Source organism: Amycolatopsis sp. NPDC049253, from assembly GCF_040678995.1.
GTDB lineage: Bacteria > Actinomycetota > Actinomycetes > Mycobacteriales > Pseudonocardiaceae > Amycolatopsis.
Window position 1 is genome coordinate 1 of record NZ_JBFAQX010000007.1, and the last position, 55,998, is coordinate 55,998.

Sequence of the window (55,998 nt, forward strand, 5' to 3'; positions counted from 1 at the left end):
GTGCTCCGGAATCAGCGGCTCCGCGAGCGCCCACAACTCATCCGGCACCAGCCGCCGAGACAGATCATCCACAACCCAAGATCATCCACCAAGACGAGCCAAACCCCTACTGAGACACGCTCTAAGCCCTCAATACCCTCGACTGTCGAGATCGACGCGGTGAGGCTCACGGCCGCGTTGTCGTTCAGCAGTGGCAGCGCTTTCTTGACAGTGAAGACAGTTCCCTTGACGTTCACGTCAAGGATGTAGTCAAGGTGCTTTCCGTCATCTCCGCGAGGGGCACGATCTCGCCGACGCCGGCGTTCGCGAACAACACGTCGATACGACGGCCGTCCGCGGCGATCTTCTCGTAGAGCCGGTCGAGGTCGGCCTGCTCGGCAATGTCCCCTTGCACCCCGGTCGCTTGCGCGCCGATGGCCGCGACGGCGGCGTCGAGCTGCTCCTGCCTCCGGCCCGTGACGTAAACGTGGGCCCTTCTTCCGCGAATCGACGGGCCGTGGCCAACCCGATTCCCGTCGAATCGCCGGTCACCACAGCGGTCTTGCCGTCGAGCTGTCCCATCGTGACCTTCCCCGCCATCGATTAGTCACCCAAACGTACTATTGGTGATCGACAGCGAGCGACCGCCATTTCTACCCGCGAAAAGTGGTCAGCCGGGCAAGCCGGAAAATCCGGAGAGGAACGCCTCCACGGCGCCGCGGTAGATCTGCGGCGCCTCGGCGTGGGGCAGGTGCGCGGAGCCGGGGACGACGAGGTGTTTCGCGCCCGGCACCCGCGCGGCGACTTGCGCTTGCCGGCCTTCGGGCATGGCGGTGTGTTCGCCTTCGACGATCAGCAGCGGGCATCGGATCGCGTCCACAAAGGACCAGTAGTCGCGGCGGCCCCATTCGGCGGCGATCTCGTAGAGGTCCTCCAGGTTCGCGATCAGGTGGTAGCCGTCTTCGCGTTCCTCGACGCATTCGGTGAAGTAGTCCCCCGCCGTGCCGAAGAATTCGCGGACGTGGGCGAGGGATTCGAACGGCACCGGCCAGCTGTCGAAGTAGCCGCGCCAGGTCTCGACGGTGCGGCCGCGCTGATCGGGTGCGAAGTCCTCGCTGACGACTCCGCGGACGAGCTCGGGGTATTTCGCCGCCGTGGCCCAGGCGTGGAGGCCGCCCATGGAGTGACCGATCAGCACGGACGGGCCGAGCTCGGCGAGCACTTCGGCGATGTCTTCGGCGAACTGCTCGGTGGTCCACGGGCCGGTGTGCGGCGCGCGCCCGTGACCGCGGGCGTCGAGGGCGTGGACGGAGCCGTAGGGCTTGAGCCATTGGGCGACGGGCCACCACGTGCGGGCGCGGCCCATCAAGCCGTGCAGCAGGAGCACCGACACGCCCGTGGTGTCGTCGCCGCCGAAGTGGATCAGCCCAGGTCGCACCGTACCTCCCGCTGGTTCGTCCGGTAGCCAATCACATCCGAGCACCTAGGGTGAAGTGATGCGCAGCCACCGAACCTTCGCCGTCGCCCTCGCCGGTGTGCTCGCGCTGTCCGCGTGCAGTGCGGACAATCCGGACACCGCACCGCTGCATCCGTCCGCTGGGGCGAGCGGCGCGGGCGATCCGTATTACCCCGAGGACGGCAACGGCGGTTACGACGCGCTCGACTACCACGTCGACGTCGGCTACGACCCCGCGAGCGGCCACCTCGACGGCGACACGACCGTGACCGCGAAGGCCACGCAGGACCTCAGCCGGTTCAACCTGGACCTGCGGGGGCTCGACGTGGCGTCGGTCGAGGTCGACGGGAAACCCGCGAAGTTCAGCCGGGAGAAGGACTTCGAGCTGGTGATCACGCCACCGCAGCCCTTGCGCGCGGGCACGACGTATCGCACCCGCGTGCGGTACTCCGGCGACCCGTCGAAGACCGAGCACGACGGAGGCAGTGAGACCGGCTGGAGCCGCTCGGCCGACGGCGGCGCGTTCATGGTGGGCGAGCCGCATTCGGCGGCGTTCTGGTACCCGGTGAACGAAACCCCGCGCGACAAGGCGACGTTCAGCGTGACCGCGCACGTACCGGACGGCTGGACGGTGATCGCAGGCGGCCGTGAGCAGAGCAGTTCTTCGGCCGGCGGCAAGACCACCACCACGTGGACCGAGCCGAACCCCGTCGCCAGCTACCTCACAACGATCGCGATCGACAAGTTCACGGTGAAGCGCACTTCACTACCCGACGGCACGCCCGTCGTGTCGGCCTACGCGCCGGGCGCCGAGTCGCTCGAGGTCAGCGGCGACCGGCTGCCGGACATCCTGGCCTTCCTGAGCAGCAAGTTCGGCCCGTACCCGCAAAGCGCCGCCGGCGGCATCTATCTCGCGGAGGACATCCACTTCTCGCTGGAGACGCAGACGCGCCCGACGTACGCGAAGTGGGCCGACGTCCTCACCCTCGTGCACGAGAACGCCCACCAGTGGTTCGGCGACTCCGTGTCGCTCGACTCGTGGTCGGACGTCTGCCTCAACGAGTGCTTCGCGTCGTACGCGCAGTGGCTCTGGTCCGAACGCGAGGGCCAGAACCTCGACGACCGCTACCGCGCGGCACTCGAGATCACCCACGCCAGCACGGACTTCTGGAACCGCAAGCTCGTCGACCCGGGCCCCGGCCACGAGTTCGAGGCTGTGTACGACAAGGGCATCCTCGCCCTGCACGCCCTGCGCCGCCGCATGGGCGACGGCCCGTTCTCCACCCTGCTGCGCGACTGGCCCGCCGAGCACCGCCACGCCAACGCCACGTGGGCCGACTTCACGAAACTGGTGAACCGCCTGGCCGGCCAGGACCTGACGCCCTTCCTGGACGACTGGTTCCGCACGGCGAAGCTCCCGTCGGACGCGGACCTCTACCCGGGCACGCTCCGGCCCTGAGCCGAGGCACCCAGGAGTGACCTGGTCAGCGCATTGCGCGCGTCCGTCATCTCGGCCAGTGCGCCGCCCAGCTCGGCGTCGCCGACCACCACTTCTCCGTCCGGATCAGCGGCGAGGCTGCGCAGCGCCGCGCGGCGGAGGAGTTCCTTCACGAAGGACGCCGTGACGCCTTCGGTGGCTTCGACGATCGGCGCGAGGTCGGCCGTCACCTTCAGGCCGCGGGAGTACAGCTCGAGCAACGCGGTGCGGCCGGCGGCGTCGGGCAGCGGGATCTCGACGGCGAGGTCCACGCGGCCCGGCCGGTCGGCCAGCGCCTTCTCCAGGTCACCCGCGCGGTTGGTGGTGAGGAGGAACGTGACGTCGGCGTCTCCGCCGACGCCGTCCATGGCGTCGAGCAGGCTGAACAGCAGCGGCGTGCCGCCGCGGGAGTGGTCGCGGTCCTCGGCGATGAGGTCGACGTCCTCCAGCACGACGACGCTGGGCTGCAGCCGGCGCGCGAGCGTGGCGGCCTTCGAGACGAACCGCATCGCCGAGCCGGTGAGGATGATGACCGTACTGCCGGGCAGCCGTCCCATGAGGTAGCGGACGGTGTGCGTCTTCCCGGTGCCGGGCGGGCCGTGCAGCAGCACACCACGCTTGAGGTGCTGGCCGGCCGCCAGCAGGCGTTCGCCGTGCTCCGCGATGCCCAGCGTGTGCCGTTCGACCGCGTCGAGCACGCCTTCGGGCAGCACCACCTCCTCCGGCCCGATCGCGGGCCGGGGCAGGAAGGTGAGCAGCTCGTTGCCGCGGTGCTCGCTCACGCCGAACGCCAGCACGTGGCCGCGCAACACGTCGTGCTCCGCGATCAGCTGCTCGATGCGATCGCGCGTGGCCGTCGTCGCGGCGCGCTCCCCGGCGATCACCTCCAGGCGGCAGTACATCTGCCCGTACTGCTGGTTCGTGCCCCGCACGCCGATGATCACCGGCGTCCCGTCGGGCGACGCCGTCCCCACCAGCCCCAGCTGCACGACCTCCGCCGCCGCGTCGGGCCCGATCGTCGCGGTCGTGTAGTCGACCGCCCCCAGCTCGTACAGCTGGTGGTTCCGCGCGGCGAACAGCATGCCCACCAGGTCCTCGTGGCCGCGCTGCCCGCCGGCGATCCCGAACCAGTCCGTCTGCACGCCGTGCTCGGCCAGGTACGCGTCGACGCCCGCCTGGATGTTGGCGTGCTCCCAGTCCTCGTAGTTGCGCGTCACCACCAGCGCCTGCGTCAGCGGTACCCCGAGGTGCCCGGTGACGCGGTCGATCAGCTCGTTGGCCTGCGGCGACCCGACCGCGTCGGCCGTGGCTTTGATGATGCGCTGCAGGTCGCGTGCGAGTGCTTCGTGATCTTCCCCCATGCACCCCAGAGTGACACGAATCGCCCAGTCAGGCCACCGACGTCAGGTACCGCGAGTAGTCCGGCAGCTCGAAGCCGTTGAGCACCGCGAGCATCGAGCCGAACAGCAGGCGCTCCGGCAGGTGCGGCAGGAGGCGCATGCCGAGCTGCTGGAGGCGGACGCCGAGGGCGCTCGAGGGAGAGCCGGCGCGGGCGTTGGTGCGGCCCATCTTCTGGTTGGCCGAGACCCATGGGCGGAGGCGGTTCTCGTACGCGGCCAGGGCCGACGGGACATCCGGCGCGGCCGCGAGTTCGCCGGCCAGGACGTAGGCGCCGACGAGGGCCAGGCTGGTGCCCTGGCCCGACGAGGGTGAGGCGCAGAAGGCGGCGTCACCGAGCAAGCCGACACGGCCGCGAGACCACGACGGGAGGTGGACCTGGCTGACGGAGTCGAAGTAGAAGTCGGCGGCGTCCTCGATCTGGGACACCAGTTCCGCCGTCTCCCAGCCCAGGCCGGACAGCCGCGAGCGCACCAACGACTTCTGCCAGGCGATGTCCCGGTAGTCGTGGTGCAGGTCCTCGGAGTGGAACGACGCGAAGGCCATGAAAGCCTGGTTCGAGTTGATCGTGCGGACGCCGATGCTGCGCCCCGGCGCGTTGTGCACCAGCGACCAGTTCTCCAGGCCCAGGTGGTTGCGCGCGGTCCAGAACGCCAGGTAGCGGCCCAGGTGCTGCAACGGCACGTCACCGAAAAGCAGCGATCGGACGCCGGAGTGGAGGCCATCGGCGCCGATCATCGCGTCGAAGACCCGCGGGGCGCCGGATTCGAACGTGACGTGGACGCCGTCGGACCGCTCGGCCACAGCGACGACTCGATCGCCGTAGCGGTACTCGCACTGCGTGGCCTCCCGCAGGACGCGAGCGATGTCGCCGCGGAGGATTTCGATTTCCGCGATCGGGCCGTCACCGCCGAACTGGTCGACGGTGAGGGTGGCGCGGCGCCGCCCGCTGCCGTCGACGAGGGACAGGCCGCCGGTGTCGGTGCAGGCGGCGCGGATGTTCTCCAGCAGGCCCATCCGCTCCGCGGCGACTTTCCCCACGCCGCGCAGGTCCACGGCCTGCCCGCCCGGCCGCGGCGCGGGCGCGCGCTCGACCAGCGTCGCCTCGATGCCGTAGCGGTGCAGCCAGAACGCCAGCGCCGGACCGGCGATGCTCGCCCCCGAGATCAGAACCCGCATGGTGTGCCCCCGTTCACGAATGTCTACCCCAACATGATAGTCACAACTATTTGACAGTTACTACCACTTTCTCGGACGGCAGACGGAAGTAGGCTGGAGGCATGGCAGTGGTGAAGATCAACGCGATCGAGGTCCCCGAAGGCGCCGGCCCCGAGCTGGAGAAGCGGTTCGCCGCGCGGCTGCACGCCGTCGACAGCCAGGCCGGGTTCCTCGGCTTCGAGCTCCTCCGCCCGGTTTCCGGCGAGACGCGCTACTTCGTCTACACGAAGTGGGAGTCGGAGGAGCACTACCAGGCGTGGGCGGCCGGCCCGGCGCGCGAGGCCCACGCGGGCGAGCGCGCGAAGCCGGTGTCGTCCGGTGCGAGCCTGCTCGAGTTCGAGGTCGTCCAGGCTTCGAAGCCGGGTGAGTGACGACCTCGCCCGCGCGGCCGAACTGATCCACGGTGCCGGCGCGCTGCTCGTGTGCGCCGGCGCCGGGATGGGCGTCGACTCCGGCCTGCCCGATTTTCGCGGCGACGAAGGCTTCTGGCGCGCGTACCCGCCGTACGCCGGGCTCGGCCTCAGCTTCGAGGAGCTGGCCGACCCGCGCCACTTCGCCGACGACCCCGAGCTGGCCTGGGGCTTCTACGGCCACCGACTCGACCTGTACCGGAAGACGGTGCCACACCGGGGTTTCGAGCTGCTGCGCGAATGGGGCGAGAAGAAGCCCGGCGGCGTCCGCGTCTTCACGTCCAATGTGGACGGCCAGTTCCAGGTCGCGGGCTTCGGCCACGTCGCCGAGGCCCACGGGTCCATCCATCACCTGCAGTGCCTCGACGGCTGCACGGACGACATCTGGCCGGCCACCGACGTCCACGTCGACCTCGACGACACGACGATGCGCGCCCGCCCGCCATTGCCGAGCTGCCCTGGCTGCGGCGGCCTCGCCCGGCCCAACATCCTGATGTTCGGCGACTTCGAGTGGGTCCCGGCGCGCAGCCAGGCCCAGCTCGACGAGCTCACCGCGTGGCGCCGCGACCAGCGCGACCTCACCGTGGTCGAACTCGGCGCGGGCCAGGCCGTGCCGACCGTCCGCCGCTACGCCGAGCTGGCCAGCGCCGCGACGGGCGCGCTCGTGCGCATCAACCCGCGCGAGCCGCGGATCCGCCACGGCCGCGGCGTGTCGATCGCGGCCGGCGCGCTGGAGACGTTGCTCAAGCTCGCCTGAGGTGCAGCAACGGGAAGGGCCTGCCCTCGGAGTCCGTCGCCGAGCGACCGGCGATCACGAACCCGTGGTGCAGGTAGAAGCCGAGCGCTTGCGGGTTCTGCTCGTTCACGTCCAGCGTCAGCGAAGGAAACTCCGCCAGAGCCGCTCGCAGAAGCGCGGACCCAACCCCCGAACCACGGTGATCGGCGCGCACGAACAGCATTTCCAAGCTCCCGGAAGCGATCCCGGAAAACCCGGCGGCAGCACCGTCCACAGTGGCCACCGTCAGCTCCACCTGCGGGAAGTACCCCGGCACCCGCTCAGCGTAGAACGAGACATCGTCGGCGGTCAGGAAATCATGAGTCGCCTCGACCGCACTGCGCCAGATCGCCAGCAGCTCCGGGTATTCGTCCGGGCCCGAGACCGGACGCAGCGAGACCGTCACGGCAACCGCACCTCGGCGTAAACCGCACGGTGGTCGGTTCCGGGCACGTCGAACACCCGGTAGTCCTCGACGGCCGCACGCTTGTCCACCAGCACGTGGTCCAGCGTAACCAGCGGCGTGGCATCAGCGGGCCACGTCGGCTGCAGGCCGTCGCCGCGTTCGTCGGCGGCGTCGTGGTAGCCGCGCGACAGCACGGTGGCCAGGGCGGCGTGGTCGAGGGTCGCGTTGAAGTCGCCGGCCAGGATGCGCAGGCCGTGCTCACCGGCGGCGCGCGAAAGGTCCTTCGTCTCGCGCTCCCACTGATCGACGCCGGTGTCGGGCGACTCCGGGTGCACGGCGACGAGCTCCACCACCGTGCCGCCGCCGAGGTCGGCCTCCGCGCTGGGCTGCTTCGCGGTGGAGTCGCCCGTGTAGTTCTCCTCGGTGAGCGGGTAGCGCGACACGATGCCCGACCCGTCCGCGCCCGGCGCCGCGTGCAGCACCCGGTACGGCAGCAGCCCGAACAGTCCCGCCTTGTCCAAAGCGGACACTTCCGCCGAGGTCATCTCCACGAGGTTCAGCACGTCGACCCGGTTGTCGCGCACCAGCTTCACGATCGTGGCGGCGTCGGCGTGACCGAGGTACAGATTCGCCGACATCACACGCAGCGACTTGCCCGCCACGGCCGGTTGCTCGTCGGCCATCACGCGCGGCGCCACGAACACGGCCAGCAGGATCGCCAGCGCCAGCGCGATTCCGCCGGTCCACCACCGCCGCAGCACCAGCGAAACACCGCCTAGCAGCGCTCCGTACACGACCGCGTACGGAGTGAGCGCGAGCAGCACCAGCGTGTACCAGCCACCGTCGTACCCGACCGTGCGCAGCGCCGCGACCGCCACCAGGGGCACGCCGAACAGCAGCAAGACGCCCGTGACCAGCCGGTTCCGTGGCCGCGCCCGCACCTGGACGTTGATCACCATGGGCCGAGTATGCCGACTCCGGCCGGGCGAGCGCGCCCCGGACACCGCACCTCCACAACACCTCCGCAACTCCTGACAGCGGAGGACAGGTCCGCGACAGGCGCTGTCAGCGTGCTGTGCGCGCCCTGACAGGCCGGCCGTCCACTGTGTTGCTCGGAGGGCGACAGCAGGAGGAGGACCACATGTCGTTTGCGATCAAGGCCGAGGGCCTGGTCAAGCAGTTCGGGGAGACGAAGGCGCTGGACGGGGTGGATCTTGAGGTCCCGTTCGGCAAGGTGGTGGGGGTGCTCGGGCCCAACGGCGCGGGCAAGACCACGGCGGTGCGCATCCTGGCCACGCTCATCAAGCCCGACGCCGGGCACGCCACGGTCGGGGGCTTCGACGTGGTGCAGGACCCGGTGCGGGTGCGTTCGCTGATCGGGCTCACGGGCCAGTACGCGTCGGTCGACGAGGACCTCAACGGCATCGAGAACCTGGTGCTGATCGGCCGGCTGCTCGACCTGTCGCGCGCCGACGCCAAGGCCCGGGCGAAGGAGCTGCTGGACCGCTTCGAGCTGTCCGACGCCGCCAAGCGCCCGATCCGCACCTACTCCGGCGGCATGCGCCGGCGGATCGACCTCGCGGCGAGCCTCGTCGGGCGGCCCGAGGTGCTCTACCTCGACGAGCCCACCACCGGGCTCGACCCGCACGCCCGCAACGAGGTGTGGGCCGTGGTCCGCGGCCTCGTCGCCGACGGCGCGACGGTGCTGCTCACCACGCAGTACCTGGAGGAAGCCGACCAGCTGGCCGACAAGATCACCGTGTTCGACCACGGCCACGTCGTCGCCGACGGCCGCGCCGACGAGCTCAAGCGCCGCGTGGGCGGCCAGACGCTGCAGGTGCGCCCGACGTCACTCACCGACCTCGACGCCGTGGCCCGCATCCTGGGCGAGGTCACCGGCGTCCGGCCGACGCGCGACGAGGACACGGGCCTGCTCACCGCGCCGGTGTCCGACCCGGTCCTGCTGTCCACGCTCGTGCGCAAGCTCGACGAGGCCGGCATCACCTCCGACGAGCTCGCGCTGCGACTGCCGAGCCTCGACGAGGTGTTCCTGGCACTGACCGGCCATTCCGCCGAACCGTCCACTCCGGACGCCCAGCTCGAAGGGAGCCTCGCGTGACCACCACGCTCGCGCTCGATCCGCCCCGCCGCATCAGCCCGGTTAAAGGCACGCAGCACGCGCTTTCCCTGGCCTGGCGCGGAATCCTGAAGATCCGCAAGAACCCTGAGCAACTGGCCGATGTGACGCTGATGCCGATCATCTTCCTGCTGATGTTCACCTACCTGTTCGGCAACGCGCTGGGCGGGTCCATCTCGAACTACCTGCAGAGCCTGGTCCCCGGCCTGGTCGTGATGAACATCCTGCAGGCCAGCCTGACCGTGGGCGTGCAGCTGAACACCGACGTCACCAAGGGCGTGTTCGACCGGTTCCGCAGCATGCCGATCGCGCGCTCGGCGCCGTTGGTCGGCGCGGTGCTGGCGGACCTCGTGCGTTACGTCGTGTGCCTGGCCGTGCTGATGGTCGTCGCTATGGTGATGGGCTACCGCATCGAGACCGGCCCGATGCAGTTCCTGGCCGCGATCCTGCTGGTGCTCGCGTTCGGGTTGTGCTTCTGCTGGGGCTCGGTGTTCGTCGGGATGCTGATGAAGTCGCCGGGTGCCGCGCAGGGCCTGATGTTCGTGTTCATCATGCCGCTCACGTTCGGCAGCAACGTGTTCGTCTCCACCGCGACGATGCCGGGGTGGCTGCGGTCCTGGGCGGACATCAGCCCGGTCAGCCTGATGGCCAACGCGTTGCGGGGCTTGATGAACGGCGGCGCGGTCGCCGGGCCGCTCGGCGGAGCGCTGGCGTGGATGGTCGGGGCCGTGGTGGTGTTCTTCCCGCTCGCGACCTGGGCCTACCGCCGCCGCGTCTGAGCGACTGTCGCAAAAGGACCACAAAGGAACATGGGGGCACTCGGTCCCCTTCACCGCGGGGGTGATGGAGGGGACCGAGCTCGTCAGCTGCCGATTTCCTCGCTGAGCCAGGCGATTCCGTCGGCCCGGTCCAGCGCCCGGGTGGCCGCCACGAGCTTCTCGTACCGGTCCTCGCCCAGCCGTTCCCGCAGCCCGTCGATCAGCTCGAGCACCTCCGGGTTGCCGAGGTCGAACTCGCCGCGGATCAAGGCACTCAGCGCGAGCACGCGCGCCGCCGTCTCGAGCCGGCCCTGCGCGTAGCGGATCTGGGCGACGACCTCCGCGAGCTGGGCCAGATCGGGCATGTCCATCCGCTCGCTGACCGACCGGACGGCAGCCACCGCGTGTGGCAGCGCCTCGTCCGGTTTTCCTTCCGCCAACGCGATCCTGGCGTGGACCATGCCGAACCACTCGTCCTCGAAGCTGCCCGGGAAGGGCCAGTCGTCCCGTCCGCGCAGGATCGCCTCGCCGACGGTGCGGGCCTCGGCCAGCCGGCCCTCGCGGATGAGCAGTTCGAGCCGGCCGAACAGGAGGATCAGGCTCAGCTCTCGTTTGCCGCTGTTCTCCGCGTACCGTTCGGCCGCCGTCAGCTCCCGCCAGGCGCCGTCGCGGTCACCACCGCGCGACCGCTCCACGGCCAGACGCCACCACTGCTGGACGACGTCATCCTGCGAGCGCAGCTCCAGGGCCAGCCGCAGTCCTTCGGTGTACGCCGCGATCGCCCCGGCGTGGTCACCGCGCTGAGACAGGCTCATGGCGCGGAAGCTGAACGTCATCGCCAGGCCCCAGCGGTCGCCGATCGCGAGGAAGCCGGCGTGGGCTTCCTCGCGGGCTCGGGCGGAGCCGTCCAGGTCGCCCTCGTCGGCGAGCACGAAGCTCTCGGCCCAGTGCGCGGCAGCGCGGCTCCAGGGGTCCCCGCCGCCGATCGCGCGCTTGATTTCGCGCCGCGCCAGTTCCCGGTGACCGCTGAGGAAGGCGACCATCGGCAGTGCGAGCGAGAGCCACGGGTTGCCGTTGGCGGCGCCGGTGCGCACGCACTCCTCGATCAGGTCAGCAGCGCCCGCCATCGCCTGCGGCCCGGTCATCATGTGCATCATCATCTGGCTCAGCCGCAGGGCTGCCGCGACGTCGGGTGCGAGGCGGTCGCCGAAGGCCAGCACGTCGACCACGAACCGCTCGGCGCGTTCACCCTGGCCCAGGATCGACAGGTACCAGAACATGCCGTAGAGCAGGCGGGCGGAGGAATCGACGTCCTCCGACTCGATGGCGGAGCGCAGGGTGGCGGTGAGGTTGTCGTTGTCGTTCTCGAAGACCTCGATCGCAGTGAGCTGATCGCGGGTGCGCAGGAGCGGCTCGGTGCGTTCGACGAGGTCGACGAAGTAGCGCACCATGGCCGCGCGCAACCGCTCGGTCTCCCCCGAGGCCGTGAGCCGCTCGGTGGCGTACACCCGCAGTGTCTCCAGCATGCGGTACCGGCCGCCAACGGTGTCCACAATGGATTTCTCGACCAGCGAGCCCAGCACGTACACCACGTCTTCGGCGCGCAGCAGGTCCTCGTCGGCGCAGACGGCTGTCACGGCTTCCTCGTCGAACGTCGCGGCGAACACGGCGAGCCGCCGCGCCAGTGCGAGCTCCGCGTCGGTGAGCAGGTCCCAGCTCCATTCGACGACGGCCCGCAGGGTCCGTTGCCGGGGCAGGGCCGTGCGGCTGCCGGAGGTGAGCAGGCGGAAGCGGTCGTCGAGGCGTTCGGCGATGCTCGCGACCGGCATCGACCGCAGGCGCGCCGCGGCCAGCTCCAGCGCCAGCGGCATGCCGTCGAGCCGGCGGCAGATCTGCGTCACGGCGTCCACTGTGGATTCATTGAGCGTGAAGTCGGGGCGCACGGCGATGGCCCGGTCGAGGAACAGCCGCGCCGAGTCGAGCGCGCCCACCTCGCCCGGCGGCGTGGTCTCGGCAGGCACGGGCAGCGGGCCGAGCGGGCACAGGGCCTCGCCGGTGATCGCGAGCGGCTCGCGGCTGGTGGCCAGGATGCGCAGCGCGGGCAGGCGGCGCAGCAGATCGTCGGCCAGCTGCGCGGCGACCTCGATGATGTGCTCGCAGTTGTCCAGCACCAGCAGGGCTTCGCTGCCGGCGAGGGCCTCGACGGCGTGCTCGATCAGATCCGTCGGCCGCCGGCGCACCTCGGCCTCGCTCGCGCGCAGGTCGCGGATCTCCAGCGCGGTGAGCAGCGCGCCCAGCACGTCGTCGGCGTCGCGGACGCCGGCGAGTGGCACGAACCAGACCCGCCCGGGCCCGTGCGCGGGGTGGCGCGCCGCAGCCTCGGTCGCCAGGCGCGTCTTGCCCGCGCCACCCGGGCCGACGAGCGTGACGAGCCGGGAGCCGTCGAGCAGCTCGGACAGCTGCTTCAGCTCGTCGCCGCGGCCGACGAAGCTCGTGAGGCGCACCGGCAGCCGGTCGGTGACCGGCGCGGCGGGCGCGAGCTCACCACGCAGGGCCTGCAGGTGGATCTCCTGCAGCTCGGCCGACGGGTCCACGCCCAGCTCGTCGGCCAGCGTCGCGCGGATCGCGCTGTACGCGGCGAGCGCGTCCGCCTGACGGCCGACCGAGCACAACGCCCGGATGCGCAGACCGGCGAGCCGCTCACGCAACGGGTGGGCCTCGGCGGCCGCGGTGAGATCGGCGAGCACGTCGGCTTGGCGGCCCAGGCGCAGCTCGGCGTCGAAGCGGTCCTCGGCGGCCTCCGTGCGCAGCTCCTCCAGCCGGGTCGCGGGCGCGGCGGCGAACGGCGCGTCGAGCACGTCCGCCAGCGCGGCGCCGTGCCAGAGGTCCAGAGCAGTGCGCAGCAGCTCGGCCGCACGCGAGTCGCGGCCCGCCGAAAGCTCCCGGCGGCCCTCGGCGGCGAGTCGTTCGAACCGGTGCGCGTCCACGGCGTCCGCGGTCAGCGCGAGCCGGTAGCCACCCGCGCCGGACTCGAGCTCGGCCCCGGCCGGCCGCAGCGCGCGGCGCAGGCGCGAGACCAGCGACTGCAGCGCGTTGGCGGCGTCGGCGGGCGGCTCGGTGCCCCACAGGCCGTCGATGAGCACCTCGGCCGGCACCGCGCGGCCGGCGTCGAGCGCGAGGCGGGCCAAGAGCATGCGAAGACGCGCACCGCCGATGTCCACCGGGGTGCCGTCCTCGCAGGCCGCCCGCAGCGGACCCAGCAGCGCCACGCGCATGCCACCAGCTTTCCAGACGGATGCTGAGGGCGGGTCCGAACGGCCGCCGGGGAACCGACGTAAGTGTGGACTTTCAGGACAAAACACCATCAGTCGCCATCAACAGCCCTTCGCGGCGATACGTTGCAAACGGTTTCCCGAGCAGCAGACAGGAGCGTTCATGAGACTGCAGCACCGCTGGCGTCGCCCGGCAGTAACGGTCGTCGCCACGCTGGCCGCGCTGAGCCTGGGCGGCGGCATCGCCTCCGCGGGGCAGGACGGGTACGGCTGGGGCACACCGGGTGCCGACGGAGCCGGCGACAGCTACTACCCGCAGGACGGCAACGGCGGCTACGACGTCGCCGACTACGACCTCGCCGTGACCTACGCGCCGGACAGCCACCAGCTGACCGGCGTGCAGACGATCAGCGCACGGGCCACCCAGACGCTGAGCTCGTTCAACCTCGACCTCAACGGCCTCACCGTCGACTCGGTGAAGGTCAACGGCCTCAAGGCCAAGTTCACCCGCAGCGGCGACCACGAGCTCACGATCACGCCGCTGCTCCCGCTGCTGCGCGGCCTGCCGTTCCGCACCGTGATCACCTACCACGGCGTGCCCGCCCCGATCAGCGACCCGTCGCTGGGCAACAACGGCTGGCAGTACGCCAAGACCGGCGGCGCCTTCGTCGCCGGCGAGCCGAAGTCGGCCAGCACGTGGTACCCGGTGAACGACACCCCGCGCGACAAGGCGACCTTCCACCTCGCCATCACCGTCCCGAACGACTGGGGCGTGATCGCGAACGGCCGTGAGCTGGGCACGCACAAGACGGCGAAGGGCACCACGCACACGTGGGCCGAGACCACGCCCGCCGCGCCGTACATGACCACGGTCGCCATCGACAAGTGGACGTTCGACAAGCGCAAGCGCAAGGACGGCACGCCGATCGTCAGCGCGTTCGCGCCCGGCACGCCCGATTCGACCAAGCAGGCCGACGCGCGGCTGCCGGAGATCCTCGACTTCCTGGAGTCGAAGTTCGGCAAGTACCCCGTGGACGCCGCCGGCGGCATCTACCTGGCCGAGCCCATCGGGTTCTCGCTGGAGACCCTGAGCCGGCCGATCTACTCCGGCCGCGCGGGCAACGTCGACACGATCGTGCACGAGAACGCCCACCAGTGGTACGGCGACACCGTGGCCGTGGACCACTGGAAGGACGTCTGCCTCAACGAGTGCTTCGCCTCCTACGCCGAATGGCTGTGGGACGAGGCCAAGAACGGCGTGAACCTCGACGACCAGTACCGGCAGCAGGTCGCCACGGCGTCCGACCGGTTCTGGAACGGCAAGCTCTACGACATGGGCCCGGGCAACGAGTTCACCTACGTGTACTCCAAGGGCCCGGTCGCGCTGCACGCCCTGAGCAAGTACATGGGCGAGGCCGCGTTCGACAAGGTGCTCAAGACGTGGAACTCGTTGCACCGCAACGGCAACGCGAGCATGCAGGAGTTCCAGAAGTACTGCGAATCCGTGTCGCACAAGGATCTGCAGGGCTTCTTCGACGCCTGGATCTACGGCTCCGGCAAGCCGTCCGACCAGTACCTCTACCCGGGGGACCTCAAGCCCGCCGCGTGATTTCTGTACCGTTTCGTGAAGGCCTCCCCGGCCTGCCCGGGGAGGCCTTCACGGCGTTCGGAGGGAGATTCGGCATGACGGTGTTGCTCACGGGGTTCGCGCCGTTCGGTGGGTCGGCGACGAACCCGTCGTGGCAGGCGGCACAGCTGGTGGCCGCGCGGCGGGACGACGTGGTCGCGGTGCAGCTGCCGGTGGAGTTCGGCGCGTCGCTGACGGCCTTGCGCGCGGCGATCGAGCAGCACCGGCCGAGTCTGGTGGTGTGTGCGGGAGAAGCGGGCGGGCGCAGCGCGGTCACGCCGGAGCGGGTGGCGATCAACCTGATCGACGCGCGGATTCCCGACAACGCCGGCGACCAGCCCGTCGACGTGCCGGTGATCGCGGACGGCCCGGCGGCGTACTTCACCACGTTGCCGGTCAAGGCGGCGGTGGCGGCGATCCAGGCGAAGGGTGTGCCGGCGGCGGTGTCGCACACGGCGGGAACCTATGTGTGCAACCAGGTCTTCTACGGCCTGATGCATTTGCTCGCCCACGAGTTCCCTTCCCTGCGAGGCGGATTCGTCCACGTGCCGTCGGCGCCGGAGCAGGTCGGGGCGGACCGGCCGGCGCTCGCCGTGCAGCAGTCGGCGGAAGCGCTGGACGCCGTGATCACGACCGCGCTGACCACCGCGGACGACCTCGCCGTCAGCGCCGGAACATTGAACTGAGGCTCGGGAACGGCGCCTCGCGGTCCGCGCGAAGCCGGTCGTAGAAGTCGGTGAACTCCACGGCCGTCTTCGCGTGCCGCGCGACCACCGACGCCACGGGTTCCGGCAGCGGCAGCTCCCCGGCGGCCGCGCGGCGGACCGCGGCGACGCGCTCGGCCCGGTCCCAGGTGCCGCAGACCTCCGTGACCAGCCACTGCGTCAGGTGCATGGCCAGATACGCCTCATCGTGCGCGACATTCGCCTCGGCGAACGCGCGTTCCTCGGCACCCAGGTCGAACCTCGTGGCGAAGGCGAGGCCGAAGTCGGTCAGGTAGACCCGCTCGCCGTCGGTGAGGAAGTTGCCGAAGTGGGTGTCGAAGTGCAGCACGCCTTGTGCGCGAAGGAAAGCGGCCGTCTCGAACACCTGCTGTTCCACGTGCTCCGCCTGGTCGAGGTGCGAGGGCAGCCAGGCGTGCAGCGTCGTCGGGAAGTACTCGCAGAACAGCACCACGCTCGCCTCGGCCGCCTCCAGCTCCTCCAGCCGCCGGCGTACGGCGGCTGAACCGCCCCAGTACTCGACGTCCTCTTCGAGCGGGCGATCGGGAACCCGGTTGGCTCGCAGCGGCAGCACGCGCCAGTGGTGCAGCAGCGGGAAGTACTCGCACTCACCGCCGAGCACCCAGCCGGTGGCCATGACGTGCAGCGCCAGCTCCCGCCACGCCGAGCCCTCCGGCGAGCCGAGGCCGTAGTGGCAGAACACGGGCAGGTCGTGGAGATTGGCTGTGGAGTGCGGATGCCGGAGTTCGAGCTCCGTCAGCGGCACCCGTTTCGCGAACACCGGAATGCCGTCGACGTCGAGCCGCGCGCCCGTGCCGCCGATGCCTTCGGACACCACCTCGGCGGCCGCGAGCCGTTCGGTCAGCTGCCGGTCGCTCAGCAGCGCCAACGCCGTGGCCACGCGCAGGTGGTCCGTGAGCCGTGAGTCCCCCATGGACTCGACAATACGGAGAAGGGCGGCTCCCCGTGGGGAACCGCCCTTCTCAGCTCGTCATGCGATCAGTCGTTCTCGGTGTCGTGCTCCGAGGCGCCGATGCTGACCGGCGGCGCGTCCGGAACCGAGGACGGGCGCCGCTCACCGCGGAAGGTGAAGTGCGCTTCGTCGTCGCGGTCCTCGGGGTTGCCGCTCCAGCCCTCGACGTCGACCAGGATGATCTGGCCGGGCTCGACCTCGCCGAACAGGATCTTCTCCGACAGCTGGTCCTCGATCTCGCGCTGGATCGTGCGACGCAGCGGCCGGGCGCCGAGCACGGGGTCGAAGCCACGCTTGGCCAGCAGAGCCTTGGCCTTGGCGGTGAGCTCGAGCTCCATGTCCTTCGCCTTGAGCTGCGTCTCCACGCGCCCGATCATCAGGTCGACCATCTGGATGATCTGTTCCTGCGTGAGCTGGTGGAACACGATGATGTCGTCGATACGGTTCAGGAACTCAGGCCGGAAATGCTTCTTCATTTCCTCGTTGACCTTCTGCTTCATCTTCTCGTAGCGGTTCGTGACGTCCGCTCCGGAAGAGAAGCCGAGGCTCACGGACTTCGAGATGTCCGAGGTGCCCAGGTTCGAGGTGAAGATCAGGACCGTGTTCTTGAAGTCGACCGTGCGACCCTGGCCGTCGGTGAGGCGGCCGTCTTCGAGCACCTGCAGGAGGGTGTTGTAGATCTCCTGGTGCGCCTTCTCGATCTCGTCGAAGAGCACCACCGAGAACGGCTTGCGCCGCACCTTCTCGGTCAGCTGCCCGCCCTCTTCGTAGCCGACGTAGCCCGGAGGGGCACCGAACAGCCGCGAAGCGGTGTAGCGGTCGTGGAACTCACCCATGTCGATCTGGATGAGCGCGTCGTCCTCGCCGAACAGGAACGAGGCCAGCGCCTTCGACAGCTCGGTCTTACCGACACCGGACGGGCCGGCGAAGATGAACGAGCCCGACGGGCGCTTCGGGTCCTTCAGACCGGCGCGCGTACGGCGGATCGCCTGGGAGACGGCCTTGACCGCGTCCTCCTGGCCGATGATGCGCTTGTGGAGCTCTTCCTCCATGCGCAGCAGCCGGGTGGTCTCCTCCTCGGTGAGCTTGAACACCGGGATGCCGGTCCAGTTGGCCAGCACCTCCGCGATCTGCTCGTCGTCCACCTCGGCGACGACGTCGAGGTCGCCGTCCTTCCACTGCTTCTCGCGCTCGCCCTTCTGGCCGAGGAGGGTCTTCTCCTCGTCACGCAGGCGGGCGGCCCGCTCGAAGTCCTGCGCGTCGATCGCGGACTCCTTGTCGCGGCGGACGTCGGCGATCTTCTCGTCGAACTCGCGCAGGTCCGGCGGCGCGGTCATGCGGCGGATGCGCATGCGGGCGCCGGCCTCGTCGATGAGGTCGATGGCCTTGTCCGGCAGGAACCGGTCGTTGATGTAGCGGTCGGCCAGCGTGGCGGCCGCGACCAGCGCCGAGTCGGTGATCGAGACGCGGTGGTGCGCCTCGTACCGGTCGCGCAGGCCCTTGAGGATCTCGATGGTGTGCTCGAGCGACGGCTCGCCGACCTGGATCGGCTGGAAGCGGCGCTCCAGCGCGGCGTCCTTCTCGATGTACTTGCGGTACTCCTCGAGCGTGGTCGCACCGATCGTCTGCAGCTCACCGCGGGCCAGCATCGGCTTCAGGATCGAAGCCGCGTCGATGGCACCCTCGGCGGCACCTGCGCCGACGAGCGTGTGGAGCTCGTCGATGAACAGGATGATGTCGCCGCGGGTCTTGATCTCCTTGAGCACCTTCTTCAGGCGCTCTTCGAAGTCACCGCGGTAGCGGGAGCCGGCGACCAGGGAGCCCAGGTCCAGCGTGTAGAGCTGCTTGTCCTTGAGCGTCTCGGGCACCTCGCCCTTGACGATGCTCTGCGCCAGGCCCTCGACGACGGCGGTCTTGCCGACGCCCGGCTCGCCGATGAGCACCGGGTTGTTCTTGGTGCGGCGGGACAGCACCTGCATGACCCGCTCGATCTCCTTGCCGCGCCCGATGACCGGGTCGAGCTTGCCCTCGCGGGCGAGCACGGTCATGTTGCGACCGAACTGGTCGAGCACCAGCGACGACGACGGGGTGCCCTCGCCGCGGCCCGAGCCGCTCTCGGTGGACTTCTCGCCGGTCTGGTAACCCGAGAGAAGCTGCAGCACCTGCTGGCGCACCCGGTTGAGGTCCGCGCCGAGCTTGACGAGCACCTGTGCGGCGACGCCCTCACCCTCGCGGATCAGGCCGAGCAGGATGTGCTCGGTACCGATGTAGTTGTGGCCGAGCTGCAGCGCTTCGCGCAGCGACAGCTCAAGCACCTTCTTGGCCCGAGGCGTGAACGGGATGTGCCCGCTCGGCGCCTGCTGACCCTGGCCGATGATCTCTTCGACCTGCTGGCGCACTCCCTCGAGGGCAATGCCCAGCGACTCGAGCGCCTTGGCGGCGACACCCTCACCCTCGTGGATCAGACCCAGGAGGATGTGCTCGGTGCCGATGTAGTTGTGGTTGAGCATCCGGGCCTCTTCTTGGGCCAGGACGACCACCCGCCTCGCGCGGTCGGTGAACCTCTCAAACATGCGCACTCCCTCGACTGCTGCGTCGGCGGCCCGTTCCCGCCACGGATTTCACCCGCGACGGACAGCACCGTGAGACCACTGTAGTAGCCAAGCGGTCGCGCTTGCGTACCACTACGGCTTGCGGTGGCCTTTTGGCACCCGGCCGGTGACCGCTCCGGTCACCATCCAACATCCGGTTGCCCTGCACTTTTACCTCTTGTCGAACGTACGGGCCCGCGTTCGGATTCCGCTCGCACCCCCCTGTCCGCTCAGCGCGAACACATCCGGGAGCTGGCCGTTTCCACCAGGTGGGCACCCGATTGGCGCAACCGCGAAACCTCTGTAAGGTTAGGCACGCCTAATCAGTTCGGCCGGTGAGGAGGGCCGCGGTGAACCAGCAGCGGTCTTCCAGAGGCTGCACCGGCGTCGGCGACGGCCTCGCCAGTTCGCTCGTGCGAGTCGGGGGGCTGCACGAGCGCGGTGAGCTGCGGCGAGACGTCCCGACCGGGTGGTTCCACTGCGCCGAGCTGCTCGAACACCCCGAGCTTTTCACCGAATGGCGTGAACGGCTGGAAAAGTGGCTTCTCCACAACCACGGCGCCGCACCCGAGCGCACGGCCGCGAGTTACGTGATGTCGTGGTACCTGCACGTGCCCGCGTACGTCGGCGCGCTGCTGCTGCACCACGAACGCCGCGTGCCGTCGCTCAAACCCGAGCAGCTCGCCTTCGGCCTCGGCGACGACCGTCCGCACCCCGAGGGCATGGCCGTGCTGGGCGACAGCTTCTGCTGCCTGCCCACCGACCCCGGCTCCGCGCGACCCGAGGCCACGGTCGTGGCCGACGAACGCGCACTGGCCGGCGTGCTGCGCGCCCAGTTCGTGGCGCACGCCACACGCTTCGTCCGCGCGTACGCGCCCAGTAGCCGGCTGGGCCGCCGCATGTTGTGGGCCGCGGCCACCGACGCGCTGGACAACTCGCTGTGGTGGGCCGGCCGACGCGGCGGGACACCGGACGCGGAAGGCGCCGGGGTCGCCGACGCCGCGTTGGTGCTGGACGACCGGTACCGCCCGCTGACCTCCGCCTCCACCTTGCGCATGGCCGTGGACGCCGAAGGGCACCGCGCCTGGGAACGCCGGCGGGAGAGCTGCTGCTTCTCCTACCTGCTGCCGGGCGAGGCCGAGTGCGCGGAATGCCCGCGCGCCTGCTCGCGGTAGGGAGAGGACGAGGTCGGGCTGGTCGCGGTTTGCGCGCGGTAAGCCCACTCGGCCGGGGTCGGGTGGCCCCAAGTGGCTCCACCGGCCGGCTCGACTCAGCCACGGCCGCGGCCCGGCGCCGGCGGGCGCGAGTCGCGCGGGCCGGCGCGGGTAAGGCCGGCTCGGCCGCGCCAACGCGCGTCAGCGATACGGACACGACTCACCCGGTCCAGCCGTGGCCTGGCCCACATCACCTGCGCAGTGACCGGTTCCGCTGCGCAGAACGCGCCGCCGCGGCGCCAGCCTCCAGGACCGACTTGCCCCGATGTCGGCCCGCCTCCTCATCCGGACCGCCGACGCCGCGCCACCCGGCCGAATCCGCCCTCACCGCCACGCGCGATTCGCGCTCATTTCGCCCACCCGATGCGCCATGACCTCGCCACACCTGCGTTGTCCACATCCACGCCGAGTTGTGGACACCACGCCCCCGAAACGCCTGGCCGGGGTTTCTGCCGGTGATCGCCGATTGAATGGACTCGGGGACGGCCCCCTCGGGAGCTTTCAGTGGTTCGCTGCGTGGCGATGACCTCGAGAGCAGACCGGCCGGACATCGCAGGCGCACTTGACCGTCCTCCCCAGTACGTGCGATGTGCCCGGCCGAGCCGCAGCCCGTTCGCTCGCCGACGGGAGAGGTGGGTGCGGTTCCGGCCGGGGCGCTTGCGCCCGTTCCTCGGCGCGCCCACGCGAATCGTCGCGCGCCGATCCGCACCGCTGGGGGGACGTCTTCGGCAGCGGCGGCACCGAAGCGGCCGAATCGGCGCGAAATGCGAGTGACGATCAGGAAATGATCACTGCAATCGACAACTTGCCGATCGCAAAGCACTCGGCTCTTCCGCCCGCCGCGCGGACGGCCGCCGCGGCGGTGGAAACAATCGCGGAGGATGCGGAAATCACGTGCGTCGATCAACTCGCCGCGAGTGCCGGCTTGTCCGCACGTGCGCTTCAGCGGCTCTCCAAGAACACGCCGGCTGCACGCCCAAGTGGGCGATCCGGATATACCGCCTGAACGACGCCGCGCGCAACCTCGCCGACGCCGGTCGTCCCGATTTCGCGGACCTGGCCACGCGGCTCGGCTATCGCGATCAACCGCACTTCACCGTGATTTCCGCGCGGTGACCAGAACCTCGCCCGGCGAGTTCGCCCGTTCGGCCCGCCGTGCCGACGCAGAACGAGCGTTCTTGAACACTGCGCCGCGGTGAACACAAGCCGACCCGGCACAAGCGACCGGACAGAAACCGGACAAGCAAAACGGCCGCCGGAAAATATCCCGGCGGCCGCCTCCTCGTTGTGCCCCTCAGTTCTTCTGGTGGTAGGCCTCCACGACCTCCGACGGGATCCGTCCCCGGTCGGAAACCGCGAAACCGTTCTTGCGCGCCCAGGCGCGAATGGCCTGGTTCTGCTCGCGGTCGACCGTGGCCGGGCGAGCCGAGGCCTTCGCACCCGCGACCGGGCGCAACGCGGCGCGCTTGCGGCCACCGGCACGACGGGCGTGCTCCACGTACTGGGCCAGTGCGTCGCGCAGCTCTTCGGCGTTTTCCGAGGACAGGTCGATCTGGTAGGTCACACCGTCCAAACCGAACTCGACGGTCTCTTCGGCCTCACTGCCGTCGAGGTCGTCAACCAGGGAGACGAGCACCTTCTGTGCCATCTGATTCCTCCTGCGGGGCTTACGCGAATGATCTGGTTACGGGGCGAGCCCCGGGACAGAAGTCTTTGTCACTCACATTAATACCCGCTCATCCGGCCGCATGCAAATCTCGTTTGAGATAAACCCGGCCGGTTCCTACCGACGGGTGGGTTATTCCGGCCGTACGAGGGGGAAGAGGATCGTCTCCCGGATACCGAGACCGGTCAGCGCCATGAGCAGCCGGTCGATCCCCATTCCGACGCCACCGCTCGGCGGCATTCCGTACTCCAGGGCGCGAAGGAAATCCTCGTCGAGACGCATGGCCTCACTATCACCCTGTGCCGCCAGGAGGGACTGTTCGGTGAGGCGCTGCCGCTCCACGACCGGATCCACCAGCTCGGAGTAACCCGTGGCGAGTTCGAAACCGCGCACGTAGAGGTCCCACTTCTCCGCGACCCCGGCCCGGCTCCGGTGTTGCCTGGTCAGCGGGGATGTCTCAAGGGGAAAATCACGCACAAATGTGGGTGCGGAGAGATCGTCGCCGACGAGGTGTTCCCACAGTTCTTCGACAAGTTTGCCGTGGCCGAGCTTCGGGTCCACCTCGATCTCGCGCGCCGCGGCGATCTTGTGCAACCGCTCGGCGGGAGTCTCGGGTGATACTTCTTCGCCCAATGCCTCCGACAGCGACTCGTACATGCCGAGCGTCGTCCATTCGCCGGAAAGGTCGTACTCCGATCCGTCGACGAGGGTGACGACCTGGGTGCCCAGCACGTTCTCCGCGGCCTCCTGGATGAGTTCGCGGGTCATCACGGCATTCGTGTCGTACGTGGCGTAGGCCTCGTAGTACTCCAGCATCGCGAACTCAGGCGAGTGCGAGGAGTCGCTGCCCTCGTTGCGGAAGTTGCGGTTGATCTCGAAAACCTTCTCGATCCCGCCGACCACGCAGCGCTTGAGGTAGAGCTCCGGCGCGATCCGCAGGTACAGCTCGAGGTCGAACGCATTCGAATGCGTCACGAATGGCCTGGCCGCGGCGCCGCCGTGCAGCGTCTGCAGCATCGGCGTCTCCACCTCGGTGAATCCACGCCGGTGGAACGACTCGCGCAGCGAGCGCACCACGCCGGCGCGAGTACGCACGACATCGCGGGCCCGATCGCGCAGAATCAAGTCGACATAACGCTGCCGGATTCGCGTTTCCTCGGCAAGGTCGGAGTGCGTGTTGGGCAGCGGCCGCAGCGCCTTCGACGTGAGCTGCCACTTGTCGGCCATCACGGAAAGCTCACCGCGCTTGGAAGTGATCACCTCGCCGGAGACGAATACGTGGTCACCGAGATCGACATCGCTCTTCCACGACGCGAGCGACTCCGCACCGACCTTCGCGAGACTGAGCATCGCCTGCAGTTCCGTGCCGTCACCCTCACGAAGAGTGGCGAAACACAGTTTGCCCGTATTGCGCAGAAACATCACCCGGCCGGTGACGCCGACCGTCTGACCAGTGGTGGTGTCGGGGGCGAGATCTGTGTGCGCGGCCCGGATCTCGGCAAGCGAGTGGGTGCGGGGAACCTCTACGGGGTAAGGATCGACACCCTCCGCGATTATCCGGTCGCGCTTGTCCCGGCGCACCCGCATCTGTTCGGGCAGGTCGTCTTCGGGCAGCGCGTCGGGCGCGGGGAATTCGGTCATGGCCCATAGCGTACGAACCCGCTGGTCGGCGACGCCAACCGGATTACCCTTCGAGGCACCGGCGCGGCCTTTTCCCGTATTAGTCTCGGTTCTCGTGACCGATCCCACGTATGACCAGGAACTCCACGCCCGCCGCGCCTCGTCGTTCGGCGGCCACGCCGCCGCCTACGCCGAGCACCGGCCCGACTACCCGCAGGCCGCCGTGGAATGGGGGCTCGCCGGCGCCACCCACGACGCGCGCGACGTGCTCGACCTCGCCGCCGGCACCGGAAAGCTCACGCAGGGGCTGGTCGACCTCGGCCTCACCGTGACCGCGGTGGAGCCCGACGAGGGCATGCTCGCCCAGCTGTCCAAGCTCCTGCCGGACACCACGGCGCTCACGGGCAAGGCCGAGGACATCCCGCTGGCCGACGAGTCCGTCGACGCGGTGTTCATCGGGCAGGCGCTGCACTGGTTCGATCTGGAGCCCGCGTTCGCGGAGATCCACCGCGTCCTGCGCCCGGGCGGGGTCGTCGTGGCGCTGTGGAACCACGACGATCTGACGGTGCAGTGGGTGGTCGAGTTCGCGAAGATCGTGCGCACGGGTGTGAGCCGCGTGTTCCGCGACGAGAACGAGGGCCTGTCGGCCACCGGCTTCGAGCCGTTCGAAGACCGCGAGTTCCCGCACACGCACCGCCGCACGATCGACACGCTGCTCGCGACCGTCGCCACGCACTCCAACTTCCTGGTCGCCGACCCGGCCGAACGCGACGCGGCCCTGGCTGCCGCTCGTGAGTTCCTCCTGGCGGTGCCGGACGCGGGTGCGGGCGAATTCGACTACCCGCTGGTGACAACGGTGTTCCGCGCGCGCAAGAGCTGAACCACGACGCGAGATCGCGCGCCCCGGCGGAGCCGGGGCCGAAGACACCGCGTCGTACCCGGTCAGGACAAGACGGCGCAGTGGATCTCCACCTCACTGCGGAAGGTTCTGATCGTGGCTTGGCTCGTTCTTGTCGTCGCGGGTGTCCTCGAAACCGCCTGGGCGGCCCTCGGCACCGGTTACGCGGTGTGGGTCGGCATCGGCGCTGTGGAGACCGCCGTCTACGGCATCTTCGCCCTCCACGACCCCGCGACGATCGGCCGCATCGCGTGCCTGATCCTGATCGTCGCCGGGGTCGTGGGGTTGAAGGTGCTGCACTAGAAGACTGAAATCTCCAACGCACGCAGCCGCTCGGGGTCGCCGACGACGTCGATGGCCGTGATGCGGTCGCCGTCGAAGGTGAACGTGAGCACGACCTCGAGGCGGCCGCGCGGCGCGAGCACGAGGGCGGGCGCGCCGTCGACCAGCGCCACCTGCGTGTCCCGCGCCCGTTCCGAAGCGAGCAGCGCGCCCTTGCTCACGCTGCGGACGCCCCGCAGCACGACGGGCGCCGGAGCTCCCGAGACGGCGGCGTCGGCCTGGAGCACCACGTCGGGGTCGAGCAGCTGCAGCAGCGCCTCGAAGTCGCCGCCGCGCGCCGCCGCCAGGTAGGCCTCGACGGCCCGGCGGCTGCGCTCGACGTCGGCCGTCGGCTGTTCGCCCCGGACCCGGCGCCGGGCTCGGCTGGCGATCTGGCGCACGGCCGCCGGGGTGCGGTCGAGCATCACGGCGATGTCCTCGAACGGCACGGCGAACATGTCGTGCAGCACGAACGCGATGCGCTCGGCCGGCCCCAGCGAGTCGAGCACGACCAGCAGCGCGAGCCCGACCGAGTCGGCGAGCTGCGCTTCCGCTTCGAGGTCGAAGTCGTCACCGCGTTCGAAGACCTGCGCGTCGAGCGAGTCCTCCCGCCGGCGTTCGCGCGTGCGCAGCTGGTTGAGGCACTGGCGCGAGACGACCGTGGTGAGCCAGGCGGGCAGGCTCTCGATCTCGCGCGAGTCCACGCCGTCGAGCCGCAGCCAGGCTTCCTGCACGGCGTCCTCGGCTTCGCTCAGCGAGCCCAGCATCCGGTACGCGACCGAGCGCAGCCGCGGCCGGTTCTCCTCGAACTGCTGCGCCAACCAGGCCTTTTCGTCCACGTGTCACATTCCTCCGTCGCGCGGGTTCACCGAAGTACACACCGACAATCCCGGTCAGGTGACCGGAACGGAGGAAGAAATGAGCACGATCCTCGTCACCGGCGGCACCGGCACGCTCGGCACCCTCGTGACCCCGCTGCTGCGGGACGCGAAGCTGCGCATTCTGAGCCGCCACGCACCCGCCGACTCCGCCGACCACGTCACCTGCGACCTGCTCAGCGGCGAAGGGCTGGAAGCCGCGGTCGACGGCGTGGACGTGGTGCTGCACCTGGCCGGCGGCCCGAAGGGCGACGACGTGGCCACCGCGAACCTGGTGAACGCCGCTGAACGCGCGGGCGTCGGCCATTTCGTGTTCATCTCGGTGATCGCCGCCGACCGCGTGCCGCTGGGCTACTTCACGCGCAAGTTCGAGGCGGAGAAGACCGTGATCGCCTCGGGTCTGCCGTGGACGATCCTGCGCGCCGCCCAGTTCCACGGCTTCTGCCTCGACGCGGTGCGCGCCGCCGCGAAACTGCCCGTCGTCCCCTTGCCGGGCGGCATGCGGTTCCAGCCGGTGGACGCCCGCGACGTCGCGGCCCGCCTCGCCGGACTGACCCTCGGCGCGCCTGCCGGCCGCGTCGCCGACCTGGCGGGCCCGAAGGTCTACCCCCTGCGTGAGCTCGTGGAGGATTACCTGCGGGCCAACGGAAAGCGCCGGCCCAAGCTGCCCGTCCGGCTGCCGGGCAAGGCCGGCCGCGCCTACCGCGCGGGCGACAACCTCAATCTCGACGCGGAAACCGGCACCCGCACCTGGGAAGAATTCCTGGCGCCGTCGAACTAGCGCACATTGCGTTCGTACACCAACCGCAATCCCAGCAACGTCAGATCGGGGACGTGTTCCTTGATCGTCTCCGATTCGCCGATCACCAACGGCGCGAGGCCGCCGGTCGCGATCACCGCGACCGGCTCGGTTTCCTCGCTCCGCAGCTCGCGCACGATGCGTTTGACGAGGCCGTCGACCTGGCCCGCGAAGCCGTAGAGAATACCGGACTGCAGGCATTCCACGGTGTTCTTCCCGATCACCGACCGCGGCCGCACGAGCTCCACCTTGCGCAACGCGGCGGCGCGAGCCGCGAGGGCGTCCACGGAGATGTCGATGCCGGGGGCGAACGCGCCGCCGAGGAACTCGCCCTTGGCGGAGATGGCGTCGACGTTCGTGGACGTGCCGAAGTCGACCACCACGCACGCGGTGGCGTGCAGGTGGTGGGCGGCGAGCGTGTTCACGAGCCGGTCGGCGCCCACCTCCTTGGGGTTGTCCACAAGGAGCGGCACGCCGGTGCGCACGCCGGGCTCCACCACGATCTTCGGCAGCCGCGGGTAGTAACGCCCGAGCATCACCCGCAGTTCACGCAGCACGGCGGGCACTGTGGACAGTGCGCTGATGCCGGTGATCGCGTCGGCGTGCGGGCCGAGCAGGCCGCGCATGGTGAGCGCGAGCTCGTCGGCGGTCATGCGCGCGTCGGTGCGCATGCGCCAGTCGCCGACGAGCCGCTGTCCCTCGTACAGGCCGAGGACGATGTTGGTGTTGCCGACGTCGACGGTGAGCAGCAACGCGGACTTCCTTTACTGCGGCCCGGTTTCGCCGCCGACTCGGTGGGTTGGGAGCTCAGCTTTCCGCGTGCAGCAACGCGTCGAGCCGGCGCGCGTCGGCGGTTTCGGCCACCGGGAAGGCGATCGTGTCCTCCTCCGGCAGGGTGACGGTGCCGCTCAGCAGCCCCGACCCCTCCGGCGCGTGGGCCGGGTCGGTCCCGCGCTCGACGATCTGGTTGTCCTCGTCGACGAAGATCACCCGCGGCTCGTAGTTCAGCGCCTCCACGCTGTCCATCTGGCCGTAGGAGATGAGGATGACGAGGTCACCGGGGTGCACCAGGTGCGCCGCGGCGCCGTTGATGCCGAGCACGCCGCTGCCGCGCTCGCCCTTGATCACGTAGGTCTCGAGCCGGGCCCCGTTCGTGACGTCCACAATGGACACCTGTTCGCCCGGCAGGAGGTCGGCGGCCTCCATCAGGTCCTCGTCGACGGTCACCGACCCCACGTAGTGCAGATCCGCCTGCGTCACGGTCGCCCGGTGGATCTTCGACTTCAGCATCGTGCGGTACATCGTGGACTCTCCCTATTCCCCTGCGTCCGGATCCACGCTCGGATGGTCCACAGCCCGTCCGAGCAGCACTCCCACGTTGTCGATCAGCCGGGTGCTCCCCACCCGGGCGGCGATCAACAGCCGTGCCTCACCGTCGACGGGCGCCGGCCCGAGATCGGTTCCCCTCAGCTCCAGGTAGTCCACCTCCACCTGCGGACGCTCGGCGAGCGTCCGGCGAGCCATGTCCAGCACCGCTTCGGCCCCGTCACGGCCGACGTGCGCCCCCGCGGTCAGCGCCGCGGAAAGCACCACGGCGTCCTCCCGCTGCTCCGGCGTGAGGTACACGTTGCGGGAAGACAGCGCGAGCCCGTCGCGCTCGCGGACCGTCGGCACCCCGATCACGCGGGTGTCGATGTTCAGGTCGGCCACCATCTTCTTGATCAGCACCAGCTGCTGGTAGTCCTTCTCCCCGAAGAAGGCGTAGTCCGGGCGCAGCAGGTTGAACAGCTTCGCGACGACCGTGAGCACCCCGGTGAAGTGCCCGGGCCGGGCGGCGCCCTCCAGCTCGTCGCCGAGCGGGCCGGGGTGCACGGTGACCATCGCGTTCTCGGAGTACAGGTCGCTCGCCTTCGGCGTGAAGGCCAGCTCGACGCCGGCTTCGCCCAGCGTCGCGAGGTCCTCCTCCATGCGCCGCGGGTACGCCTCGAAGTCCTCGCCCGCGCCGAACTGCAGCGGGTTCACGAAGATCGACGCGGCCACGATCGTGTTCGGCAGGCGCTTCGCGCGGCGCATCAGCTCGCGGTGGCCGGCGTGCAGCGCGCCCATCGTGGGCACGAGCGCCACCTTGTGGCCGACGCTGCGCAGCGCGCGCGTCACCTGGCTGATGTGCTCGGGCGGCTGGTACGCGTTGAGCGTGGCGCGCTGGAACTTCGGTGTGGTCACGGGGTCTGCCCTTCGGCGGGGTCGTCGAGGAGGTCGGTCAGCTCGGCGGCGGTCGCCGCGTCGAGCAGGCCGGCGGCGTGGGACCGCTCGGCTGTGCGCCGGGCCAGTGCCCGGTAGGCCGGGGCGATCGCCGGTTCCGAGTCCGAGAGCACGGTGAGGTGCTTGCGGACGGTGCCGAGATCACCACGTGCCACCGGGCCGGTGAGGGCGCGGTCGCCGTGGCGCAGCACATTATCCAGTGCGGCCGACAGCAGTGGTGCGACGAGTCGTTCCGAATGCCCGATTCCGGCTTCGCGCAGCAGCTCCGTGCAGTCGGCGACGAGCGTCATCAGGTGGTTGGCGCCGTGCGAGAGCGCCGCGTGGTACAGCGCGCGGGCGGCCTCCGGGATGCGCACCGGCTCGGCACCCATCTCCACGGCCAGCGCCTCGCCGACGTTCCAGGCCACCTCGTCGTCGGGCGCCGCGGTGACGCCGATGCTGGCGGTGCTGAGACGTTCCAGGTCTTCGGCACGGCCCGTGAACGTGAGCACGGGGTGCAGCGCGAGCGCCAGCGCGCCGGCCTCGGCGGCCGGCTTCAGCACGTCGACGCCGTGGGCACCGGAGGTGTGGACGACGATCTGGCCGGGCCGCAGCGACTCCGTCGCGACGAGCCCGCGGACCATGCCTTCCAGCGCGTCGTCGGGCAGCGCGAGCAGCACCAGGTCGGCGCGGCGGACGACCTCGTCGGGCGGCAGCAGGGGGACGTCGGGCAGCAGGCGTTCGGCCCGCGCCAGCGACTCGACCGAAAGGCCGGAGGCGGCGACGACCGTGTGGCCGGCCCTGGCCAGTGCGGCGCCGAGAACACTGCCCACCCGGCCGGCCGAGACCACGCCCACCGCGAGGCGGGCCGGTCGGTTCATGGCGTGCGCCTGTGGACGCTCATGGCTCGAAACTCCTTGGCTCGTTCCAGTCCCGCTCTTCCGGCGCGGGTACCAGACGACGGCGCGAGAGTAGCCCCGTCGCGTCCGGATCGCGGAGCTCTGGTGACGAGCTTCACCCGGTCGTTCAATCGCGGAAGTAATTTAATCGCGCCTCGGGGATCTGTGCGGCGGAGGGCCGCCACACCCCCGCTGAGCACGGGTTTTTCGGCTCGATCGAGCTACCCCGCCGGGGGGATGACGATCATCGCGGCTCGCCCGTGGTGGCGAGGCGCACGGCGTCGGCGCGCGCTGCTTTCAAGGTGCGCAGCAGCTCGTCCTGACGCTGCTGGTCCTCTTCGCTGCGGATCCTGTTGCGCCCCAGGAACGCCAGCTCGGAAACGCTCGCCTGGTACAGCCCGACCGCCCGCGCCGCCGCCCTGCCGGACTCGCGTCGGGCCTGTCTGCGCCACGCGCGGCGGCCCGAGAGACTCGCCAGCAGGCTGACCTCCGACTTCGCGATCCACCGGTCGGCCACCATTCTCGGCAACGCGGCCGCCACGATCCGTTGTTCGCGCCGTCGTTGCAGCACGATCACGTAGACCACGCCGATGAACAACGGCACCATGATCAGGAAGTACACGGTGAGGAACGCCTTCGAGCCGCCGAGCGTGGCCGCGCTGTTCCACAGCGCGTGGAGGCAAACGCCCGCGAGATACCCGGCCAGCGGCGCGACGACCCGCAGCCACCGCTGCCGCGTGCGCGCCGCCACTCCGAAACCGATGCCCGCCATCACGGCGAACAACGGATGCGTGAACGGCGACAGCACGCCACGCAGGAAAAACGCGGCGAGCACGCCCGCGTTGGCGCCGTTGCCGAAGCCGTACTCGGCGAACGCGCGGCCGAAGTAGTAGATGTTCTCCGTGAACGCGAAGCCGGCCGCCGAGAACCCCGCGTAGACGATTCCGTCGACCACCCCGTCGAACTCCGCGCTGCGGCGCCAGAAGATGAGCAGCACGAAGGCGTCCTTCGCCGCTTCTTCCACCAGCGGAGCGGAGATGAGCGCGCTGATCTTGGAGCCGTTCCCGCTGCCGAGCAGGATGTCGCCCACGGCCTCGGCGCCACTGTTGATGACCAGCGCGGTGATCGTCGCGATGCACGCGCCCCACGCGAAGGCCAGCAACAGCAACTTCGCGGGCTCCGGCTCCCACCGGTCCACCCACAGGAATCCCGCGACCACCACCGCGACCGGCACGAGTGCCGCCAGCACCCCGATCGCCACCGCCCCCACGCCGACGCGCGCCGTGGCCAGCCCGAACAGGAACAGGCCGCACAACGCCACGACGATCAACCCGACCACGGGCAACAACACCGTGACCCGACGCGGAAGGCGAGCACCGGGTCTCGCCGCTGAGCCCTTCGTGGTGGGGAGGGTTCCGTTCACGAGCGGTCACCATACGGGGGTGAGGTGTGTGGTGCTGGCTGTGGCTCTTTGAGGCCGCGCATTTCTTGTCGCGCCTGGCGAGTCCGGCCGAGAATCGATGATCACCTGCCACCGTGGAAAAGCAAAACCCCCGGCCATCAGACCGGGGGTTTCCGCTTTTCCGGGAGCTTCAGTCCTCTGCTCGACGACGACGGCGCGGCGCCGATTCGGCCGCGCCGTTGGCGGCCAGGAGTTCCGTGACCGACCGGCCCGCCGCGTGGGAGCCGCTCGCGGGAGCGGCTTCGGCGGAGCGGCGGCCACGGGACGGGGTGTCCTCCGGGGCGTCCACGGGAGGCACGTTGCGACGGCTCTGCGAAGCCCGCTCGGTGACCATGCCTTCCCACGCGGGTGGCTCACCGTCAGGGCGACGGCGGCGGCCGCTGCCGGGCGTTTCGGCAGGCTCGTCGTCGGAGCGACGGCGGCGGCCGCCGGAGGTCTTGGCGACGGTGCTGCGGACCGACTCCGGCAAGGTCGGGTTGACCGGCTCCTCGGGTTCCTCACCCGGGTTCGAGTGAGCGCCGTGCCGCGTCGAGGGCGCGGAGTCGGCCAGGGGCGACAGGTCCGTGCGCGAGAACTGCTCCAGGCGCGAAGGCTTGCGCTGGCCCGGTTCCGCGGGCGAGGGCTCCGGAGCCTCCGGCACGGGCGGGAGGTCGGTGCGCGAAGCGGTGGCCTCGCGGGGCTTCGGCGGGGTGTCGCCGGAGGAGCGGCGGCGCTCGCCGAAGTCGGCGGACGCGTCCCACGCCGGCTTCCAGGCGGCCGTGGACTCACCGGTCGGCGGGTCCTGGCGGCTCACGCGGGGCAGGTCAGGCCGGGACACCTCGGCGTGCGAGACCGGGGGCTCGACACGGTTCAGGTCGGGTCGCGACGCCTCGGCCCGCGACACCGGCGGCTCGACGCGACGCAGCTCCGGCCGTGACGCCTCGGCACGCGAAACGGGCGGCTCCACCCGGCGCATGCCCGGGCGCGACACCTCGGCCCGCGGCACCTGGCGCGTTTCCTCGAGCGACTCGGGCTTCGCGACCGGCGCGACGGTGCGCGTCGGCTGCGACTCGGCCGCGGCGGCCTGACGACGCGCGGCTTCGGCGCGCAGCTCGGCGGCCTTCACGGCGCGCGCGGCGGCCGATTCGGGCTCGGGCTGGGACGCCGGCTGCGGAGCCGGCTTCGGCCGGTTCTGCTTCGGCCGTGCGAGCTGCTGCGTGCGCTGGGTGTTCAGCGAAGCGGGCGGCTTGCCGTTCGGACCCTGGCCCTGGCCGGGACCGTGCTGACCCGGCTGGCCCGAGCCGTTGGCCGGCTTGCGCCGCCGGTCGGTGCCGGGGGTGTCGAGCACGCGGTCCATCAGCTCGGTGGGCCGGTCGTTGCTGACCTCGACCACCGGCTTCTTCGGCGCCATCAGCTGCGCGGGCTTCTTGCCGTTGCCGTTCTTGGACTCCGAGCCGGCCGACACGAGCCGCTGGTCGTCGTTGAGCGAGCGCATGCGCGTGGCCTGCGCGGTGAGCGCGACGCGTTCCAGCAGCACCTCGCCGCCGAACAGCGACTGCAAGCTCTCGCGCAGCGCCGACACCTCGGCGCGCAACGCGTCGAGCTCCTCGCGCGACTTGGCCTCCGCGGCCTCCCTCGTCTCGGCTTCGATCTCCAGCTCGTACTCACGCCGAGCCGCGATCTCGCGTTCCAGTTCCAGTTCGTATACCGCCTGCGCCTCGGCGACCGCGTCCTCGCTGTGCGCCGCGTGCTTGCGATACCTCACGGCGAGGAAGGCGCCGATCAAGGCGGCCCAAAGGGCTGCGACGATTCCCAGCCGGAGGAACCGGAGGTCGTCGCTGAGCACCAGTGCGAGAGTGGCTCCGATGGCGAGGACGAATCCGACGACGAGCCACGGCCTGCCCAGAAGGCGGCCGCGCGAGTCGTCACCCACGCCGGTCATGACAGACACCGTACCGTCTAGTGATCCGAACGAGACCTAGTCGGTACTTCGAGCGGCAGGATCTGGTCGTTAACCGGTCGTCGGACGGTTGTCCTGCCGCTCGTCGCCGGGAGGGGTCCGGCAGGAGTACTCGAGCCACAAAGCCGCAGCTACGAGCATTGCGGAGCACACCGCGCCGACCACCGCGGCACGGGTGTCGAAGACGCTGGCGACGAGTTCGTCACGTCGGGGAAAAACATACGCGAACGCCGCCAGCCAACCCCCTGTCATGAAGGATCCGGCCAACGAGGACGCCTTCGCGAGCGCTACTGAGCGTGCAATACCGATCGACGCCGTCACCCGTCCGGCCTTGATTCTCGACCTGATCGTGTAAGCCATGATCGCCTCGATCACAGCGAGTACAGCGAACGTGACTCCTGCCAGTGTCGGGAGTCGGGGCAGGTCACCGTAGGCGAGCTGGAAGACGACGTAGACCAGGACGAGGCCGAGGACCCCGGCCACCACCAGCTCACGGGGCCGGGTGAAGTGCATGGGGTCTACCGTACCGAGAGGACTTGACCCTCCAGTGACTGGAGACTCCACCATGCGTCGTGTGGGTGCCACCGCGGTCTTCACGATCGGCGAGCTGTCCCGGCGGACGGGACTGCCGGTCAAGACCATCCGCTTCTACTCCGACGAGGGCCTGCTCCCGCCCACGGAGCGCACCGACGCCGGCTACCGGCTGTACGACGCGCACGCGCTCGCCCGGCTGGAGCTGGTGCGGACGCTGCGTGAGCTGGGGCTGGGCCTCGCCGACGTCGCTCGCGCCCTGGAGCGCGAGTCGTCGGTGCGCGACCTGGCCGTGCGCCACGTCGAGGCCCTCGACGAGCAGATCCGCAGGCTCCGGCTGCGCCGGGCCGTGCTGCGGGCGGTGGCGAAACGCGATTCCGAACTGGAGGAAGTGAAGCTGATGAACCGCCTCGCACAGATGTCCGACGAAGAGCGCAAGCGCCTCGTCGACGAGTTCTGGGCCGAGATGACCGAGGGCCTCGACGTGGACCCCGAGTTCTACGAGCGCATGGGCTCGGCCAAGCCCGAGCTGCCGGACGACCCGTCGCCCGAGCAGCTGGAGGCCTGGCTGGAGTTCGCCGAGCTCGTGCAGGACCCGGAGTTCCGCCGCCTGATCCGCGGCATGAGCGAACGCCACGCAGCCGACCGCGACGCCGGCGCGTCCACCGAGGTCACGCAGGCCCAGCGCGACCGCTGGATCGCCTGGTCCGCCGACGCCCGCGCCGCCCTCGACGCGGGCCTGGACGTGGACTCGCCGGAGGGCCGCGCCCTGGCCACGGCCATCGCGGTCGCCTCGGCCGGCCCGGACGACGACCCGGCGGACCCCGCGTTCCGCCGCGCCCTGGCCGACAAGTTCGCGGCCGGCGGCGACGCGCGGGCCGAGCGTTACTGGCAGTTACTGGCGATCATCAACGGCTGGCCGCCGATCCCGAGCGCCCAGCCCGAGGTCGGCTTCATCCTGGCGGCGCTGCGTGCCTGAGTGTGTGCGCTCGTGAGTGCGTTACCGCCGAATCGGTGAACGGCCGGTGAACGGCGCCGAGTCACCGAAGCCGCAGGTCCGGCCGGAGGACGACACCCGCCGTGTCCTCCTCCGGCCGGGCCCGCAGGAGATCCGCGACGGGGCCGTGGCCGAGCAGGACCGCGTCCGGCTCGATTTCCAGCCACGGGATCAGCACGCTCGCGCGGTCCGGCGTGCCGGGGTGCGGCAGGAGCAGGCGGGGGTCGTCGGACGTCACGGCGTCGACGGTCACCACGTCGACGTCCAGCGTCCGCGGGCCCCAGCGCAGCTCGCGGACGCGGCCGGCCGCCTGCTCCGCGGCCTGGGCCGTGGCGAGCCAGGCCCAGTGGTCACGCGCGGGGTCGTCGACGAGGCACACGGCGTTGAGGAAGTCGGGCTGGTCCTCGACGCCCCACGGCTTCGTCTCGTACACGCTCGATACGGCCACCAGCGCCGGCCCGACGGTGTCCAGCGCGAGGCGCAGGTACGCCAGCCGGTCACCGAGGTTGGAGCCGAGCGAGAGGACGGCGCGGCTCACCGCTCGCGCCGGACGGTGACCGCGACGTCGTCGAACGTCAGCGGGATCGGCGCGGACGGCTTGTGCACCGTGACCTCGACGGCGCTGAGCCGCGAGTCGCGCATGACCTCGTCGGCGATCTTGCCCGCGACGCTCTCGATGAGGTCGTACGGCTCGCCCGCCACGATCCCGGCGGCCAGCTCGGCGAGCTCGCCGTAGTGCAGCGTCTTGGTCAGGTCGTCGGACGCGGCGGCCGGCCCGAGGTCCAGCCACGCGGTGACGTCGACGACGAACTCCTGCCCGTCGCGCTTCTCGTGCTCGAACACGCCGTGGCGGCCGAACACCCGCAGCCCGGTCAACGTGATGCGATCAGCCATCGGCCCGCCCCTTCCGCCACGCGGCCGCGACGGCGACCGCGTCGAGCGACGCGCCCACCTCGTGCACGCGCACTCCCCACGCCCCGGCCGCGGCGGCCAGGGCGGAAATCGCGGCGGTGGCGTTCTCGCGCCCGTCCGGCGGCCGCGGCTCACCATCCTTTTCGGCCAGCAGCCGCCCGAGGAACCGTTTGCGCGAAGCTCCGACGAGCACCGGGAAACCCAGTGACAGCACTGAATCCAGGCCGTGCAGCAGCGCCCAGTCGTGCTCGGCGTGCTTCGCGAACCCGAGCCCGGGGTCGAGCACGATCGCGCTTTCGTCCACACCGGCGGCGAGCGCATCGTCCACTCTGGACTGAAGCTCGCTGCGCACCTCGGCCACGACGTCGGTGTACGTCGCGAGCTTGGTCATGTCCTTGCTGTGGCCCCGCCAGTGCATCAGGACCCACGGCACGCGGCACTGCGCGGCGACGCGCCCCATGTTCGGGTCGGCGAGCCCGCCGGACACGTCGTTGATCACCCGCGCCCCCGCCTCGACGGCCGCCTCCGCGACGGAAGCCCGCGTCGTGTCCACGGACAGCGCGACGCCTTCGGACGCCAGCTGCCGGATCACGGGCAGCACCCGCGCGGCCTCGGTCTCCGCGTCCACGCGCAATGCCCCCGGGCGCGTCGACTCGCCGCCGACGTCGATGAGGTCCGCCCCGCGCGCCCACATGTCGCGCGCGTGCTCCAGCGCCTGGTCGAGGTCGAGGTAGCGGCCGCCGTCGGAGAACGAATCGGGCGTCACGTTCAGCACGCCCATCACGGCGCACCGTCCGGGCCGGGGCAGGCCCGAGATCACGGACGCCGCCCCTTGATCAGCTCGATCGCCTCCGCGCGTGACGTCGCCGAGGTCCTCATCAGCCCCCGCACCGCCGACGTCACCGTCAGCGAGCCCGGCTTGCGGATCCCGCGCATCGACATGCAGAGGTGCTCGGCCTCCATCACCACGATGACGCCGCGCGGCTCCAGCTTGCGGTCCAGCGCGTCGGCGACCTGCGACGTCAGGCGCTCCTGGACCTGCGGCCGCTTCGCGTAGAGGTCGACGAGCCGGGCGAGCTTGGACAGCCCGGTGACCTTGCCGTTGGCGTTGGGGATGTATCCGACGTGGGCCACGCCGTGGAACGGCAGCAGGTGGTGCTCGCAGTTCGAGTACATCGGGATGTCCGTGACGAGCACGAGCTCCTCGTGCGATTCGTCGAACGTCTTCGCGAGCACTTCGTCCGGGTCGAGATACAGCCCGCCGAACATCTCGCGGTAGGCGCGGGCCACGCGGGCCGGCGTGTCACGCAGGCCGTCGCGGTCGGGGTCCTCGCCGCAGGCCAGCAGGAGTTCCCGGACAGCGCGCTCCGCCCGGTCCTGGTCGAAGACCGGGACCGGGCGGAGGCCGTCGTTGCTAGTGCTTGTCTGGTCCGTCCACGTCACGCCGCTGCTGCCCCTCGTCCGGCTGCTGGCCGTTCGCGCCGTCGGCGAACCAGCCCTGCTCACGCGGACGGTCTTCGGCTGGGCGCCACGGCTGGCTGCCGGGGGACGTCGCCGGGGTCCAGCCCGGAGGCGCCCCGTAGTTGGGCGGACCGCTCTGCGTACCGCTCGGGCCACCCGGGTAGTAGCCCCCTGCCGGACCGCCCGGCTGCTGACCACCATACGACTGAGGCCAGCGCCCGGTGCCGTTCGGCCCACCGTTCGGACGGCCGCCGTTGGGTGGCGGGGCGTACGGGTTGGCGTTCGGGTCCGGCGGCGTCGGCGGTGCGTACGGCGGGCCACCGGGGAGGTCACCCGCGCCCGCGGCGGTGCCGACGGGCGTCGGCTCCGGCTGCAGGACCGGCTTCTCCTTCTCCGGCGGCGGCCACGGCTCGCCGCGCTCCATCGCCAGCTCGCCCGGGGTCTTGATGGGCGGCTTGTCCGACGGGGTGCGCTCGCCGAACTCGTTGAAGACAGTGATGTGCGGGCGCTTCTCGACGGTCGCGAAGATCCGCTCGAGGTCCTTGCGCTGCAGCGTCTCCTTCTCGAGCAGCTCCAGCACCAGGTTGTCGAGCACGTCGCGGTAGGTGTTGAGCACGTGCCACGCCTCGGTGTGCGCCGTCTCGATGAGCTTGCGCACCTCCTCGTCGATCTCGTGCGCCACCTCGAGCGAGTAGTCGGCCTGCCGGCCCGCGGAGCGGCCCAGGAACGGGTCGCCCTGCTCCTGGCCGTACTTCACGGCGCCGAGCCGCGCGCTCATGCCGTACTCGGTGACCATGGAGCGGGCGATCTTCGTGGCCTGCTCGATGTCGGAGGAGGCTCCGGTGGTGGGCTCGTGGAACACGAGCTCCTCCGCCGTGCGGCCGCCCATCGCGAACACCAGGCGGCCGATCATCTCCGACCGGGTCATCAGCTGCTTGTCATCCTCCGGCACGAGCAGGGCGTGACCGCCGGTGCGCCCGCGCGGGAGGATCGTGAGCTTGTACACGGGCTCGATGTCCGGCATCGCCCACGCGGCGAGCGCGTGCCCGCCCTCGTGGTAGGCCGTGATCTTCTTCTCCTTCTCGGAGATGATCCGGCTCTTGCGCGCCGGGCCGCCGACCACGCGGTCGACCGACTCCTCGAGCGCGATGTCGGTGATCACGTGCCCGTTCTGGCGGGCGGTGAGCAGCGCGGCCTCGTTCAGCACGTTGGCCAGGTCCGCACCCGACATGCCGACGGTGCGCTTGGCCAGGCTCGTGAGGTCCACGCCCTGCGCGATCGGCTTGCCCTTGGCGTGCACCTCGAGGATCGCCTTGCGGCCGCGCAGGTCCGGCGCCGACACGGGGATCTGGCGGTCGAACCGGCCCGGGCGCAGCAGCGCCGGGTCGAGGATGTCGGGCCGGTTGGTGGCCGCGATCAGGATGATGCCGCCGCGGGCGTCGAAGCCGTCCATCTCGACGAGGAGCTGGTTCAGCGTCTGCTCGCGCTCGTCGTGCCCGCCGCCGAGGCCGGCACCGCGCTGGCGGCCCACCGCGTCGATCTCGTCGACGAAGATGATGCAGGGCGCGTTCTGCTTGGCCTGCTCGAACAGGTCGCGGACGCGGGAAGCACCCACACCGACGAACATCTCGACGAAGTCGGAACCGGAGATCGTGTAGAACGGCACGCCCGCCTCGCCGGCGACGGCCCGCGCGAGCAGCGTCTTACCGGTACCGGGCGGCCCGTAGAGCAGCACGCCCTTCGGGATCTTCGCTCCGAGTGCCTGGTAGCGCGCCGGGTTCTGCAGGAAGTCCTTGATCTCGTACAGCTCTTCGACAGCTTCGTCCGCGCCCGCCACGTCACCGAACGTCGTCTTCGGCATGTCCTTGTTCAGCTGCTTGGCCTTGGACTTGCCGAAGTTGAGGACGCGGTTGCCGCCGCCCTGCGCGTTGTTCATCATCCACATGAGCAGGCCCAGGACGAGGGCCAGCGGGATGGCGAAGATGAGGATCTGCGTCAGGATGCTCTGCTGGGTGACCTTGGTGTCGAACTTGACCGGCTGCTTGTCGAACCTCGCGGAGTTCAGCTCGTTGTAGATGTCCTGAGCCGCGTTCGCCGGGTACTGCGCGACGATCTGGTCGGTCTGGGTGCCGTTGACGTCGATCTTCTGGGACAAGGACAGCTTGACCTGCTGTTCCTTGTCCTCGATGCTGGCTTCCTTGACGTGGCCCGCATCGATCTGTGCGTTCGCCACGGAGATCGGAGCCTGGGTGTAGCCACGATCGCTGTCGAAGATCGTGTTGTAGGCGAACAACGCCAGCAACCCTGCGACGATCCACAGCAGTGGGTTCCTGAGCACGCTCTTCCGGTTCATACGACTCGGCCCTTGCGGCCTCGACCCTCCCTGGTTGGGCGGCTCCTGTGATACCCGCCATCACGATCTTGACAACCCGTGTTGCCCGGGCCAGTCCCACCAGGGTACCGCCCGTCCGGACGATCGACCCTTGTGAGCCTCACGCAGGTCAACGGGCAATACGCCACGAGGGTTCCCGGATCAGCCGGTTCGCGTCACCCTAGCGTGTGTCGGCGGCCACTGAAGCCACCATCTCACCGAGTCGCGTTCGCAGCGTCATCGAGTCCGCGGGGGCCACCGTCACCCATTCGCGGCCGTCGGATCCCGCCCGCGACAAGCTGAGGTAACGGCCCGTGGCGGTGTCGAACCAGCCCAGCACGCGGGACCGCTGCCGGGCTCCGAGCTGGGTACGGCTGTTCGCGGCCAGCTGACCGCCGCGCAGCCGCGGCTGGCCGGAGATGAGTGCGTACGTCTCCCGCGGGTCGACGGTCGCGCGCTCGCTCAGCGACTGGCGCTTCGCCCGCCGCCCCTTCTCCTCCGCCCCGCCCAGGTCGCCGGCCGCGACGGGCACGCGGATCGGACGTGTGTGCAACGCCTCGTCCAGCGGGAGTGTGACGGACGCCTCGCTGCCGCGGCGGCCGCCGGGCAGCAGGTCGACGATCGTGGAAACCAGGCCGTCGGCCGGGGTTTCGCGCAGCCAGATGCCGTCGGCGTCCTGGATGGCCACCACGCCGGCGGCCCGCCCGTCGCCCGCCGCGAGCAGCGCGACGGGGTGGGCCTGGAACTCGGGGATGTGCAGCGCGTCGAGCGAGATCGGCGCGCGGGCGAGCAGGTTCAGCCACTCGTCGACAGGCGGTTCGAGCCGGCCGCGCGCGTCGCGGACGCCCCGCGCCTTGAGCTCGACGTCGACCCGGTGCCGCAGCGATACGCGCTCGTCTTCCGTGGCACCGTGCGAGCGCACGCGCAGCGGGTAGGGCAGCTCACCGAGCCCCGCGGACTCCCAGAGGAAGTCGAACGCCAACGGCGAGAAGAACTCTTGGTGCATGCGGTGGTGCTCACCCTCCAGGATCGATCTCTTGCTCAACGTAGCGCGAGCGTGCCCTGGGCAGGAACGGCCTGAAGTGCTGAACTACCAGCAGCTCCTCAGAACGCGGCCGCGCTCTCCTGCCCCGCCGCGCCGGCCATCATCTCGCCGAGACGGTGCCGCAGGGTCGCGGCGTCGGCCGGCGCGATGGTGATCCAGTCGCGGCCGTCGCGACCGCGCGTGGCCTGTGTGAAGTAGCGGCCGGTCTCGGTGTCGAACCAGCTGAGCACCGGCGACCGGCTGCGCCCGCCGAGGCGGTTGCGCGCGTTGGCGCCGATCTGCCCGCCGCGCAGCCGGGGCTGGGCGTGCAGACGGGCCAGTGCCTTGCGGTCCTCGTCCACGCTCGCGCGGCCCGAAGCGTCGACCTGGTTGCCGCGCCGCTGCATGAAGTCGACACCGGAGCTGCCCACGAGCTGCTCCAGCGGCACCGTGATCGACTTCTCCGTGCCGCGCGGTGCGCCCGGCAGGAGCGAGACGATGGCGGTGGCCAAGCCGTCGGCCGGGCACGGCTGCAGGTGCAAACCGCGCTGGTCCTGTACGGCCAGCAGGCCCTGCTCGCCGACGAGGCCGGCGACGGCCAGCAGCGGTTCGGCGCCTGGGTCGAGCAGCTGCACCGTGTCGAGGCTCGTGTCGGGCGCGGCGAGGATGCCGAAGTACTCCGCGACGTGCGGCGCGGGCCGGCCGCGGCCGTCGGCGAGACCCCGCTGGGCCAGGCCGCCGAGCGTGCGCGCGCGCAGTGCGTCGCGCTCGTCGACGGTGGCGCCGTGCGAACGGATCCGCAGCGGGTAGGGCAGCTCACCCAGCGCGGCCGACTCCCACAGGAAGTCCACCTCGAGCGGGGTGAGCAGCTCCGCGTTCGGCATCGACCAAACCCCCAAACCCCGTGTCACACCTTGTGTTCAGGACGTTGTGTTCAAGACAGTTTCGGCGGTGCTGCGCCGTGTCCGAGACAGACGCGGGCGCGCGGCCGGGAAGGCCACGCGCCCGCGGGAAGTACGTCAGTTGTCGTCGTCGTCCGACCAGGCACCGATCACCGGCGGAGGCGTGGCCTCGTTGGCGCCGAAGGCGTCGTCCGGGTCCGGCTCGATGAGGAAGGACGCGTGGGTGTGCTCCTGGTCCTCCTGGCCCTGGCCGCCGTGGGCGCCCATGCCACCACCCATGCCGCCGCCCATCGGGTTCATGCCGGGCGGGGTCTGGCCACCGATCGTGCCGCCGGCCGAGACCACGCCCTGCTGCTGCACGGGCGCGGCGCTCTGGGCACCCTGGTGCTCGGCGGCCGCCGACGTGCTCTCTTCGTTCTTGCGCGCGCCACTGCGCGAGCCCTGGCCGAGCTTGCCGCCGGCGAAGCCGGCACCGCCGCCCAGCGCGCTCAGGCCGAGCGCCGAAGCGGCACCACCACCGCCGCCACCGCCACCGGCGGACACGGCCGGCGCGGCCGGAGCCGGGGCGGGCGCGGCACCCGCGCCGGTGCCCGCCGAGGCGGCCATGCCGCCGTCGAAACCGGACGTGCCGTAGGTGCCCGAGTTGCCGGTGACCAGCGGGCCACCCGCACCGGACGTCCCCGAGGCCGCGCTGCTGCCGGCGTGGCCCGTGTAGCCCGTGCCACCACGGCCGACGGCGTAGCTGCCGGCGGCGAGGGCACCGGCGCCGACCGGCGCCGAGATGGTGCCGACGTTGCCGAAGTCGTTGCCGTTGAAGTGCGTGGGCGTGGGCTTCATGCCGAGCGAGTCCGGGCCGAAGCTCGGAGTCGTGTTGTCGACCTCTTTCATCGACTGCGTGTAGGCGTTGAAGAACGCGACCTGCTGGGCCTTGACGTCGTTGGCGGCGTCGGCCTGGGCCTTCTGGTCGGCGGCGAGCGCGGCGGGACCGCCGGCGAGCGCCGCGGACATGGCCTGCTTCGGGTCGTAGTCGAGCGGCGCCGGCATCTTCTTGACCTCGGCGGCGGCCGCGGCCTGCTTCGCGAGGCGGTCGGCCATCGTGTGGGCGGCATCGGAGGCCTGCGTGCCCGAGTTGGCGATGGACACGAGCGCGCCCTGCGCGCCCGCGGCACCTTCGCCGACCCACGCGTTGCCGAGCTCGGCGACCGCGTTGTACAGGTCGTCCGACGCCGTCTTCAGCTCGGTGCCGTGCTTGGTCCACTGCTGCCCGGTGGCCTCGGCCGTGCCCGGGTCGTTGTCGGTGACCGCGCCGTTGTAGAGCTGGTGGCTCTCCTGCGCGTTCCAGTTGGGCGGGTTGGCGATCGCACGGTCGCCGCCCATCTCGAACCCGCCGGCGCGACCGCGCGCGGAGTCGACGATGTTCTGCGAGACCGAGTTGTCGCCGAGCTGCACCGCGGACCCGCTGGCGGGCACGTTCTGCGCCGGCGGCTGCTGGCCGTAGTTGCTGCTGTCCTGGTTTCCAGCCATGACTTCGTGATCCCCCTCGTCAGGCCTTGCGGAACGGGTCGGCCGCGGACTGGTCGAACTCGTGGTAGCGCGCCATCGCCGTGAGGATGCCCTGCTCCGCCGCCTCGTACTGGCTCAGCAGGTTCTGCAGGGCCGCGGAGTAGGAGTCGCCACCGCCGTCGGCGCGCTGGACGAACTTCTCGGCCATCGCCTGCCCGACGGGGTTGGCGCCGAGCTTCGGCGGCTGAGCGAGCGAGCCCGCGCTGTTGAGCAGGGCTTCGACCGCGTCTTTGCCCGTGCGGATCTTGTTGAGCGCGGTCTGCGCGGCGTCCGGGTCGATGCCGACCTGGCCGTTGACAGCGGCGCTCTTGAACGCGTTGGCATCGGCCAAGCTGCTGTTGCCCATTGCCCTCTCTCCGTTCCCCCGCGCGAGCTCCCCGCTCGCTTGGCAGTAGGTCTTCGCATAGGTTAACGCACCAGGTCGGCACCTATGACGCGATCGGCGAACCCCAGGTTCCCCGCTGTGTGTGATCGCCGCAACACCGCCGGCGCGTTACCGACCTTGACACGTTCGACAGCCGCGGGAGGTTCATCGCCGGGCTTTCAGGACGTGTAGACGTGCGGGTCCAGCGTGCCGATGTAGGGCAGGTCGCGGTAGCGCTCGGCGTAGTCGAGGCCGTACCCGACCACGAACTCGTTGGGGATGTCGAAGCCGATGTACTTCACCGGCACGTCGACCTTCACGGCCTCCGGCTTGCGCAGCAGCGAGACGACCTCGAGCGACGCGGGGTTGCGGCTGGCGAGGTTCTTCAGCAGCCACGAGAGCGTGAGCCCCGAGTCGACGATGTCCTCGACGATCAGCACATCGCGGCCCGCGATGTCGCGGTCGAGGTCCTTGAGGATGCGCACCACACCCGACGACGAGGTCGAGGAGCCGTAGGACGACACGGCCATGAACTCCAGCTGCGTCGGCACCGGCAGAGCGCGGGCGAAGTCGGTCATGAACATCACGGCGCCCTTGAGCACGCCCACCAGGAGGAGGTCACCCTGGCCGTTTTCGGGGTAGTCCGCGGCGATCTTGGCCGCCAGCTCCGCGATCTTGTCCTTGATCTGCTGCTCGGTGATGAGCACGGAGGCGATCTCGCCCTCGTACACGGTCATTCCCCTCGGGTGGTGGGTTCGGGTCCGGACAGCGAGAGCCTGCCACGGCACCGGCGCGCCTCCAAGTTGCCCGGCAGCCAGACGCCGCCCTGGCCGCGCCAGCGGGCCACGAGCGCGTCGACCGAGCGCAGGTGCGCGTCGGTGAGTTCCCGCACGCCCGAGCCCAGCAGCCACCTGCGGAGAACCCGTCTGCGCAGTGCCGCGGGCTCGGTCTCGAGCACCGTCACGTCCAGCCCTTCGGGCCCGCCCGCGCGGGTGAGAATCCTGTCCGCGACTGTGTCCAACGCCTCGGTGTCGTCACGCAGCTGTGCGGCCGTTCGGGCCAACGCGGCCGCGACGCCGCCGGCGAGCACGTCTTCCAGCAGCGGCAGCACTTCGGCGCGAAGGCGGACGCGGGTGAAGCGCGAATCGGCGTTGTGCGGGTCCTGCCAGGGTTCGACGCCGAGCTCGGCGCAGGCGCCACGGGTCTGCTCGCGCGTGACGCCCAGCAACGGCCGGCCCCACGGCGGGTCGAGCGGGCGCATGCCGGCGAGCGACCGCGGTCCGGAGCCGCGGCCCAGGCCCAGCAGCACCGTTTCGGCTTGGTCGTCGAGGGTGTGGCCGAGGAGCACGAGTCCTTCGCCGTCGGGCAGCGCTTCGCGCAGCGCGCGGTACCTCGCGGTGCGCGCGGCGGCTTCGGGGCCGCCCTTGCCCGTGACGTCGACGGTGAGGATCTCCGCCTCGTCCACACCGAGCTCCTTCACGGCCACGGCGGCTCGCGCGGCGACTTCGGCGGAGCCGTCCTGGAGCCCGTGATCGACGATCAGGGCGCGCGTACGCAGCTTCCGGTGGCGCGCGACGTACGCCATGGCTTCCGCCAGGGCAAGGGAATCCGCCCCGCCGGACACAGCGACGCACACCTGCGGCGGGGGTTCCAGCGTCGCGAGGAACTCCCGCACGGCCCGGCGGACCGCCGCGAGCGCGCTCACCCGTGCAGGCGCCGCACCCAGGCCGCGGGATCGCTGATCTCGGCCCGGGTCGGCAGCGTGTTCGGCGAGCGCCAGACCGCGTTGAACCCCTCCATGCCGACGGCGTCCACCACGTGCTTGGTGAACTTCGCGCCTTCTTCGTACTGGCGGATCTTCGCGTCGAGCCCGAGCAACGCGCGCAGCATGCGGTCGAAGACACCGCCACCCTGGCGACGGGCGCTGAAGCGCGAGCGGATCACCTCGACGGTGGGCACGACCCGCGGCCCGACGGCGTCCATCACGTAGTCGGCGTGGCCTTCGAGCAGCGTCGACAGGGCGAGCAGCCGGTCGAAGATCGCGCGTTCCGAAGGCGACTGCAGCAGTTCCGCGATGCCGATGCCCTTGCCGCGCTGCTTGAGCGCCTCGGGCAGGCGGCCGACGAGGTCGGACAGGCCGTCGGCGGAGTGGCCCGCGATGCCGGTGACGAGGCGTTCGACCTCGTCGGCGAAGTAGTCGCGCAGCCACCGCACGGCCGTGAACTGCAGGCGGTGCGTGCATTCGTGCAGGCACACCCACAGCCGGAAATCGGGCGCGTGCACCTTCATCGCGCGCTCCGCGGCGACGACGTTGGGCGCGACGAGCAGCAGCTGCCCTTCGCGTTCGGGGCCGCCGAACGGGTCGTACTGGCCGAGCACGCGCGAAGCGAGGAAGGACAGGACGAGCCCCGTCTGCACGCCCGCGCCCGACGCCAGGATCGGCCCGAGCGGACCGCCCTGCGCCTCGGGCAGCGCGCGGCCCGTGAGCGCTTCGAGCCCCGACGCGGCGGAGCGCACCCAGCCGGGCCGGTCGACGACCGTGCCCGGCAGCAGCGGCAGGTCCTTGCCCAGACCCGTCAGCTCCCGCACATGGCCCTCGGCCTCGGCCGTGAGGTCACGCAGGTCGGTGACCGCGCGCGCGGCCTCTTCCTTCGGCACCTGCGGACCACCGCGCACCAACCGCGCTCCGGTGGACGCCGCGAGGTCCCAGTCGACCATCGGCCGCCGACGGGTCTCGGTTTCCTGGCTCACCTGTCCGACGCTACCTGCACGAGGGCACTTTGCCCGACTGAATCCGCATCCGATTTCGCCTAGTTGCAGCCACACTTCCGCAGGGTGGTGGCCAGCACGTCGAGCGCGGCCTGGCCCGGGTTCTTCTCCGAGCCGTTGGACATGAACGCGAACGCGAGCACGCGGTTGTCGCTGTCGAGCACGTAGCCGGCGAGGGTGTTGACGCCGGTGAGCGTGCCCGTCTTGGCGCGGACCCAGCCCTTGCCCGCGGCCGAGTTCGGCGTGGCGTAGCGGGTGGCGAGCGTGCCGGCGGGGCTGCCGGCCACGGGCAGGCCCGCGAGCAGCGGGCGCAGCTTCGGGGTGTCCGGGTTCTTGCCGTCCGGCGCCGCGGCCTCGGCGAGCACCTGCGCGAGCAGCCGCGCGGGCACCTTGTTCTGGTTGGACAGGCCGCTCGTGTCGGACAGCTGCAGGCCCGTGACGTCGAACCCGTGGTCGGCCAGCACCTTCTTCACCGACGCGGCCGCGCCGGAGAACGACGCCTCGGCGCCCTCGGTGATGGCGACCTGGCGGCCGAGGGCGTCGGCGAGGACGTTGTCGGAGATCTGCAGCAGCGCGTACGCCAGATCCGGCAACGGCGCCGACTGCACCTGCGCGACGACCTTCGCGTCGGCCGGCGCCTTCGCGGTGCCGGCGGCCTGCGCGCCGAGCTTGTCGGCGACGAGCTGGGTGAGCGTGGTCGCCGGGTTGCCCGAGCGCGGCGTCTCGTCGACCGACGGGTTGAGGCGGCCGCCGTCGGCCATCGCGGGCACGATCGGCGCGCCGTAGGTCGACGGCGCGTCGCCGGGCTCCCAGCCCGGGGCGGTGGTGGGGCCGGAGTAGGCGCTGACGTCGACCTGCACCTTCTGGACGTCCGGGTCGGCCTTCTTGATCTGGGCGACGAGGTCGTCCACGTGGGCCGCGCCGGGGTAGAGCGGCGAGTCGGTGCCGATGGGCAGCGCGGTGAGCGACGGGTCACCGCCACCGACGATGATCACCGTGCCGGGCGAAGAGCCCTGCACGACCTTGGTGACGATCCGCTTCGTCGGGTCCATCGACAGCAGCGCGGCCGACACCGTGAGGATCTTCGTGGTCGACGCCGGCGTCAGCGGCGTGGCCGAGCTGTGGTCCCACAGGACAGAGCCGTTGGCGGGGTCGATCACGCTGCCGCTGAGCTGCGAAAGCGCCGACGCACCGGCAGGTCCGGCCAGCGCCGAGGCCACGCCGTTCGCCGAGGGGCCCTGGCCCGACGTCTCCGGGCCGTGCAGCGCGAGGGTCACGGACGCGGGGTCGGGGCTGTCGCCCTTCGGCGCGTTGGGCGCCCACGGCAGGCCGAGCCGGTTGGACACCTGCGGCATCGCGGACGCGACCCCGGCCGCCGCGAGCACCAGCACCACGACGAGGCCGAGAACGACGAACTTCTTCTTGCCCTTCTTGGCTTTCGGCTCCTCCGGCGGGGTTTCCCGCTGCGCCTCGCCACTGGGCGGGTCCTGATCGTCGTAGCCCCCGGCGAAGCCTTCGGCCGGACGCTCGATGCCGACGGTCGCCTCGGCCGGGAACTGCTCACCCGACGGCTCGATGCGCACCGGGCGGGCCTGCATGCCCGACGCCGAGGGGACCGCGCCGCGCGGCGGTTCGGGAAGGCCGCGGAGGTTGTCGCCCTGGTTCTGGAGGCTGTCCCACTGGGGTGCGTCGCGGGGGCCTTCGGGTTCGTCGGCGCTCGGGGAGGTGTGGAAGACGTCCCAGCGTTCGTCACGCGGGGAGTCGGCGTTCTGGCGCTGGGCTTCTTCGCGGCGGGGTTCTTCACGCTTCTGTTCGGTGCGGAAAACGTCCCATTTGGACACATCGATGTACTCGGTGCCGCTGTCACTGCCCGCGGCTCCGCTGTCGTCGCCCGCCTCTTCCTCCGGCGGCTCGACGGGCGCGGACTCGAACATCGACCCGCCCCGGCGCGGCTCTTCGCTGCGGTTCTGGTCGCCGTAGTTCTGATCACCACGGATCTGGTCACCATCGCCCGGGCGCGCGGGCCGCTCCACCGGCACCCAGGGCACGGCGGGCGGCGGAACCCGAAGCTGCTGAGTCGACTGGTCGGACGGCGTCTGCCGCGACCGCTCCGACGAGGACTGCTCCTGGCTCTGCCGGCCCTGCCGCTGGCCTTCGGATCGGTCCTGCTGCTGCCCTTGCTGGTTCTGCTCTTGCGGCCGCCGGCCCTCCGACAGGTCGAGCGGCTGGGGCGATGGGTTCTGGGACTGCGACCTCTGGCCGCCTGGGCGGTCCTGCCCCTGCTGGTTCTGCCCCTGCGGCCACTGGCCTTCCGAGCGGTCCTGCTGGGGGCCCTGCTGCGCCTGTGACCTCTGGCCTTCCGAGCGGTCCGGCTGCTGCCAAGGCTGACCCAGCTGCCACTGGCCTTCCGAACGGTCCTGCTGCGAGCCCTGCTGGCCTTGCTGCCCCGGCTGATCCTGCTGCCGCTGGCCCTCCGGGCGATCCTGCTGCCCCTGCGGCCCCCGGCCCTCCGGGCGGTCCGGCTGCTGCCCCGGCTGGCCCTGCTGCCACTGGCCCTCCGGGCGATCCTGCTGGGGGCCTTGCTGACCCTGCGGCCGTTGGCCCTCGGGGCGATCCAGCTGCAGCCGCTGCGACCAAGGGCCTTGCTGCTCGCCTTGGTGTCCCTGACCTTGCTGCTGGCTCTGCTGACTCGTGCCCTGCTGCCGACCCTGCTGGGACGCGCCTTGCTGTTGCTGCGGCTGACCTGGCTGTTGGCCCCACATCGCGTTGGCGGGCTGCTGCCGGCCCGGTCCCTGCTCCGACTGCCGACCCTGCTGGGACTGGCCGCCCTGACCCTGCTGGCCGAACAGGCCCTGACCCTGCTGGGCCTGGCTTCGCTCGCCCTGCGACTGCTGCCCGGGTGCCTGCTGGTTCAGGGACTGCTGGCGCTGGGACGGCTGCGCCCGCGGCTGCTCGCCCGGCCGCGGCCCGAGCCGGTCGGCGAGGTCCTGCCGCGGCTGTCCCGGCTGCCGCATCTGACCGGACTGCCCCGGCTGGCCCTGCTGACTCGCCTGCCCCGACTGACTCGGCCGGTCCGACTGTCCCTGCTGCCCCTGGTGCCCCTGCTGCCCCGGCTGGCCCTGCTGGGGCAGCGGCCCCGCCTGTCCATCCCGGTCGCCGCCCAGTCGGGGCTCGACCGGAGTGTTCAGCCCCGGGATCAGCTCAGGCGGCACGTTCGGCTTGAACCACGACCCCGGCGGGCGCTCGCCGGAGCCGGGTGAAGAACCCGCGGGAGGTGTGACGTTCGGCACGGCGAGCCGGTCCGTGACGGTCTGGCCGGGCTTGGGGATGGGGAAGCGCGCCGTCGCCCCACCGCCGCGCGACGACGTGTCCTCGTCACCCTCGGGCCACATCGGCTGGTCGTTGTCCGGCACCCACCACTCCTTCTCACCTGCCCGGAAGGGGCCAAGGTCACATGCTGCCTAGCCGACATCCACGGGACCCGGCGGCAGCGCGTAGTCCACACTAGTGACGTCAATGAGGTGATTACGGTTGCCGCCCACGACGTGTGGGATACCGAGATTCGAGAAGCAGCGAGGACGGCCGTGGAGTTCGACGTCACGATCGAAATCCCCAAGGGGGAGCGCAACAAGTACGAGGTCGACCACAAGACCGGTCGCATCAAGCTGGACCGGACCCTGTTCACGGCGACGCAGTACCCGGCGGACTACGGCTTCATCGACGACACGCTCGGCCAGGACGGCGACCCGCTCGACGTGCTCGTGCTGGTGCAGGAGCCGACGTTCCCGGGATGCCTGATCCGCTGCCGCGCCATCGGCATGTTCCGCATGACCGACGAAAAGGGTCCGGACGACAAGGTGCTGGCCATCCCGACCAACGACCCGCGCCTGGAGCACCTGCGCGACATCCACCACCTCAACGAGTTCCACAAGCTCGAGATCCAGCACTTCTTCGAGGTCTACAAGGACCTCGAGCCGGGCAAGAGCGTCGAGGGCTCGTCGTGGGTGGGCCGCGCGGAGGCCGAGGCCGAGATTTCGCGGTCGTACGAGCGTGAGCAGGACCGGTTGGCCAAGGAAGAGGTCGAGGGCTCAGCTCACTGAGAGCCACCGACGTCTCACTGAGAACGCGCGAAAGGGCCGTTCACCCTGGGCTGGGGTGAACGGCCCTTTCGTTGACCTGTCTCAGTGCGCCAGCGCGAGCGCTTCCTGCTCCGACCTCTGCTCCATGGCCGACTTGTCCGAAAGCGGCTTCTCCTTGAGCAGCCAGACCAGGGCGAACCCGACCGTCAGCACGATCCCGCCGACCAGGAACACCGTGCTCATCGAGCCGGCGAACCCGTCGAGGATCGGGCGGGCCAGCACCGGGTCGAGGTGGGCGAGGAACGAGGTGTCGTTCACGTCCACGCCACCGTTCGCCATCTGTTGCGCGAACTCCGGGTGCCGGGCGAGCGCCTCGACGTACGACGGGGTCGCCATCGCCGAGCGCACCGCCGCCGCGATCCGGTCACCGACCGTGCCGAACAGGATCGAGAGGAACACCGCGGTCCCCGCCGTGCCGCCGATCTGGCGGAAGAACGTGGCCGACGAGGTCGCGACGCCGATGTCCTGCGGGGCGACGTCGTTGGTGGCGGCGAGCTGCAGCGTCTGCATCGAGGCGCCCAGGCCCAGGCCGATCACGAACGCGATCGCCATCACGACGCTCAGCGGCGTCGCCGCGCCGATCGTCGACAGCCCGAACAGCGCCGCCGCCATCAGCCCGAGTCCCGCCACCGCGAAGACCTTGTAGCGACCGGTCCGCGAGATCACCGCGCCGGAGCCGAGGCTCGCGACCATGATCCCGAGGGTGAGCGGCAGCATCTGCAGGCCCGCCTGCGTCGGCGTCGCGCCCTTCACGATCTGCAGGTACAGCGGCAGCGACATCATCGCGCCGAACATGCCCGCGCCCTGGATCACCGTGACGAGCGTGGCCACCCGGAACACCGGCCGGCGGAAGAACCGCAGCGGCAGCAGGGCCGCGTCGCCCATCCGGCGTTCCTGCAACACGAACAGGACGACACCGACGAGCCCGATCGCGTACATCCCGAGCGACGCGGGCGAACTCCAGCCCCACTCACGCCCCTGCTCGGCGACGATCAGCAGCGGCACCAGCCCCAGCGTCAGCGCGCCGGCGCCGAGGAAGTCCACGCGCTGCTGCACGCGGGTGTGCGGGAGGTTCAGCACCTTGCTCACCACGACCAGCGCGGCCAGGGCGATCGGGACGTTGACCAGGAAGACCCAGCGCCAGCCCGTGACGCCCGCGAAGGAGTCCAGCCCCGCGAAGAACCCGCCGACGACCGGTCCCGCCACGCTCGAGATGCCGAACACCGCCATGAAGTAACCCTGGTACTTGCTCCGCTCCCGCGGCGCCGTGATGTCGGTGATGATCGCCAGCGCGAGCGACATCAGCCCACCGGCGCCGAGGCCCTGGAACGCGCGGAACGCGGCCAGCTCGTACATCGAGCTCGCGAACCCGCTGGCCAGAGAGCCGGCGAGGAACAGCGAGATCGCCGTGATGTACATGGGTTTGCGCCCGAACAGGTCGGACAGCTTGCCGTAGAGCGGCGTCGAGAGCGTCGCGGTGATCAGGTACGCGGTGGTGGCCCACGCCTGCAGGCTCTGGCCATGCAGCTCGTCGGCGATCGTCTTCATCGCCGACGACACGATGGTCTGGTCCAGCGCGGCCAGGAACATGCCGAGCATCAGCCCGGACAGCACGGTGAGGATCTGCCGGTGCGACAGCTTGCCGGTGCCCCCTTCCGCGGTGATGGTGGCGGTCATCTTGGTACTCCCTCAAGTCCGGTCGAGCAGTTGCTTGTATCCATCAACTACTTTCAGGGTGCAACTGTTCCGCGGAAGCTTGTATAAGGCAAGTAAATAAGGTGTGACGCTGATCGCAGCGAGTCAGAGGTGGCCCTTGAGCAGGGCGAAGTCGGCCTCACGCATGGGCTGGGCGTGACCCGGACGAGGGCTCCGCGGCTCCCCGACGAGGTCGACGGGCACCTCGGCAAGCCCCAGCCGCATCGCCACGGCGATGCGATGGTTGCCGTCGAGAACGCCGAACTCCTCGTTGCACCCCAGCCTCAACGGCACCAAAACCCCGCGCCGCGCGATGTCCCCGGTCAGCTCATCGAGATGGCGCGGCGTATCCACCAACGCGGACCCCACCACCTCCCGATCGACGGCGCGATACCGCACGACGAGCTCGGTCGGCAGAAACAAAGCTGGCATCGGATCATCCTCGCGCGGACCGTGCCGAGCCGCTCAGCCCTTCCGGCTCCTGTGGTTTGGCGCCGGCGGGTCCGTTCGCCACGCGAAAGGTCCCCTCACGCCACGCCCAAGCGCGAACGGTCCCCCCGCGACACCGACACGGCACGACCGGTCCCCTCACACCACCCGCGCAGCACGACCGGTCCCCTCGCGACGCGGACACGGCACGACCGGTCACCCTGCCCCACCAACACAGCGCCGACGATCCCCCCGCACCCGCACCCGCACCTCGGCCCGCACCGGCACCTCACCACGAGTGGACCCCTGCGACCACCCACCCCGAGACGACCGGACCTCTCACACGCCCGCGCGACCGGTCAACTCAGTCAGGAGCACCCGCACGAAAGCACCCCTCGCGCCATGTCGGCGACGCGAAGGGACCGATCACACCGCCGCTGGCACCACGAAGGTCCCACTGGCATCTCCGGCACGGACCACCAGCCCCTGACGGCCAATCCCCCCTGCGCGAAGGGCGCCCTCGCGCAAGCGCGGAGCGCGAAAGGCCCTCTCGCGCCAGGCGCGCGGCGCGAAAGGTCACGCGTCTGGCCGGATGTTCGAGTGGTCCCCTCGCACCCCCGCCTCCGCACAACAGTCGCCTATACGCGCCCCAGCGCCAAAGGTCCCGGCCCAGCACCGGCACGGCATCCAGAGGCCCCCTCGCGCCGAACCCACAACCACGAACGGTCCCTCACCCCGCCGACAGTGCACGAGAGGCCCCGTCGCACCAGGTCCGCGGCGCGAACGATCCCCTCGCCACCCGGCACCGCACCCCGGCAGGGCAGGGCAGGGTACCAAGCCCTCGCATCAACCCCGCAGCACAAGCGGTCCCCTCGCGACACAGACATCGCACCAAACACCCACTGGCACCGCGAGCACAGCGCAAGTGGTCCCCTCGCCACCCCGCCCCAGCGCGAACGGTCCCCTCACGCCACACCCACAGCGCAAAAGGTCCCCCCGCACCACCCACCACGCGCGAGGGGACCCTTCGGTCAGACAAAAGCAGCGTCAGGCGACGTAACCCGGAATCGGGAACGGCGCCAGGAACTCCCGGATCTCAGCGGCAATCCCGTCCAGCTCCGCCTCGGGCGAAGAAGCGGCCGCCGCGACCACCGTGCGGTCGATCCACTCGGCAACCTGCACCTGGTGCTCCGGCAGCAACCCGCGCGTCGTGATGGCGGAGGTGCCCAGGCGGATGCCCGACGGGTCGAAGGGCTTGCGCGGGTCGAACGGCACCGTGTTGTAGTTCAGCTCGATCCCCGCGCGGTCCAGAGCCTGGGCGGCGGGCTTGCCGGCCACGTTCTTGTTCGTCAGGTCGATCAGCAGCAGGTGGTTGTCCGTGCCGCCGGAGACGAGGTCGTAGCCGCGGTCGAGCAACGCCGCGGCGAGGGCCTTGGCGTTCGCCACGATCGTCTGCGCGTAGGTGGCGAACGACGGCTGCGCAGCCTCCCCCAGCGCCACGGCGATGGCCGCCGTCGTGTGGTTGTGGGGGCCGCCCTGCAGACCGGGGAACACGGCCTTGTCGATCGCCTTGGCGTGCTCGGCGTCCGACATGATCATCGCGCCGCGCGGGCCGCGCAGGGTCTTGTGCGTGGTGGTCGTGATGACCTGGGCGTGGCCGACCGGCGACGGATGCGCGCCGCCCGCGATGAGGCCGGCGATGTGGGCGATGTCGGCCACCAGCACGGCGTCCACTTCGCGCGCGATCTCCGCGAAGCGCGGGAAGTCGATGGTGCGCGGGATGGCCGTGCCGCCGGCGAAGATCAGCTTCGGGCGGTGCTCCAGCGCCAGGTCGCGCACCTGGTCGAAGTCGACGCGGCCGGTTTCCTTGCGCACGCCGTAGCGCACCGGGTTGAACCACTTGCCCGTCGCGGACACGGACCAGCCGTGGGTCAGGTGGCCACCGTCGGGCAGGGCCATGCCGAGCACGGTGTCGCCGGGCTGCGCGAAGGCCAGGTACGCGGCGAGGTTGGCCGGGGAGCCGGAGTACGGCTGCACGTTGGCGTGATCGACGCCGAACACGGCCTTCGCGCGCTCGATCGCCAGGGTCTCGATGGGGTCGATGAACTGCTGGCCCTCGTAGTAACGCTTGCCGGCGTAGCCCTCGGAGTACTTGTTGGTCAGCACGGTGCCGGTGGCCTCGAGCACCGCGCGCGAGACGTAGTTCTCCGACGCGATCAGGCGGATCTTGTCGTGCTGGCGCCTCGCTTCGTCCTCGACGAGCCCGGCGATCTGCGGGTCGGCGGCGGCGAGCGTGGTAAGGGCGGGCTGGTGTGTCATCACGTCTCCGGCTCTAAACCGGCCGGGCACCCAGGCGCGCGGTGCCGGCCTCGTCGTCGCTTCCCGGTGGTGCTCCACCTCTGATGGCGCCAGTCGCAGCTGCGTGCCGGAGTTTAGTGCACGTCAGACCGGCTTGGAGCCCTCCCGGTGCCGTCGCGCGAGGTCCTGGTAGATCCCGGCGTTGTGCTCCACCCACATCCGCGCCGAGTCGGTGAGCGGCACGAACTTCTTGGCCGGGCTGCCCATCGCGATCACTTCCTCGGGTACCTTCGTGCCGGGCGTCACGGTGGACCCCGCGGCGATCAGCGACCGCGCGCCGATCACGGACTTGTCGAGCACGGTGGACCCGTTCCCGATCAGCGCCTGCTCGCCGATGACGCAGTCGTGCACGAGGCACTGGTGCCCCACGGTCACGTTCTTGCCGATCTCCGTGGGCGTCCCGCCGCAGTGGATCACGGAGTTGTCCTGCACGTTCGCGCCCTCGCGGATGATGATCGGCCCGAAGTCGGCGCGGATCACGGCGCCGTACCAGACCGAAGCGTCCTTCTCGACGGTCACGTCGCCGATCAAGGTGGCGGTGGGGGCGATCCAGGCGTCCGGGTGGACCTGCGGGCTGGCGCCTTCGAAGGAGAACAGAGGCATGCCAGCACCCTAAGCGGCGTCAGCGATAACCCGCGAAGCAGAGCGCCTCGACGTCGCCGCGCAGGCTTTCGAACGGCCGCGGCCGCACCCGCTGCTGCACCACCGCGCCGAGCAGGTAGCTCAGCAACGCCCGGGCGCGCGCCCGCGGGTCGTCGACGTCGAGCGGCGCCAGCAGCTCCGCGAACAGCTCCGTGATCGACGTCAGCATCGCGTCGATCGCCTGCGGGTGCTGCGCGCGCCCGGCGGCGATCCAGTACTCGAACCACAGGAACGCGCCGTTGGGCCGCTCCGCGAACTCCGCCAGGTACGCCTTGGTCACCTCGAACAAGCGCTCGCGCGGGTCGGCGAACTTCTCCCCCACAGCACGCAGATCCGTGGCGAACGTGGTGATGTGGGCGGCCATCGCGCGGTCGATGAGCACGTCGATGTCGGCGAAGTAGTAGTGGATCGCGCTCTTCGTGAGCGGACCCGCGTCGGCGATCGCGCGTACTGTGCACCCGGCGAGCCCGTCTCTGGCGAGCACGACCCGTGCGGCCTCGACGATCTGCTCCTGCTTCTGCAGCTGGTTGGGCGACAGCTGCGCGCTTCGGCCGGGTACGGCGGTCACGGTGATCCTCGTTACGTTATTCAGGACGACAGGCCCGAATCCTAGGGCAGACGTCCCACCGTGCCCTCTCGGGTGAAAAAGCGGATTGGCCACCCCGGTCCGCACAGCGGACAATGCCCGGCATGGTGATCTCAGGG

54 protein-coding genes (1 of these 54 only partly in view) are annotated in these 55,998 nt (G+C 70.5%); 16 read left to right on the forward strand and 38 right to left on the reverse strand.

The features are described from left to right. Positions 1 to 11: 11 nt before the first annotated feature. The 3 genes from AB0K15_RS17710 to AB0K15_RS17720 all read right to left on the reverse strand — a co-directional run bounded on the left by AB0K15_RS17710 (position 12) and on the right by AB0K15_RS17720 (position 1,405). Positions 12 to 236, reverse strand: a complete 225-nt coding sequence (locus AB0K15_RS17710) for a hypothetical protein (protein ID WP_364050943.1) — start codon at positions 234 to 236, stop codon at positions 12 to 14. Continuing rightward, positions 233 to 583 carry an SDR family NAD(P)-dependent oxidoreductase gene (locus AB0K15_RS17715; protein WP_364051934.1) on the reverse strand — a complete coding sequence of 117 codons (351 nt, stop codon included), beginning with the start codon at positions 581 to 583 and terminating at the stop codon, positions 233 to 235. Before AB0K15_RS17715 ends, AB0K15_RS17710 begins: the two co-directional genes overlap by 4 nt. 66 nt (positions 584 to 649) lie before the next feature. Beyond that, on the reverse strand, positions 650 to 1,405 hold the full coding sequence (locus tag AB0K15_RS17720) for an alpha/beta hydrolase (RefSeq protein ID WP_364051937.1): 756 nt from the start codon (positions 1,403 to 1,405) through the stop codon (positions 650 to 652). 70 nt (positions 1,406 to 1,475) lie between these two features. Between AB0K15_RS17720 and AB0K15_RS17725 the strand changes: the two genes are divergently transcribed. Continuing rightward, entirely contained in the window at positions 1,476 to 2,894 is a 1,419-nt protein-coding gene (locus tag AB0K15_RS17725) for a M1 family metallopeptidase (RefSeq protein WP_364050946.1), read from the forward strand. On the opposite strand, the gene AB0K15_RS17730 is transcribed toward AB0K15_RS17725, so the two are convergent. Then, positions 2,870 to 4,273 carry an ATP-binding protein gene (locus AB0K15_RS17730; RefSeq protein WP_364050949.1) on the reverse strand — a complete coding sequence of 468 codons (1,404 nt, stop codon included), beginning with the start codon at positions 4,271 to 4,273 and terminating at the stop codon, positions 2,870 to 2,872. The genes AB0K15_RS17725 and AB0K15_RS17730 overlap by 25 nt on opposite strands. Positions 4,274 to 4,301: 28 nt before the next feature. After that, entirely contained in the window at positions 4,302 to 5,489 is a 1,188-nt protein-coding gene (locus tag AB0K15_RS17735) for an FAD-dependent monooxygenase (RefSeq protein ID WP_364050952.1), read from the reverse strand. 101 nt (positions 5,490 to 5,590) lie between these two features. On the opposite strand from AB0K15_RS17735, the gene AB0K15_RS17740 reads away from it, so the two are divergent. Together AB0K15_RS17740 and AB0K15_RS17745 are read left to right on the forward strand one after the other, a co-directional pair. Next, positions 5,591 to 5,899 (forward strand): antibiotic biosynthesis monooxygenase, encoded by a 309-nt coding sequence (locus AB0K15_RS17740; RefSeq protein WP_220244783.1) that lies wholly within the window; start codon positions 5,591 to 5,593, stop codon positions 5,897 to 5,899. Continuing rightward, positions 5,892 to 6,695, forward strand: a complete 804-nt coding sequence (locus tag AB0K15_RS17745; RefSeq protein ID WP_364050955.1) for a Sir2 family NAD-dependent protein deacetylase — start codon at positions 5,892 to 5,894, stop codon at positions 6,693 to 6,695. The genes AB0K15_RS17740 and AB0K15_RS17745 overlap by 8 nt, the downstream gene beginning before the upstream one ends. Here the strand turns inward: AB0K15_RS17745 and AB0K15_RS17750 are convergent. Next, complete coding sequence (locus AB0K15_RS17750; protein ID WP_364050958.1) at positions 6,682 to 7,119, reverse strand: acetyltransferase; 438 nt, start codon at positions 7,117 to 7,119, stop codon at positions 6,682 to 6,684. The two genes, AB0K15_RS17745 and AB0K15_RS17750, sit on opposite strands and share 14 nt — an antisense overlap. After that, positions 7,116 to 8,078 carry an endonuclease/exonuclease/phosphatase family protein gene (locus tag AB0K15_RS17755; RefSeq protein ID WP_364050961.1) on the reverse strand — a complete coding sequence of 321 codons (963 nt, stop codon included), beginning with the start codon at positions 8,076 to 8,078 and terminating at the stop codon, positions 7,116 to 7,118. Before AB0K15_RS17755 ends, AB0K15_RS17750 begins: the two co-directional genes overlap by 4 nt. Positions 8,079 to 8,260: 182 nt before the next feature. Between AB0K15_RS17755 and AB0K15_RS17760 the strand changes: the two genes are divergently transcribed. After that, entirely contained in the window at positions 8,261 to 9,238 is a 978-nt protein-coding gene (locus tag AB0K15_RS17760; RefSeq protein ID WP_364050964.1) for an ATP-binding cassette domain-containing protein, read from the forward strand. Next, entirely contained in the window at positions 9,235 to 10,035 is an 801-nt protein-coding gene (locus AB0K15_RS17765; RefSeq protein ID WP_364050967.1) for an ABC transporter permease, read from the forward strand. The genes AB0K15_RS17760 and AB0K15_RS17765 overlap by 4 nt, the downstream gene beginning before the upstream one ends. Before the next feature lie 83 nt (positions 10,036 to 10,118). On the opposite strand, the gene AB0K15_RS17770 is transcribed toward AB0K15_RS17765, so the two are convergent. Continuing rightward, complete coding sequence (locus AB0K15_RS17770) at positions 10,119 to 13,289, reverse strand: BTAD domain-containing putative transcriptional regulator (RefSeq protein WP_364050970.1); 3,171 nt, start codon at positions 13,287 to 13,289, stop codon at positions 10,119 to 10,121. 160 nt (positions 13,290 to 13,449) lie between these two features. On the opposite strand from AB0K15_RS17770, the gene AB0K15_RS17775 reads away from it, so the two are divergent. Then, entirely contained in the window at positions 13,450 to 14,895 is a 1,446-nt protein-coding gene (locus AB0K15_RS17775; protein ID WP_364050973.1) for a M1 family metallopeptidase, read from the forward strand. Positions 14,896 to 14,969: 74 nt separating this feature from the next. Further along, entirely contained in the window at positions 14,970 to 15,599 is a 630-nt protein-coding gene (pcp, locus tag AB0K15_RS17780; RefSeq protein ID WP_364050976.1) for a pyroglutamyl-peptidase I, read from the forward strand. Here pcp and AB0K15_RS17785 read toward each other — a convergent pair. Both AB0K15_RS17785 and AB0K15_RS17790 read right to left on the reverse strand, forming a co-directional pair. Next, the gene (locus AB0K15_RS17785) at positions 15,577 to 16,569 is read right to left on the reverse strand and encodes a hypothetical protein (protein ID WP_364050979.1); all 993 of its coding nucleotides are present in this window, start codon (positions 16,567 to 16,569) and stop codon (positions 15,577 to 15,579) included. The two genes, pcp and AB0K15_RS17785, sit on opposite strands and share 23 nt — an antisense overlap. A 65-nt stretch (positions 16,570 to 16,634) precedes the next feature. Continuing rightward, on the reverse strand, positions 16,635 to 19,181 hold the full coding sequence (locus tag AB0K15_RS17790) for an ATP-dependent Clp protease ATP-binding subunit (RefSeq protein ID WP_364050981.1): 2,547 nt from the start codon (positions 19,179 to 19,181) through the stop codon (positions 16,635 to 16,637). Positions 19,182 to 19,549: 368 nt separating this feature from the next. Between AB0K15_RS17790 and AB0K15_RS17795 the strand changes: the two genes are divergently transcribed. The 3 genes from AB0K15_RS17795 to AB0K15_RS17805 all read left to right on the forward strand — a co-directional run bounded on the left by AB0K15_RS17795 (position 19,550) and on the right by AB0K15_RS17805 (position 21,529). Beyond that, entirely contained in the window at positions 19,550 to 20,374 is an 825-nt protein-coding gene (locus AB0K15_RS17795; RefSeq protein WP_364050984.1) for a (2Fe-2S)-binding protein, read from the forward strand. A gap of 823 nt (positions 20,375 to 21,197) precedes the next feature. Then, positions 21,198 to 21,419, forward strand: coding sequence for a hypothetical protein (locus tag AB0K15_RS17800; RefSeq protein WP_364051997.1), 222 nt, complete (start codon positions 21,198 to 21,200; stop codon positions 21,417 to 21,419). Further along, positions 21,416 to 21,529: a hypothetical protein gene (locus AB0K15_RS17805; RefSeq protein ID WP_364051940.1), complete on the forward strand. Its 114-nt coding sequence runs from the start codon at positions 21,416 to 21,418 to the stop codon at positions 21,527 to 21,529. The genes AB0K15_RS17800 and AB0K15_RS17805 overlap by 4 nt, the downstream gene beginning before the upstream one ends. Before the next feature lie 178 nt (positions 21,530 to 21,707). Here the strand turns inward: AB0K15_RS17805 and AB0K15_RS17810 are convergent, their stop codons facing one another. Continuing rightward, positions 21,708 to 22,061 carry an Lsr2 family protein gene (locus AB0K15_RS17810; RefSeq protein WP_285971935.1) on the reverse strand — a complete coding sequence of 118 codons (354 nt, stop codon included), beginning with the start codon at positions 22,059 to 22,061 and terminating at the stop codon, positions 21,708 to 21,710. Between the two features lie 150 nt (positions 22,062 to 22,211). Further along, positions 22,212 to 23,720 (reverse strand): lysine--tRNA ligase, encoded by a 1,509-nt coding sequence (gene lysS, locus AB0K15_RS17815; RefSeq protein ID WP_364050988.1) that lies wholly within the window; start codon positions 23,718 to 23,720, stop codon positions 22,212 to 22,214. Positions 23,721 to 23,814: 94 nt separating this feature from the next. On the opposite strand from lysS, the gene AB0K15_RS17820 reads away from it, so the two are divergent. Beyond that, the gene (locus tag AB0K15_RS17820; RefSeq protein ID WP_364050991.1) at positions 23,815 to 24,579 is read left to right on the forward strand and encodes a class I SAM-dependent methyltransferase; all 765 of its coding nucleotides are present in this window, start codon (positions 23,815 to 23,817) and stop codon (positions 24,577 to 24,579) included. A 114-nt stretch (positions 24,580 to 24,693) separates the two neighbouring features. Further along, positions 24,694 to 24,900, forward strand: a complete 207-nt coding sequence (locus AB0K15_RS17825; protein ID WP_364050994.1) for an SMR family transporter — start codon at positions 24,694 to 24,696, stop codon at positions 24,898 to 24,900. On the opposite strand, the gene AB0K15_RS17830 is transcribed toward AB0K15_RS17825, so the two are convergent. After that, positions 24,897 to 25,757 carry a sigma-70 family RNA polymerase sigma factor gene (locus AB0K15_RS17830; RefSeq protein ID WP_364050997.1) on the reverse strand — a complete coding sequence of 287 codons (861 nt, stop codon included), beginning with the start codon at positions 25,755 to 25,757 and terminating at the stop codon, positions 24,897 to 24,899. The two genes, AB0K15_RS17825 and AB0K15_RS17830, sit on opposite strands and share 4 nt — an antisense overlap. Positions 25,758 to 25,836: 79 nt before the next feature. Between AB0K15_RS17830 and AB0K15_RS17835 the strand changes: the two genes are divergently transcribed. Beyond that, positions 25,837 to 26,577, forward strand: a complete 741-nt coding sequence (locus tag AB0K15_RS17835) for an NAD(P)H-binding protein (protein WP_364051000.1) — start codon at positions 25,837 to 25,839, stop codon at positions 26,575 to 26,577. On the opposite strand, the gene AB0K15_RS17840 is transcribed toward AB0K15_RS17835, so the two are convergent. From AB0K15_RS17840 to AB0K15_RS17870, 7 genes are all read right to left on the reverse strand, one after another. Beyond that, positions 26,574 to 27,347: a type III pantothenate kinase gene (locus AB0K15_RS17840; RefSeq protein WP_364051003.1), complete on the reverse strand. Its 774-nt coding sequence runs from the start codon at positions 27,345 to 27,347 to the stop codon at positions 26,574 to 26,576. The two genes, AB0K15_RS17835 and AB0K15_RS17840, sit on opposite strands and share 4 nt — an antisense overlap. Before the next feature lie 55 nt (positions 27,348 to 27,402). After that, on the reverse strand, positions 27,403 to 27,897 hold the full coding sequence (gene panD / locus AB0K15_RS17845) for an aspartate 1-decarboxylase (protein ID WP_220244802.1): 495 nt from the start codon (positions 27,895 to 27,897) through the stop codon (positions 27,403 to 27,405). A 12-nt stretch (positions 27,898 to 27,909) separates the two neighbouring features. Continuing rightward, positions 27,910 to 28,818: a pantoate--beta-alanine ligase gene (gene panC / locus AB0K15_RS17850; protein ID WP_364051006.1), complete on the reverse strand. Its 909-nt coding sequence runs from the start codon at positions 28,816 to 28,818 to the stop codon at positions 27,910 to 27,912. Next, positions 28,815 to 29,717 (reverse strand): DUF2520 domain-containing protein, encoded by a 903-nt coding sequence (locus tag AB0K15_RS17855; protein ID WP_364051009.1) that lies wholly within the window; start codon positions 29,715 to 29,717, stop codon positions 28,815 to 28,817. Before AB0K15_RS17855 ends, panC begins: the two co-directional genes overlap by 4 nt. 262 nt (positions 29,718 to 29,979) lie before the next feature. After that, the gene (locus AB0K15_RS17860) at positions 29,980 to 31,086 is read right to left on the reverse strand and encodes a PrsW family intramembrane metalloprotease (protein ID WP_364051943.1); all 1,107 of its coding nucleotides are present in this window, start codon (positions 31,084 to 31,086) and stop codon (positions 29,980 to 29,982) included. A gap of 241 nt (positions 31,087 to 31,327) precedes the next feature. Further along, positions 31,328 to 33,118: a DUF6779 domain-containing protein gene (locus tag AB0K15_RS17865; RefSeq protein WP_364051012.1), complete on the reverse strand. Its 1,791-nt coding sequence runs from the start codon at positions 33,116 to 33,118 to the stop codon at positions 31,328 to 31,330. A 69-nt stretch (positions 33,119 to 33,187) separates the two neighbouring features. Beyond that, on the reverse strand, positions 33,188 to 33,649 hold the full coding sequence (locus AB0K15_RS17870) for a DUF3180 domain-containing protein (protein ID WP_364051015.1): 462 nt from the start codon (positions 33,647 to 33,649) through the stop codon (positions 33,188 to 33,190). 61 nt (positions 33,650 to 33,710) lie between these two features. Here AB0K15_RS17870 and AB0K15_RS17875 point away from each other — a divergent pair, with 61 nt between their 5' ends. Further along, complete coding sequence (locus AB0K15_RS17875; RefSeq protein ID WP_364051018.1) at positions 33,711 to 34,646, forward strand: MerR family transcriptional regulator; 936 nt, start codon at positions 33,711 to 33,713, stop codon at positions 34,644 to 34,646. A 61-nt stretch (positions 34,647 to 34,707) separates the two neighbouring features. On the opposite strand, the gene folK is transcribed toward AB0K15_RS17875, so the two are convergent. The 13 genes from folK to dacB form a co-directional block, all read right to left on the reverse strand. After that, positions 34,708 to 35,202: a 2-amino-4-hydroxy-6-hydroxymethyldihydropteridine diphosphokinase gene (gene folK, locus AB0K15_RS17880; protein ID WP_364051021.1), complete on the reverse strand. Its 495-nt coding sequence runs from the start codon at positions 35,200 to 35,202 to the stop codon at positions 34,708 to 34,710. After that, positions 35,199 to 35,558: a dihydroneopterin aldolase gene (gene folB / locus AB0K15_RS17885; RefSeq protein WP_364051024.1), complete on the reverse strand. Its 360-nt coding sequence runs from the start codon at positions 35,556 to 35,558 to the stop codon at positions 35,199 to 35,201. The genes folK and folB overlap by 4 nt, the downstream gene beginning before the upstream one ends. Next, positions 35,551 to 36,357, reverse strand: coding sequence for a dihydropteroate synthase (gene folP / locus AB0K15_RS17890; protein WP_364051027.1), 807 nt, complete (start codon positions 36,355 to 36,357; stop codon positions 35,551 to 35,553). The genes folB and folP overlap by 8 nt, the downstream gene beginning before the upstream one ends. Positions 36,358 to 36,392: 35 nt before the next feature. Then, the gene (folE, locus tag AB0K15_RS17895; RefSeq protein WP_364051030.1) at positions 36,393 to 37,019 is read right to left on the reverse strand and encodes a GTP cyclohydrolase I FolE; all 627 of its coding nucleotides are present in this window, start codon (positions 37,017 to 37,019) and stop codon (positions 36,393 to 36,395) included. After that, positions 36,991 to 39,390, reverse strand: coding sequence for an ATP-dependent zinc metalloprotease FtsH (gene ftsH / locus AB0K15_RS17900; RefSeq protein WP_364051033.1), 2,400 nt, complete (start codon positions 39,388 to 39,390; stop codon positions 36,991 to 36,993). Before ftsH ends, folE begins: the two co-directional genes overlap by 29 nt. Before the next feature lie 199 nt (positions 39,391 to 39,589). Further along, complete coding sequence (locus AB0K15_RS17905; RefSeq protein WP_364051946.1) at positions 39,590 to 40,414, reverse strand: ESX secretion-associated protein EspG; 825 nt, start codon at positions 40,412 to 40,414, stop codon at positions 39,590 to 39,592. A 98-nt stretch (positions 40,415 to 40,512) separates the two neighbouring features. Beyond that, the gene (locus AB0K15_RS17910; RefSeq protein ID WP_364051036.1) at positions 40,513 to 41,316 is read right to left on the reverse strand and encodes an ESX secretion-associated protein EspG; all 804 of its coding nucleotides are present in this window, start codon (positions 41,314 to 41,316) and stop codon (positions 40,513 to 40,515) included. A 135-nt stretch (positions 41,317 to 41,451) separates the two neighbouring features. Further along, the gene (locus AB0K15_RS17915) at positions 41,452 to 42,858 is read right to left on the reverse strand and encodes a hypothetical protein (RefSeq protein WP_364051039.1); all 1,407 of its coding nucleotides are present in this window, start codon (positions 42,856 to 42,858) and stop codon (positions 41,452 to 41,454) included. A 19-nt stretch (positions 42,859 to 42,877) separates the two neighbouring features. After that, positions 42,878 to 43,243 (reverse strand): hypothetical protein, encoded by a 366-nt coding sequence (locus tag AB0K15_RS17920; RefSeq protein ID WP_285971916.1) that lies wholly within the window; start codon positions 43,241 to 43,243, stop codon positions 42,878 to 42,880. Between the two features lie 197 nt (positions 43,244 to 43,440). Continuing rightward, positions 43,441 to 43,992, reverse strand: a complete 552-nt coding sequence (gene hpt / locus AB0K15_RS17925; RefSeq protein ID WP_220247209.1) for a hypoxanthine phosphoribosyltransferase — start codon at positions 43,990 to 43,992, stop codon at positions 43,441 to 43,443. Between the two features lie 2 nt (positions 43,993 to 43,994). Then, on the reverse strand, positions 43,995 to 44,966 hold the full coding sequence (gene tilS, locus AB0K15_RS17930; protein WP_364051043.1) for a tRNA lysidine(34) synthetase TilS: 972 nt from the start codon (positions 44,964 to 44,966) through the stop codon (positions 43,995 to 43,997). Next, a complete protein-coding gene (locus AB0K15_RS17935) occupies positions 44,963 to 45,979 on the reverse strand; it encodes a zinc-dependent metalloprotease (RefSeq protein WP_364051949.1) in 1,017 nt (338 codons plus the stop codon). Before AB0K15_RS17935 ends, tilS begins: the two co-directional genes overlap by 4 nt. Before the next feature lie 92 nt (positions 45,980 to 46,071). Beyond that, on the reverse strand, positions 46,072 to 49,443 hold the full coding sequence (gene dacB, locus AB0K15_RS17940; RefSeq protein ID WP_364051046.1) for a D-alanyl-D-alanine carboxypeptidase/D-alanyl-D-alanine-endopeptidase: 3,372 nt from the start codon (positions 49,441 to 49,443) through the stop codon (positions 46,072 to 46,074). Positions 49,444 to 49,614: 171 nt separating this feature from the next. Here dacB and AB0K15_RS17945 point away from each other — a divergent pair, with 171 nt between their 5' ends. Beyond that, the gene (locus AB0K15_RS17945; protein ID WP_364051049.1) at positions 49,615 to 50,130 is read left to right on the forward strand and encodes an inorganic diphosphatase; all 516 of its coding nucleotides are present in this window, start codon (positions 49,615 to 49,617) and stop codon (positions 50,128 to 50,130) included. A gap of 81 nt (positions 50,131 to 50,211) precedes the next feature. Here the strand turns inward: AB0K15_RS17945 and AB0K15_RS17950 are convergent, their stop codons facing one another. From AB0K15_RS17950 to AB0K15_RS17970, 5 genes are all read right to left on the reverse strand, one after another. Further along, on the reverse strand, positions 50,212 to 51,846 hold the full coding sequence (locus tag AB0K15_RS17950; protein WP_364051052.1) for an MDR family MFS transporter: 1,635 nt from the start codon (positions 51,844 to 51,846) through the stop codon (positions 50,212 to 50,214). A gap of 123 nt (positions 51,847 to 51,969) precedes the next feature. Continuing rightward, entirely contained in the window at positions 51,970 to 52,296 is a 327-nt protein-coding gene (locus AB0K15_RS17955; protein ID WP_364051055.1) for a hypothetical protein, read from the reverse strand. A gap of 1,044 nt (positions 52,297 to 53,340) precedes the next feature. Further along, the gene (gene glyA / locus AB0K15_RS17960; RefSeq protein ID WP_364051058.1) at positions 53,341 to 54,612 is read right to left on the reverse strand and encodes a serine hydroxymethyltransferase; all 1,272 of its coding nucleotides are present in this window, start codon (positions 54,610 to 54,612) and stop codon (positions 53,341 to 53,343) included. A 123-nt stretch (positions 54,613 to 54,735) separates the two neighbouring features. Beyond that, positions 54,736 to 55,254, reverse strand: a complete 519-nt coding sequence (locus tag AB0K15_RS17965; protein ID WP_364051061.1) for a gamma carbonic anhydrase family protein — start codon at positions 55,252 to 55,254, stop codon at positions 54,736 to 54,738. Between the two features lie 19 nt (positions 55,255 to 55,273). Then, the gene (locus AB0K15_RS17970) at positions 55,274 to 55,861 is read right to left on the reverse strand and encodes a TetR family transcriptional regulator (protein WP_354867506.1); all 588 of its coding nucleotides are present in this window, start codon (positions 55,859 to 55,861) and stop codon (positions 55,274 to 55,276) included. A gap of 122 nt (positions 55,862 to 55,983) precedes the next feature. Between AB0K15_RS17970 and AB0K15_RS17975 the strand changes: the two genes are divergently transcribed. Further along, positions 55,984 to 55,998, forward strand: partial view of a GreA/GreB family elongation factor gene (locus tag AB0K15_RS17975; protein ID WP_364051065.1) — the start only. The gene runs 444 nt beyond the window's last position; the window shows 15 of its 459 coding nt (coding positions 1–15); its start codon is at positions 55,984 to 55,986; its stop codon lies off the right edge, out of view.

What these genes read in the sequence shown, in the direction of transcription:
- AB0K15_RS17965 (WP_364051061.1), bottom strand. Translation starts at nt 55,254, where the DNA reads ATGCCTCTGTTCTCCTTCGAAGGCGCCAGCCCGCAGGTCCACCCGGAC.
- AB0K15_RS17810 (WP_285971935.1), bottom strand. Translation starts at nt 22,061, where the DNA reads ATGGCACAGAAGGTGCTCGTCTCCCTGGTTGACGACCTCGACGGCAGT.
- AB0K15_RS17955 (WP_364051055.1), bottom strand. Translation starts at nt 52,296, where the DNA reads ATGCCAGCTTTGTTTCTGCCGACCGAGCTCGTCGTGCGGTATCGCGCC.
- AB0K15_RS17920 (WP_285971916.1), bottom strand. Translation starts at nt 43,243, where the DNA reads ATGGGCAACAGCAGCTTGGCCGATGCCAACGCGTTCAAGAGCGCCGCT.
- AB0K15_RS17935 (WP_364051949.1), bottom strand. Translation starts at nt 45,979, where the DNA reads ATGGTCGACTGGGACCTCGCGGCGTCCACCGGAGCGCGGTTGGTGCGC.
- pcp (WP_364050976.1), top strand. Translation starts at nt 14,970, where the DNA reads ATGACGGTGTTGCTCACGGGGTTCGCGCCGTTCGGTGGGTCGGCGACG.
- AB0K15_RS17835 (WP_364051000.1), top strand. Translation starts at nt 25,837, where the DNA reads ATGAGCACGATCCTCGTCACCGGCGGCACCGGCACGCTCGGCACCCTC.
- AB0K15_RS17905 (WP_364051946.1), bottom strand. Translation starts at nt 40,414, where the DNA reads ATGCACCAAGAGTTCTTCTCGCCGTTGGCGTTCGACTTCCTCTGGGAG.
- panD (WP_220244802.1), bottom strand. Translation starts at nt 27,897, where the DNA reads ATGTACCGCACGATGCTGAAGTCGAAGATCCACCGGGCGACCGTGACG.
- AB0K15_RS17915 (WP_364051039.1), bottom strand. Translation starts at nt 42,858, where the DNA reads ATGGCTGGAAACCAGGACAGCAGCAACTACGGCCAGCAGCCGCCGGCG.
- AB0K15_RS17800 (WP_364051997.1), top strand. Translation starts at nt 21,198, where the DNA reads ATGATCACTGCAATCGACAACTTGCCGATCGCAAAGCACTCGGCTCTT.
- AB0K15_RS17775 (WP_364050973.1), top strand. Translation starts at nt 13,450, where the DNA reads ATGAGACTGCAGCACCGCTGGCGTCGCCCGGCAGTAACGGTCGTCGCC.
- AB0K15_RS17865 (WP_364051012.1), bottom strand. Translation starts at nt 33,118, where the DNA reads ATGACCGGCGTGGGTGACGACTCGCGCGGCCGCCTTCTGGGCAGGCCG.
- AB0K15_RS17855 (WP_364051009.1), bottom strand. Translation starts at nt 29,717, where the DNA reads ATGAACCGACCGGCCCGCCTCGCGGTGGGCGTGGTCTCGGCCGGCCGG.
- AB0K15_RS17910 (WP_364051036.1), bottom strand. Translation starts at nt 41,316, where the DNA reads ATGCCGAACGCGGAGCTGCTCACCCCGCTCGAGGTGGACTTCCTGTGG.
- AB0K15_RS17730 (WP_364050949.1), bottom strand. Translation starts at nt 4,273, where the DNA reads ATGGGGGAAGATCACGAAGCACTCGCACGCGACCTGCAGCGCATCATC.
- AB0K15_RS17760 (WP_364050964.1), top strand. Translation starts at nt 8,261, where the DNA reads ATGTCGTTTGCGATCAAGGCCGAGGGCCTGGTCAAGCAGTTCGGGGAG.
- AB0K15_RS17950 (WP_364051052.1), bottom strand. Translation starts at nt 51,846, where the DNA reads ATGACCGCCACCATCACCGCGGAAGGGGGCACCGGCAAGCTGTCGCAC.
- AB0K15_RS17870 (WP_364051015.1), bottom strand. Translation starts at nt 33,649, where the DNA reads ATGCACTTCACCCGGCCCCGTGAGCTGGTGGTGGCCGGGGTCCTCGGC.
- glyA (WP_364051058.1), bottom strand. Translation starts at nt 54,612, where the DNA reads ATGACACACCAGCCCGCCCTTACCACGCTCGCCGCCGCCGACCCGCAG.
- lysS (WP_364050988.1), bottom strand. Translation starts at nt 23,720, where the DNA reads ATGACCGAATTCCCCGCGCCCGACGCGCTGCCCGAAGACGACCTGCCC.
- AB0K15_RS17735 (WP_364050952.1), bottom strand. Translation starts at nt 5,489, where the DNA reads ATGCGGGTTCTGATCTCGGGGGCGAGCATCGCCGGTCCGGCGCTGGCG.
- AB0K15_RS17740 (WP_220244783.1), top strand. Translation starts at nt 5,591, where the DNA reads ATGGCAGTGGTGAAGATCAACGCGATCGAGGTCCCCGAAGGCGCCGGC.
- AB0K15_RS17725 (WP_364050946.1), top strand. Translation starts at nt 1,476, where the DNA reads ATGCGCAGCCACCGAACCTTCGCCGTCGCCCTCGCCGGTGTGCTCGCG.
- folP (WP_364051027.1), bottom strand. Translation starts at nt 36,357, where the DNA reads ATGGGCGTGCTGAACGTGACGCCCGATTCGTTCTCCGACGGCGGCCGC.
- folB (WP_364051024.1), bottom strand. Translation starts at nt 35,558, where the DNA reads ATGGCTGATCGCATCACGTTGACCGGGCTGCGGGTGTTCGGCCGCCAC.
- AB0K15_RS17785 (WP_364050979.1), bottom strand. Translation starts at nt 16,569, where the DNA reads ATGGGGGACTCACGGCTCACGGACCACCTGCGCGTGGCCACGGCGTTG.
- AB0K15_RS17770 (WP_364050970.1), bottom strand. Translation starts at nt 13,289, where the DNA reads ATGCGCGTGGCGCTGCTGGGTCCGCTGCGGGCGGCCTGCGAGGACGGC.
- AB0K15_RS17755 (WP_364050961.1), bottom strand. Translation starts at nt 8,078, where the DNA reads ATGGTGATCAACGTCCAGGTGCGGGCGCGGCCACGGAACCGGCTGGTC.
- AB0K15_RS17790 (WP_364050981.1), bottom strand. Translation starts at nt 19,181, where the DNA reads ATGTTTGAGAGGTTCACCGACCGCGCGAGGCGGGTGGTCGTCCTGGCC.
- ftsH (WP_364051033.1), bottom strand. Translation starts at nt 39,390, where the DNA reads ATGAACCGGAAGAGCGTGCTCAGGAACCCACTGCTGTGGATCGTCGCA.